Raw genomic sequence first — 57,112 nt, forward strand, 5'->3', positions numbered from 1 at the left:
GAGGCCCACCCGTGCTGAGTGTCGCCCTGCGCACTCTGCGCACCCGCTGGGCCACCTTCGCCGGCAGCTTCGTCGCGCTGTCGCTGGGCGTCGCGCTGCTCGCCGTGACGGGGCTGGCCCTCGCCTCGTCGCTGGACGCGCCCGGCCGGAAGCCGGAGCGGTTCGCCGCGGCGCCGGTCGTGGTGCGCGGCCAGGACACCCTGCGGGTGCCCACGCCGGTCGGCGACCGCACGCACGAGCTGGCCCGGCCGCGTGCCGTGCCGGCCGGGACCGTCGCGGAACTGGAGCGGCTCGGCCGGGTCGTCGCGGACCGGTCCTTCCCGGTACGCGCCGAGGGCGGACCCGGTGACCTGGTGGGCCACCCGTGGTCCACCGCCGCGTTCGCCCCGTACGCGATCGACGCGGGCCGCGCGCCGCGCACCGACGGCGAGGTCGTCGTCACCGGCGGCTGGGCGGCGCCGGGCGAGCGACTGCGCACCGACCGCGGAACCGTCCGGGTCGTGGGCACCGTGCCGGACCGCGGCTTCGAACACGCCGTCTTCTACACGGACTCCGAGGCCGCACGGCTCTCACCGGTCAGCCTTCAGCTCACGGTCGACGCGGACGCCCCGGCGGTGCGGGACGCGGTGCGCGGCAGCCCGGGGGTGCGCGTCCTCACCGGGGACGACCGCAGGCTCGCCGACGCCGATCCGCACCGGGACCGCGAGGCGCTGACCGCGATGAACGCCATGTTCGGCACGGCCGGGGGCGTCACCGCCTTCGTGTCGGTGTTCGTCGTGGCGTCCACCTTCGCCTTCACCGTGGCGCAGCGGCGCCGGGAGTTCGGGCTGCTGCGTACCGCCGGGGCGACACCGGGGCAGCTCCGCGCGCTGGTACTGGCCGAGGCCCTGGCGGTGGGCGTGCTCGCGTCCGCGGCCGGCTGCGGGCTCGGCGCGTGGGGTGCGCCGCACCTGGCCGCACGGGTGGTCGACGGCGGCCTGGCACCGGCCTGGTTCACCATCGGCGACCACACCTGGCCGTACCACACGGCCTTCTGGACGGGGCTCCTCGTCGCCCTGTGCGGCGTGCTCGCCGCGTCCTGGCGGGCGGGCCGCACGGGCCCGGCGCAGGCGCTGCGCGAGGCGTCCGTGGACACCGGCGCGATGACGTGGGGCCGGTGGCTGTTCGGCGGGGGCCTGCTGCTGACCGCCCTGGTGACGCTCGGCATCGCGCTGGCCGGCGACCCCGGCGGCCTGCTGCACCGCAAGACGTACGTGAGCCGTCCGATGCTGCTGATCACCGCGGCCGCGATGCTCGCCCCCGTCGTGGTGGGACCGCTGTCGAGGCTGCTGGCCCGGCTCCCGGCCCGGCTGCGGGGCGCGACGGGCCTGCTGGTGCGGGAGAACGCCGCCGCCGGGGTGCGCCGTACGGCCGCCGTCGCGGCGCCCGTGCTGGTGACGGTCGCCCTCGCGGGCTCGCTGCTCGGTGCCACCGCGACGCTCGACGGGGCCGAGGCCGCCGAGACGCGTGAGCGGACCGCCGCCGCCTTCGTGGTCACGGCGGCGGGCGGCGCGGGCCTGGACGCCCGGACCGTGGACCGGCTGCGCTCGGTGCCCGGCACGGTGGTCTCGCCGACCGCGTCGAGCGCGGTGTACGTCCTGGAGGAGGGCACCGCGCTCATCAGGTCCGACGCGCGTGCCGTCGCCGACCCCGAGGCCCTCGCCGCCACCGCCCGGCTCCCGCTCACACAGGGCAGGACGACCGGCCTCGACGACGCCTCGATCATCGTCAACGAGGAGTGGGAGCGGCACTCCGTGGGCCGGAGCGTGCGGGTGTGGCTCGGGGACGGCACCCGCAGGACGCTGCGCATCGCCGCCGTGATGGCGACCGGCACCGGCGGCAACGGCGTCTACGTCACGCGGGCCAACGCCCCCGGCGCCCCGGTCGACCGGGTGGACGTCGCCCTCGCGGCCGGCGCCGACGCCGGGGCGGTGGCCGCCGGGCTGCGCGAGGCGGTGGGCGCGACCGGCGGGCGGGTGTCGAGCAAGGACGAGTGGGTCGCGGCCGCCTCCCCGGGGACCAACGGCACGACCCGGGCCGGTCTCCTCCTGGTGCTGGGCATCGCCCTGCTCTACACCGGGATCTCCCTGGTCAACACCATGGTGATGGCCACCGCCGGCCGGGGGCGCGAGCTGGCGGTGCTGCGGCTGGCCGGAGCCACCCGCCGGCAGGTGCTGCGGGTGGTCGGTGCCGAGTCGCTGCTGGTGGTGGCGGTCGGCGCGCTGCTCGGACTGGCGGTGGCCGGGCTCAACCTGGCGGGGATGTGGGGGGCGCTGCGCCTGCTCTCGGTGGACACCACCATCGAGCTGCCGTGGGCGGCCCTCGGCGGGGTCGCGGCCTGCTGCGCCGTCCTGGCGGTGGTCGCCTCGGTGGTCCCGGCGGGGCTCGCCATACGGCGCCCGGCGGTGGAACTCGCGGGGGCGCGCGAGTAGTCCCGCCGCTCCCCCGGACATGCGAAGGGCCCGTACGACCGGAGTCGTACGGGCCCTTCAGGCATCAGCCCATGTCAGGTCATCGGACCGACAAGCAAGCGGAGCTTACTTGTTGATCTTGGTGACCTGGCCGGCGCCCACGGTCCGGCCACCCTCGCGGATGGCGAACTTCAGGCCCTCTTCCATGGCGACGGGCTGGATGAGCTCCACCTTCATCTCGGTGTTGTCACCCGGCATGACCATCTCGGTGCCCTCGGGGAGGGTCACGACGCCGGTCACGTCCGTCGTACGGAAGTAGAACTGCGGACGGTAGTTGTTGAAGAACGGCGTGTGGCGGCCACCCTCGTCCTTGGACAGGATGTAGGCCTGCGCCTCGAACTCGGTGTGCGGGGTGACCGAGCCCGGCTTGATGATGACCTGGCCGCGCTCGACGTCCTCGCGCTTGATGCCGCGGAGCAGGAGGCCGACGTTCTCACCGGCCTGGCCCTCGTCGAGCAGCTTGCGGAACATCTCGATGCCGGTGACCGTGGTGGTGGTCTTCTCGGTCTTGATGCCGATGATGTCGACGGTCTCGTTGACCTTGAGGATGCCGCGCTCGATACGACCGGTGACGACGGTGCCACGACCGGTGATCGTGAAGACGTCCTCGATCGGCATCAGGAACGGCTTGTCGACGTCGCGCTCGGGCTCCGGGATGGCCTCGTCCACGGCCTTCATGAGCTCGAGGACCGAGTTGCCCCACTCCTTGTCGCCCTCGAGGGCCTTCAGAGCGGAGACCTTGACGACCGGAACGTCGTCGCCCGGGAACTCGTACTCGGAGAGCAGCTCACGCACCTCGAGCTCGACGAGCTCCAGGATCTCCTCGTCGTCCACCATGTCGGCCTTGTTCAGGGCGACGACGATGTACGGAACGCCGACCTGGCGGGCCAGGAGCACGTGCTCCTTGGTCTGCGGCATCGGGCCGTCGGTCGCGGCGACCACGAGGATGGCGCCGTCCATCTGCGCCGCACCCGTGATCATGTTCTTGATGTAGTCCGCGTGACCGGGGCAGTCGACGTGCGCGTAGTGGCGCGTCTCGGTCTGGTACTCGACGTGCGCGATGGAGATGGTGATACCGCGCTGGCGCTCCTCGGGAGCCTTGTCGATCTGGTCGAAGGCCGAGGCCTCGTTCAGCTCGGGGTACGCGTCGTGCAGCACCTTGGTAATGGCGGCCGTGAGGGTCGTCTTACCGTGGTCGATGTGACCGATGGTGCCGATGTTGACGTGCGGCTTAGTCCGCTCGAACTTCGCCTTCGCCACTGGGGTCCTCCTGTGGAGTGGTTCTGTACGCCTTACTCATCGGCGCCAGGTGATCTTTGCTGGAAAGCCCGGGTGCCGGGGGCATTCCGCCGGTTTGCGGCGGAATGCCCCATGCAGGCTCCGGGGTCAAGCCTAAAGCGTGTTCACGGGGTCCGTTGAACGGAGTCCGTTACTCGCCCTTGGCCTTCGCGATGATCTCCTCGGCGACGTTCCGGGGAACCTCGGCGTAGGAGTCGAACTGCATCGAGTAGCTTGCGCGACCCGACGTCTTGCTGCGGAGGTCTCCGACGTAGCCGAACATCTCCGACAGCGGCACGAGGCCCTTCACGACGCGGGCACCCATCCGCTCCTCCATGGCCTGGATCTGGCCACGGCGGGAGTTGATGTCACCGATGACGTCACCCATGTAGTCCTCGGGCGTGGTGACCTCGACGGCCATCATCGGCTCCAGGAGCACGGGCGAAGCCTTGCGCGCGGCCTCCTTGAAGGCCTGCGAACCGGCGATCTTGAAGGCGAGCTCGGAGGAGTCGACCTCGTGGTAGCCACCGTCGATGAGCGTGACGCGGACGCCGGTCATCTCGTAGCCGGCCAGGATGCCGAACTGCATGGCCTCCTGCGCACCGGCGTCCACCGAAGGGATGTACTCCTTCGGGATGCGGCCACCGGTGACCTTGTTCACGAACTCGTACGAGGCGTCGCCGCCCTCGATGGGCTCGATCGCGATCTGCACCTTGGCGAACTGACCGGTACCACCGGTCTGCTTCTTGTGGGTGTAGTCCACGCGCTCGACGGTCTTGCGGATCGTCTCGCGGTACGCGACCTGCGGCTTGCCGACGTTGGCCTCGACCTTGAACTCACGGCGCATGCGGTCGACCAGCACCTCGAGGTGCAGCTCGCCCATACCGCCGATGATGGTCTGGCCGGTCTCCTCGTCCGAGTGGACCTGGAAGGAGGGGTCCTCCTCGGCCAGGCGCTGGATCGCGACGCCGAGCTTCTCCTGGTCGCCCTTCGACTTGGGCTCGATGGCGACCTGGATGACCGGCGCCGGGAAGTCCATGGACTCCAGGATGACCGGGCTCTTGTCGTCGGACAGCGTCTCACCGGTGGTGGTCTGCTTCAGGCCCATGACGGCGACGATGTCGCCGGCGCCCACCGACTCGATCTCCTCACGCTTGTTGGCGTGCATGCGGTAGATCTTGCCGATGCGCTCCTTCTTGCCCTTGACCGAGTTCAGCACCGCGGTGCCGGACTGCAGGCGGCCCGAGTAGACCCGGACGAAGGTGAGCTTGCCGAGGTGCGGGTCGCTCATGATCTTGAACGCGAGCGCGGCCAGCGGCTCTTCCTCGGACGGCTTGCGCTTGACGACGACCTCGGGGTCCTTGACGTCGTGGCCCTCGATGGCCTCGACGTCGAGCGGGGTCGGCAGGTAGCGCACGACCGCGTCGAGCAGGGGCTGGACGCCCTTGTTCTTGAACGCGGTGCCGCAGAACACCGGGGTGACCGTGGTGTCGCTGGACTTGCCGGAGGCGATGGTGATGCGACGGATCGCGGCGTACAGCTGCTCCTCGGTGGGCTCCTGGCCCTCCAGGAACAGCTCCATGATCTCTTCGTCGTTCTCCGCGACGCCCTCGACCAGCTTGCCGCGCCACTCCTCGGCGGCCTCGGCGTGCGTGGCCGGGATGTCGACGGTGTCGTACATCTCGCCCTTGGCGGCCTCGGCGGACCACACGAGCGCCTTCATGCGGACCAGGTCCACGACGCCCTTGAAGTCGGCCTCGGCACCGATCGGGAGCTGCATGACGAGCGGCTGGGCGCCCAGGCGGTCCGAGATCATCTCCACGCAGCGGTGGAACTCGGCGCCGGTGCGGTCCAGCTTGTTCACGAAGCAGATGCGGGGCACGCCGTAGCGGTCGGCCTGACGCCACACCGTCTCGGACTGCGGCTCGACACCGGCGACACCGTCGAACACGGTCACGGCACCGTCGAGCACACGCAGGGAACGCTCCACCTCGACGGTGAAGTCGACGTGCCCCGGGGTGTCGATGATGTTGATCGTGTAGTCGTTGTCCTCGAGCGGCCAGTGACAGGTGGTCGCAGCAGACGTGATCGTGATGCCACGCTCCTGCTCCTGCTCCATCCAGTCCATCGTGGCGGCGCCGTCGTGGACCTCACCGATCTTGTAGCTGACGCCGGTGTAGAACAGGATCCGCTCGGTGGTGGTCGTCTTGCCCGCGTCGATGTGGGCCATGATCCCGATGTTGCGGACCTTGGCCAGGTCAAGTGAAGTGGTAGCCATAAGGCTTCAGTCTTCTCTCGGTCTCGATGGGGGTAGCGACTACCAGCGGTAGTGCGCGAAGGCCTTGTTGGACTCGGCCATCTTGTGCGTGTCCTCGCGCTTCTTCACAGCGGCACCGAGGCCGTTGGAGGCGTCGAGGAGCTCGTTGAGCAGACGCTCGGTCATGGTCTTCTCGCGACGGGCGCGGGAGTAACCGACGAGCCAGCGCAGCGCGAGGGTGTTGGCGCGACCGGGCTTGACCTCGATCGGCACCTGGTACGTCGCACCACCGACACGGCGGGACTTGACCTCGAGGGTCGGCTTGATGTTCTCGAGAGCGCGCTTCAGCGTGATGACCGGGTCGTTGCCGGTCTTCTCGCGCAGGCCCTCCATGGCGCCGTAGACGATGCGCTCGGCGGTGGAGCGCTTGCCGTTCAGCAGCACCTTGTTGATCAGGGAGGTCACCAGAGGAGAACCGTAGACCGGGTCGATGATGACCGGGCGCTTCGGGGCGGGGCCCTTACGAGGCATTCTTACTTCTCCTTCTTGGCGCCGTAGCGGCTGCGGGCCTGCTTGCGGTTCTTGACACCCTGGGTGTCGAGGGAACCGCGGATGATCTTGTAGCGAACACCCGGCAGGTCCTTCACACGGCCGCCGCGCACGAGCACGATGGAGTGCTCCTGCAGGTTGTGCCCCTCACCCGGAATGTAAGCGGTGACCTCGATCCCGCTGGTCAGACGCACACGCGCGACCTTACGCAGGGCCGAGTTCGGCTTCTTCGGGGTGGTCGTGAACACACGCGTGCAGACGCCACGGCGCTGAGGGGAACCCTCGAGTGCGGGCGTCTTGTTCTTCTCGACCTTGTCCTGCCGGCCCTTCCGGACCAGCTGCTGGATCGTAGGCACTACTTCTCCGGTTTCTGTGTGCCGAATGGTGAAGCTAACCCGGAACATTCGCCGACCCACGCGGTCGGGTGTGTCGAAGCCGCGAACCCCTGCCGCCAGGCGGGAGAAAGCGCGGATTGCGGTGGCCGGTCACGACCCTCACCGCGGTTGAAGACACGCACGAGGGCCAGGGCACACCCCAGGCACAAGGTCTGAGCGTACCTACCGCATTCGCTGCGGTCAAAACAAATGGGCGGCGCGGGCATCCGTACCCGATTCGTCCCGCTGCGCCCCGATCGTTCCGTCACCGGGAGCAGGCGCGGGAGCGGGCGTGGGAGCAGACCCGGGCGCGGGCGCGGGCACAGACGCGGCCGTGTCGTCCCGGACGAAGTACGTCGGCCGGTTCTGCACCGCCGTGTATATGCGCCCGACATACTCACCGAGCAGACCGACGCAGATCAGCTGCACCCCGCCGATGAACACGATGCCGGTGAAGAGCGAGGTCCAGCCGGGGACCGTGCGGCCCAGCGCGAAGGCGGTCAGCGTGTAGACCAGCAGCCCCAGGCAGACCACGAAGGCACCGGCGCCCAGCCAGGTGGCGATGCGCAGCGGGGCCGCCGAGAAGCCGGTCACGCTGTCGACGGCGAGGCGGATCATCCGGCCCAGCGGGTACTTCGTCCGGCCGGCGGTGCGCGGCGCGCGCTCGTACGTCACCCGGCCGCTCGGGAAGCCCAGCCACGGCACGAGGAGCCGGTAGACCCGCTGCTGGTCCGGCAGGGCCTTCAGCGCGTCCACGGCGGCCCGGCTGAGCAGCCGGAAGTCGCCGGCCTGCGCGAGCACGGACGGGCCCGCCAGGCGCCGCATCAGGCGGTAGTAGACGCCCGCCGACCACCGCTTGAACCCGGAGTCGCTGCTGCGGTCGGCCCGCACGCCGTAGACGATGTCCAGGCCCTGCGTACGGGCCAGCTCCAGCATCTCGGGGATCTTCTCCGGCGGGTCCTGGAGGTCGGCGTCGAGACTGACGACGTAGGCGCCCACGGCGCGGTCCAGGCCCGCGGTGAGGGCCGCCTGGTGTCCGGAGTTGCGCCGCAGCCCGACCACGCGCAGCTCCGGCCAGCCCAGCCGGAAGGCGGCCAGCAGCTCCGCCGTGCGGTCGCCGCTGCCGTCGTCCACCACGACGACCTCGTGTCGCACGCCCAGCTCCGTCAGGACCGGGCGCAACCTGCTGACCAGCGCGGGCAGGACCTCTTCCTCGTTGTACATGGGTATGACGACCGACAGCACGACGGGTTCGTGCCGCTCCGCGTCCGGTTCCTCGGGCACCGCGCCTCCCCTCTCCCTGCCTCTGAGCACAGATGTGCGACTCTTGTGCGATCTTATGGCAGCAATTGACGGTTGAGGGTGGGCCGAGGGGGATGACAGCCATGGACACGGCTGCCGACGACACGGTGACCGACGGGTCGGACGGCGCACGCACGGCACGGCCCGACGGACCCCGGGACCGCCCCTGGGCGACCTGGCCGCCCCGCCTGCCGGACCGCGCCCGCCCCTACCTGGCCCCGCTCCTCCTGTACGGCGTCACCAAGCTGGTCGGCCTCGGCGTCTTCGCCGCCCTGCTGACGTACGCCGGGGACTTCCGGGAGAAGAACCCGCGCTTCGGCGGCGGCGCCCACTGGTGGGACGTCCTGGCCACCTGGGACGGCTGGTGGTACCTCCAGGTCGCCGAACACGGCTACCACCCCTCCCTGGTCCGGCTCGACTCCGACGGCCTGTTCACGGTCCAGCAGAACTCGGTGGCGTTCTTCCCTCTCTACCCGGCCCTGATCCGCATGGTCTCGGAGTCGACCGGCCTCGGCCTGTACGGCTCCGGGATCCTGGTCTCGGTCGTCTCGTCGTTCATCGCGGCGGCGGGCGTCTACGCGGTGATCTCGCTGCTCGCGGGGGCCCGCGCGGGCACCATCGCGGCGGGTCTGTGGGCCGTGGCCCCCGGCGCGGGCGTCGAGTGGGCCGTCTACTCCGAGTCCCTGTTCGTCGCCATCGCCGCCTGGGCCTGCTACGCCGTGATGACCCGGCGCTGGGTGGTGGCCGGCCTGCTCGCCTTCACCGCCGGCCTGAACCGCCCCACCTCCGCCGTGCTCATCGGCGCCGTCGGCCTCGCCGCCCTGGTGACGCTGGCCCGCCCGGCGTCCCGGCGCGAACACGGGATACGCGGCCCGGTGTACGCCATGCTCGTCGCCCCCGTCGGCCTGCTCGGCTACATCGCCTGGGTCGGCTGGAGCACGGGCGAGGCCACCGCGTACTTCACCCTCCAGCGCGAGGGCTGGGCCCACTTCTTCGACTACGGCGCCTACACCCTGGACGTGCTGCGCAACCTCACGGTGGGCAAGGGCGACTACCACTTCGCCTTCTCCACCCCGGACCTGCTCTCCCTCCAGCTGGTCCTGGCCCTGCCCTTCCTGATCGCCCTGATGTTGCGCAAGCGGCCCCCGCTGGTCCTGGTCGCGTACACCCTGGCGTCCGTCATCACGGTCCTGGGCACCCAGCAGATGTTCGGCAACACCATGCGCTACCTGCTCCCCGCCTTCCCCCTGCTCCTGGCCCCCGCCGCGGCCCTGAGCCGTCTGAAGCTCCCGAGCCTGGTGGTCTTCTTCACCACGGCGGCCCTCGCCTCCGGCTGGTACGCGCACTACGTGATCTTCGAGCTGGGCGTGCCGTAGACGTCCCGCGCGAGAACGCCGAAGGGCGGCCACCCCGTGGGGTGGCCGCCCTTCGTTCGTTCAACCGGCTCGCTTACTGGTTGTACGGACCGTAGTCGTAGTCCTCCAGCGGAACGGCCTGGCCGGAGCCCGTGCCGAACGGCGAGTAGTCGATGTCGTCGTAGCCGACGGCCGAGTACATCGCGGCCTTGGCCTCCTCGGTCGGCTCGACCCGGATGTTGCGGTAGCGGGACAGGCCCGTACCGGCCGGGATGAGCTTACCGATGATGACGTTCTCCTTGAGGCCGATGAGGCTGTCGGACTTGGCGTTGATCGCCGCGTCCGTCAGCACTCGGGTCGTCTCCTGGAAGGAGGCGGCCGACAGCCAGGACTCCGTCGCCAGCGAGGCCTTGGTGATACCCATCAGCTGCGGACGACCGGAGGCCGGGTGACCGCCCTCCTGGACCACACGACGGTTCTCGGTCTCGAACTTCGTACGCTCGACCAGCTCGCCGGGCAGCAGCTCCGCGTCGCCCGACTCGATGATCGTCACGCGGCGCAGCATCTGCCGGATGATGATCTCGATGTGCTTGTCGTGGATCGACACACCCTGCGAGTTGTAGACCTTCTGGACCTCGCCGACCAGGTGGACCTGGACGGCACGCTGGCCCAGGATGCGCAGCACGTCGTGCGGGTTGGTGGCACCCACGGTGAGCTTCTGGCCCACCTCGACGTGGTCGCCCTCGCCCACGAGCAGACGGGCACGCTTCGAGATCGGGAACGCCGTCTCGTCGCTGCCGTCGTCCGGGGTGACGACGATCTTCTTCGTCTTCTCGGTCTCCTCGATCCGGACGCGGCCGGAGGCCTCGGAGATCGGGGCGACACCCTTCGGGGTACGGGCCTCGAAGAGCTCGACGACACGCGGCAGACCCTGGGTGATGTCGTCACCGGCCACACCACCGGTGTGGAAGGTACGCATCGTCAGCTGGGTGCCGGGCTCACCGATGGACTGGGCGGCGATGATGCCGACCGCCTCACCGATGTCGACCAGCTTGCCGGTGGCCAGGGAGCGGCCGTAGCACATGGCGCAGGTGCCGACCTGGGACTCGCAGGTCAGGATCGAGCGGGTCTTGACCTCCTCGACGCCGTGGGCGACCAGGGCGTCGATGAGGACGTCACCGAGGTCGACGTTGGCCGGCGCGATCACCTTGCCGTCGATGACGACGTCCTCGGCGAGCATGCGGGCATAGACGCTGGTCTCGACGTCCTCGGCCTTGCGCAGCGTCCCGTCCGCGTCACGCGAGGCGATCGGCAGCTTGAGACCGCGCTCGGTGCCGCAGTCCTCCTCGCGAATGATGACGTCCTGGGAGACGTCGACCAGACGACGCGTGAGGTAACCCGAGTCGGCGGTACGCAGAGCGGTGTCCGCCAGACCCTTACGGGCACCGTGCGTGGAGATGAAGTACTCCAGCACGGACAGGCCCTCACGGAACGAGGCCTTGATCGGACGCGGGATCGTCTCGTTCTTGGCGTTCGACACCAGACCACGCATACCGGCGATCTGACGCATCTGCATCATGTTGCCTCGTGCGCCCGAGTTCACCATCATGAAGATCGGGTTGGTCTTCGGGAAGTTCTCGTTCATCGCCTCGGCGACCTCGTTGGTCGCCTTGGTCCAGATCGCGATGAGTTCCTGCGTGCGCTCGTCCTTGGTGATCAGACCGCGCTCGTACTGCTTCTGGACCTTCTCGTCCTGCGCCTCGTAGCCCTTGACGATCTCCTTCTTCGCCTCGGGAACGACGACGTCGGAGATGGCCACGGTGACGCCGGAACGGGTCGCCCAGAAGAAGCCGGCCGCCTTCAGGTTGTCGAGCGTCGCCGCCACGATGACCTTCGGGTAGCGCTCGGCGAGGTCGTTGACGATCTCGGAGAGCTGCTTCTTGCCGACCTCGTAGTCGACGAACGGGTAGTCCTCGGGCAGCAGCTCGTTGAAGAGCGCGCGGCCCAGCGTGGTCTTCAGGGTGAAGGTGTCACCCTGCTGCCACTCCGGCTCACCCTCCTCGCGGGCCGGGGGCTCCCAGCCGCGGGGCGGGATGGTGCCCACCGGGAAGCGGATGTCGACCTTCGACTGGAGCGACAGGTCGCCCGCGTCGAACGCCATGATCGCCTCGGCGGCGGAACCGAACGCACGGCCCTCGCCCTTGAGGTCCCGGCCCTCGCCGTCGGTGGTGAGGAAGAACAGACCGAGGACCATGTCCTGGGTCGGCATCGTCACCGGACGGCCGTCGGCCGGCTTGAGGATGTTGTTCGAGGACAGCATCAGGATGCGGGCCTCGGCCTGCGCCTCCGCGGAGAGCGGCAGGTGGACGGCCATCTGGTCACCGTCGAAGTCCGCGTTGAACGCGGTGCAGACGAGCGGGTGGATCTGGATGGCCTTGCCCTCGACCAGCTGCGGCTCGAAGGCCTGGATGCCGAGGCGGTGCAGGGTGGGCGCACGGTTCAGCAGAACCGGGTGCTCCGCGATGACCTCTTCCAGCACGTCGTACACGACCGTGCGGCCGCGCTCGACCATGCGCTTGGCGCTCTTGATGTTCTGCGCGTGGTTCAGGTCGACCAGGCGCTTCATCACGAACGGCTTGAAGAGCTCCAGCGCCATGGCCTTCGGGAGACCGCACTGGTGCAGCTTCAGCTGCGGGCCGACGACGATGACGGAACGCGCCGAGTAGTCGACTCGCTTGCCGAGCAGGTTCTGACGGAAGCGGCCCTGCTTGCCCTTGAGCATGTCGGACAGCGACTTCAGCGGACGGTTGCCGGGGCCCGTCACCGGGCGGCCGCGGCGGCCGTTGTCGAAGAGCGCGTCGACGGCCTCCTGGAGCATGCGCTTCTCGTTGTTCACGATGATCTCGGGCGCGCCGAGGTCGAGAAGCCGCTTCAGGCGGTTGTTGCGGTTGATGACACGGCGGTACAGGTCGTTCAGGTCGGAGGTCGCGAAGCGGCCACCGTCCAGCTGCACCATCGGACGCAGGTCCGGCGGGATGACCGGCACGCAGTCGAGCACCATGCCCTTGGGGCTGTTGCTGGTCTGCAGGAACGCGGAGACGACCTTGAGGCGCTTGAGCGCACGGGTCTTCTTCTGGCCCTTGCCGGTGCGGATGATCTCGCGGAGGCGCTCGGCCTCCTCGTCGAGGTCGAAGGACTCCAGGCGCTTCTGCAGCGCGGCGGCGCCCATCGAGCCGTCGAAGTAGGTGCCGAAGCGGTCGCGCAGCTCGCGGTAGAGCAGCTCGTCGCCCTCCAGGTCCTGGACCTTGAGGTTCTTGAACCGGTTCCACACCTCGTCGAGGCGGTCGATCTCGCGCTGCGCACGGTCGCGCAGCTGCTTCATCTCACGCTCGGCACCCTCGCGCACCTTGCGGCGCACGTCGGCCTTGGCGCCCTCGGCCTCCAGCTCGGCCAGGTCGGTCTCGAGCTTCTTGGCGCGGGCCTCCAGGTCGGAGTCGCGGCGCTGCTCGATCTGCTGGCGCTCGACGGAGACGTGGGCCTCCAGCGACGGCAGGTCGCGCGTACGGCGCTCCTCGTCCACGAACGTGATCATGTACGCGGCGAAGTAGATGACCTTCTCGAGGTCCTTCGGCGCCAGGTCCAGCAGGTAGCCCAGGCGCGACGGGACGCCCTTGAAGTACCAGATGTGGGTGACGGGAGCGGCCAGCTCGATGTGGCCCATCCGCTCACGGCGCACCTTGGCGCGGGTAACCTCGACGCCACAGCGCTCGCAGATGATGCCCTTGAAGCGGACGCGCTTGTACTTGCCGCAGTAGCACTCCCAGTCCCGGGTCGGACCGAAGATCTTCTCGCAGAAGAGTCCGTCCTTCTCGGGCTTGAGGGTGCGGTAGTTGATGGTCTCGGGCTTCTTGACCTCGCCGTGGCTCCACTGACGGATGTCGTCAGCGGTGGCCAGACCGATCCGGAGCTCGTCGAAGAAGTTGACGTCGAGCACTATGCGTCAATCCCTCTCAGGGTTGTAAGTCTGTGGTCTGAAACGGGGGTCGCGGGATCGGCGGGGCCTGTGCGGAACAGGCCCCGCCTGACTCCCGTCAGACCTCTTCGACGCTGCTCGGCTCGCGCCGGGACAGGTCGATGCCAAGCTCCTCCGCGGCGCGGAAGACGTCCTCGTCGGTGTCGCGCATCTCGATGGACATGCCGTCCGAGGACAGCACCTCCACGTTGAGGCACAGGGACTGCATCTCCTTGATGAGCACCTTGAAGGACTCGGGGATGCCGGGCTCAGGGATGTTCTCGCCCTTGACGATGGCCTCGTAGACCTTCACGCGGCCGGTGACGTCGTCGGACTTGATCGTCAGCAGCTCCTGGAGGGCGTACGCGGCGCCGTAAGCCTCCAGCGCCCACACCTCCATCTCACCGAAGCGCTGGCCACCGAACTGGGCCTTACCACCCAGCGGCTGCTGGGTGATCATCGAGTACGGGCCGGTCGACCGGGCGTGCAGCTTGTCGTCGACCAGGTGGTGCAGCTTGAGGATGTACATGTACCCGACCGAGATCGGGTCCGGGAACGGCTCACCGCTGCGGCCGTCGAACAGCCGCGCCTTGCCGGTCGGGAGCACCATGCGCTCGCCGTCGCGGTTCGGGATGGTGTGCTGGAGCAGGCCGGCCAGCTCGTCCTCGCGCGCACCGTCGAAGACCGGGGTGGCGACGTTGGTGCCGGCCTCGACCTTGTCGGCGCCGATGGCCTGGAGGCGCTGCGCCCACTCCTCCGCGAGGCCGGAGACGTCCCAGCCGCGGCTGGCGAGCCAGCCGAGGTGGATCTCCAGGACCTGTCCCGGGTTCATTCGGGACGGGACACCCAGCGGGTTCAGGATGATGTCGACGGGCGTGCCGTCCTCCAGGAACGGCATGTCCTCGATCGGGTTGATCTTGGAGATGACGCCCTTGTTGCCGTGGCGGCCGGCGAGCTTGTCACCGTCGGTGATCTTGCGCTTCTGCGCCACGTACACGCGCACCAGCTGGTTCACACCGGGGGGAAGCTCGTCGCCCTCCTCGCGGTCGAAGACGCGGACGCCGATGACCTTGCCGATCTCGCCGTGCGGCACCTTCAGGGAGGTGTCGCGCACCTCGCGCGCCTTCTCACCGAAGATCGCGCGGAGCAGGCGCTCCTCCGGGGTCAGCTCGGTCTCACCCTTGGGCGTGACCTTGCCGACGAGGATGTCGCCGGCGACGACCTCGGCACCGATGCGGATGATGCCGCGCTCGTCGAGGTCGGCGAGGACCTCCTCGGAGACGTTCGGGATGTCCCGGGTGATCTCCTCGGGGCCGAGCTTGGTGTCACGGGCGTCGACCTCGTGCTCCTCGATGTGGATCGAGGAGAGGACGTCGTCCTGCACGAGGCGCTGCGACAGGATGATCGCGTCCTCGTAGTTGTGACCCTCCCACGGCATGAACGCGACCAGCAGGTTCTTGCCGAGCGCCATCTCGCCGTTCTCGGTGGCCGGACCGTCGGCCAGGACCTGGCCCTCGATGATCCGGTCGCCCTCGGCGACGATGACCTTCTGGTTGACCGAGGTGCCCTGGTTGGACCGGGAGAACTTGGCCAGGCGGTACGTGATGTACGTGCCGTCGTCGTTGGTGGTGGTGATGTAGTCGGCGGAGACCTCCTGGACCACACCCGCCTTCTCGGCCTTGACCACGTCGCCGGCGTCGGCGGCGGAGCGGTACTCCATGCCGGTGCCGACGAGCGGGGACTCGCTCTTGATGAGCGGCACGGCCTGGCGCATCATGTTCGCGCCCATGAGGGCACGGTTGGCGTCGTCGTGCTCCAGGAACGGGATCATCGCGGTCGCGACCGACACCATCTGGCGCGGCGAGACGTCCATGTAGTCGACGTCGTCACCGGGGACGTAGTCGACCTCGCCGCCACGACGGCGGACCAGGACGCGGGCCTCGGAGAAGCGCATGTCGTCGTTGAGCGTGGCGTTGGCCTGCGCGATGACGAAGCGGTCCTCCTCGTCGGCGGTCAGGTAGTCCACCTCGTCGGTGACCTGGCCGTCGACGACCTTGCGGTACGGCGTCTCGATGAAACCGAACGGGTTGATCCGGCCGTACGAGGCGAGCGAACCGATCAGACCGATGTTCGGGCCTTCGGGCGTCTCGATCGGGCACATGCGGCCGTAGTGCGACGGGTGAACGTCACGGACCTCGAAGCCGGCCCGCTCACGGGAGAGACCACCCGGGCCGAGGGCGTTCAGACGACGCTTGTGCGTCAGCCCCGACAGCGGGTTGTTCTGGTCCATGAACTGGGACAGCTGGCTGGTGCCGAAGAACTCCTTGATGGAGGCGACGACCGGCCGGATGTTGATCAGGGTCTGCGGCGTGATCGCCTCGACGTCCTGGGTGGTCATGCGCTCGCGCACGACGCGCTCCATACGGGCGAGACCCGTACGGACCTGGTTCTGGATCAGCTCGCCGACGTTGCGGATGCGGCGGTTGCCGAAGTGGTCGATGTCGTCGGTCTCGACGACGATCTCCCGGCCCGACTCGCCGGTCGTCTCGGTCTCGCCGGCGTGCAGCTTCACCAGGTACTTGATGGTGGCGATGACGTCGTCGGTGGTGAGCACGCCGGCGTCCAGCGGCTCGTCCGCGCCGAGCTTCTTGTTGACCTTGTAGCGGCCGACCTTGGCGAGGTCGTAGCGCTTCGGGTTGAAGTACAGGTTCTCCAGAAGCGTCTGCGCGGCCTCACGGGTGGGGGGCTCGCCCGGACGCAGCTTGCGGTAGATGTCGAGCAGCGCGTCGTCCTGGCCCTGGGTGTGGTCCTTCTCCAGGGTGGCGCGCATGGACTCGTACTCGCCGAACTCCTCGAGGATCTGCTCGGTGGTCCAACCGAGCGCCTTGAGCAGGACGGTCACGGACTGCTTGCGCTTGCGGTCGATGCGCACACCGACCATGTCGCGCTTGTCGATCTCCATCTCCAGCCAGGCACCCCGGGACGGGATGATCTTGGCGGAGAAGATGTCCTTGTCGGACGTCTTGTCGATGGAGGAGTCGAAGTAGACGCCGGGCGAACGGACCAGCTGCGAGACCACGACACGCTCGGTGCCGTTGATGACGAAGGTGCCCTTGTTGGTCATGAGCGGGAAGTCGCCCATGAAGACCGTCTGGGACTTGATCTCGCCGGTCTCGTTGTTGGTGAACTCGGCGGTGACGAAGAGCGGGGCCGCGTACGTGAAGTCACGGTCCTTGCACTCGTCGATGCTGTTCTTCGGAGGCTCGAAACGGTGGTCGCGGAACGTCAGCGACATCGACCCGGAGAAGTCCTCGATCGGCGAGATCTCCTCGAAGATCTCCTCCAGACCGGACTTGGTGGGGACGTCCTGACCGGACTCCAGAGCCGACTCGACGCGAGCCTTCCAGGCGTCGTTGCCGAGGAGCCAGTCGAAGCTCTCGGTTTGCAGCGCGAGAAGGTTCGGAACCTCGAGGGGCTCCTTGATCTTTGCAAAGGAGATGCGCAGCGGGGCGGTGCTGGCAGCGTTGTTCGTATTCGCGGTCGAGGCATTGCGCGAGGCGGCCAAGAGGGGGTCCTTCCGAGGGCTCGGACTCACTACGCGCGTACCGGTCCCTCTTCCGTGCACTAAGACAGGGGGTGCCAGATGTGGCTAAAGAGCCAGGTCAGGCATGCTCTGGTCGTCAGTGCTCGGGCGAGGGCAGACCCCTGGTGACGGGCAGGGGGCAGCTAACAGGCAGCGCAAAGGGTCAGTGTAGCCACTTGGCACACTGATGTCCAGTGCGGTTCTCGGGGACCGTGTTCGCTCCTCGTTGTTCTCACCACCTGTGCGGCAAGGCCTCGCCCTCAACGCACCGAGATACTGCCCTCTTCGCCGTCGATCCATGCCTCGGATTCGGATCCTTGTGACGACGCCCTGAGAATTGCGCGCTGCGTGCGGTTCGTCAAGGCCCCCCTTGCCCAAACCGGTTGCCGCCAGGGGCTCTCAGGGCCCCGGCGACGGCACAACGAAGATCACCATACTCTCCGCCGTCACGCGTGCAAGGCAGCCGCCGCCGGACCCTCGGAACGCCGAAGAGCGACCACCCGGATGGATGATCGCTCTTCGGTGCTACGGCGTTACAGATCCTGACGGATCCGTGGTGCCTTCGTGGTCTTACTTGACCTCGACGGAGGCGCCGGCGCCCTCGAGGGACTCCTTGGCCTTGTCCGCGGCGTCCTTGGCGACCTTCTCGAGGACGGGCTTCGGGGCGCCGTCCACGAGGTCCTTGGCCTCCTTCAGACCCAGGGAGGTCAGCTCGCGCACGACCTTGATGACCTGGATCTTCTTGTCGCCGGCACCCGTGAGGATGACGTCGAACTCGTCCTGCTCGGCCTCGGCCTCGACAGCGGCGCCACCAGCGGCACCACCGGCGACGACGACCGGCGCGGCAGCGGCGGCGGTGACGTCGAACTTCTCCTCGAAGGCCTTCACGAACTCGGAGAGCTCGATGAGGGTCATCTCCTCGAACTGGGCGAGCAGGTCGTCCTGGCTGAGCTTCGCCATGATGGCGGTCCTTCCACTAATTCGGCAGGTGCCGGATGTACGGGGTGAGGCGGGCGTACGTCGGCCCGCTGCGATCCGTGCCGCGCTCAGGCGGCCCGGATCAGAAAGCGAGCCGAGTTACTCGGCACCGCCCTGCTCGTCCTGCTTGGCACGGAGCGCGTCCACGGTGCGGACGAGCTTCGAGGGCAGTGCCTGGAAGACGGAGGCAGCCTGGGACTGCTTCGCCTTGAAGGCACCGGCCAGCTTGGAGAGCAGAACCTCGCGGGACTCGAGGTCCGCAAGCTTCTTGATCTCGTCGGCGGACAGCGCCTTGCCGTCAAGGACACCGCCCTTGATGACGAGGTTGGGGTTGTCCTTGGCGAAGTCGCGCAGACCCTTCGCCGACTCCACCGGGTCACCGGTGACGAAGGCGACGGCCGTCGGACCAGCGAAGAGCTGGTCGTCGAGCGTGATCCCGGCCTCGTTGGCCGCAATCTTGGTCAGCGTGTTCTTCACCACGGCGTACTGGGCGTTCTCACCGAGCGACCGGCGCAGCGTCTTGAGCTGCGCCACGGTGAGACCGCGGTACTCGGTCAGCACGGCGGCGTTGGAGCTGCGGAACTTGTCCGTCAGCTCGGCAACCGCGGCAGCCTTCTCGGGCGTCGCCATAGAGCCTCGGCCTCCTTCCGGGTGATTCGGACCGCGCGGACCCGAAGGAGGACTGGGGAAAACGAAACGCCCCGGCGCAGGCGCACGGGGCGTGGCTCGACCGTCGCTCACACGCACGAGGCGCGGACTCCGGGAGCTCATCCACAGTCACCTGCGCGGGTCGTCCGCAGTTCAGCGGATCCTTCGGCCACCGTGCCCTCCAACGAGCACACGGCAACGACCAGCGGTCTTTGGCTTCTGAAGAAAGGTACCCGACCGCACCAGCGGCGGGCAAATCCGCTCCCGGAGCGGGGGATCAGGTCGCGGAACCGAGGTCCAGCGCTTCCAGTTCGGCCAGCTCCTCGGCGTTGAGCCCCCCGGCCTCCGTGCCGTCACCGGCCAGGTCCTCCAGCTGCTTGAGCATCTCCATCATGTCGAAGGTGTCGGCCGCGGGCGGCACCTCGACCTGGGCCTTGGCGCCGTAGTCCGACAGCTTCATGCTCATGTCGACGTTGCCCTGCGGAGTGCTCATCGCGACGTCCATGCGCACGGGCAGGTCGGCGTCGTTCACCCAGACGTCGGTGTCGTAGCCCTTGATGCCGGACTTCTCGATGTTCGCCAGCAGCTTCTTGCGCTCCGCGGGCTTCAGCATGTCCAGGCTCTCGTTGCTCTCCATCATCTCCTTGACGGTGAGCGTGCCCTTGTAGTGCTGAGCCGTGACTCCGTCGACCTTCTCCTCGCCGACGTGCTTGATGTTGGGCGACTCCAGGAGGAGGGCGAGCTGCTCGGTCGGGTCCTGGTTCATGTTCTCGACGCCGGACAGCGCCTGACCGGCGTCCGCGCCCGCGGACTCGGCGGCGGCCTTGAGGTCCAGCTTCATCCAGCGCTTGCCGTCCATGTCCTTGGCGGCGGCCTCGCCCATGTCCATGTACATCACGTTGTCCTGCCAGACCATCCGGACCTGCTCCGGAGAGCCGGGCTCGGCGGTCAGCATGGAGCCCTTCATGGTCACGTCCATGACCGTCGGGTCCCAGCCCATGACGCCGTTCATCTGCGCGTCGCCCCCGCCGTCCAGCGCGGCCGGCATCGACATGGTCATCTCGACCTTGGCGGACTTCGCCTCGGAGGTCTTCTCGTACGCCGCGGTCAGCACCTGCTGGACGGACCGCCCACCACCGGAGGCGTCCCCGTCACCCCCACCGCATCCGACGGCACCGCCGGCCAGCACCAGAGCCGCCACACCGGCGAGCTTCGCCCCACCCCGGGCGTGCAGGAAATGCGCCATCGTTCCCCCCAAGGAACGTGACCAACGAAGAGTTGGCCACAAGAAGTTCAAATATGAAGACTCTGTGAGCCTAACCCACGGGAACACCACGCTTCCCCGATTAATCCGCTGCCGACTCCCCCAGCAGCTCCTTGAAGTCGGCCGTGTCCGCGGCCGGTGGACGGGCGGCGGAGACGGTGACGCCGTAGTCGCTGTAGTACGCGGTCTGGATCAGCTCCCCGGTCTTCGTCCGTCCCCGCTCGACCTTCTTGACCAGCAGGTTCCGGTCGTCGACCCAGATGTCGACGGTCTGGGCGGTGGACCCGCCGACCGTGCCGGACCAGTGGGTGGCGCGTCGGCCGCGCGTCTTCTCCTCACCCACCCTGCGTACGTCCTTGGCGGTCAGCAGCAGCTTCACCGCCTGGTGGGGCGTGGTGTTGCGCATCTGGTCCGCGAAGCCGGCGCCCGCGCCGCCGCCGAGGTCCTCCAGGTCGGCGTAGACGTACTTGATCCAGTGCCGGCCGCCGACCCTGGCGGCGAACTCGTCGCCCATGCGGGCGTAGTAGGCGTCGGCCAGGTACCGGGCCTCCATCGCGGTGGTGCCCAGCCGGCGCATCGTCTCGGCGGTGGTGCCACCGGTGTACGTGATCATGAGGGTGCCGGTGAGGCCGTCGTGCCAGCCGAGGACACCGGTGGCCTCCAGGGACAGCTCACTGCCCATCACGGTCGTGGACTCCACCCGCGCCGAACCCGCCCGACCGGTCGCCCGCTCGACGGCGCGCAGGGCGTCGGCCGAAGGGCCGGTGAGGGCCGGGGGCCCGGTGGACGCCGGGGCGGAGGACCGCGGAGCGGAGGACGGCGGGGCCGCGGGGTCCCCGGAGGACGTGCAGGCGGTGACGCCCGCCAGCATGACCGACACCGCGACCGAGACGACCGTCCGGCGTACCGTCGTGCCTGTCATCCGCCCACCCCCTGTGCCCCGCGCGCCCCCTGCGCCTCGTGCGGGGGTCCCCTGCCCGCACGCTAGCCCAGGTCGCGGGAGAAGGGACGGGCCCCGCACCTCGGAAGGTGCGGGGCCCGTGAACCGGTTGGGCGAGCCGTGGGCTCAGACCGCCGCCGGGTCCTCCTCGGTGAGGAGGTTGCGGGTGCGGTTGGAGTCGACCGGGATGCCGGGGCCGATCGTGGTGCTGATCGCGGCCTTCTTGATGTACCGGCCCTTCGCGGCGGACGGCTTGAGACGGAGGATCTCCTCCAGCGCCGCGCCGTAGTTCTCCACCAGCTTGGTGTCGTCGAACGACGTCTTGCCGATGATGAAGTGCAGGTTCGAGTGCTTGTCGACGCGGAACTCGATCTTGCCGCCCTTGATGTCGTTGACAGCCTTGGCGACGTCCGGGGTCACGGTGCCGGTCTTGGGGTTCGGCATGAGACCACGGGGACCGAGCACGCGGCCGAGGCGGCCGACCTTGCCCATGAGGTCCGGGGTGGCGACGACGGCGTCGAAGTCCAGACGGCCCTTCGACACCTCGTCGATCAGTTCGTCGGCGCCGACGATGTCGGCGCCCGCGGCACGCGCGGCCTCGGCACGGTCGCCGGTCGCGAAGACCAGGACCCGGGCGGTCTTGCCGGTGCCGTGCGGGAGGTTCACGGTGCCACGGACCATCTGGTCGGCCTTGCGCGGGTCGACACCCAGGCGGAAGGCGACCTCGACGGTGCCGTCGAACTTGCTCGTGGAGGTCTCCTTGGCGAGACGGACGGCCTCGAGCGGGGCGTAGAGCTTGTCCCGGTCGATCTTGGCGTCCGCAGCGCGGAGAGACTTGCTGCGCTTGCTCACTACTGCTCCTGTTGGCTTCTGAGGAGTCGTGGTGCGGGCCGAGCCGGCCCTGCCACTACTGCTGTTTTACGGGGGTGGAGGTCAGCCCTCGACCGTGACGCCCATGGAACGGGCGGTACCGGCGATGATCTTCTCCGCCTGGTCCAGGTCGTTGGCGTTGAGGTCGGGCATCTTGGTGGTGGCGATCTCACGGACCTGGTCACGCGTGATCTTCGCGACCTTGGTCTTGTGCGGCTCGCCGGAGCCCTTCTCCACACCCGCGGCCTTGAGGATCATCTTCGCGGCCGGCGGGGTCTTGGTGATGAAGGTGAAGGAACGGTCCTCGTAGACCGTGATCTCCACCGGGATGACCCAGCCACGCTGCGACTCGGTCGCGGCGTTGTAGGCCTTGCAGAACTCCATGATGTTCACGCCGTGCTGACCCAGCGCGGGGCCGACCGGCGGAGCCGGGTTGGCGGCACCGGCCTGGATCTGGAGCTTGATGAGCCCCGTGACCTTCTTCTTCTTGGGAGGCATAGCTCTCCGGGTCCTTTCGATTCGGGTCCTGCCCGCGTTCGGGAGCTACCCGGACACAGGCATACCGCACAACGATAGCGGGTATAGATGCGCGGCCAAAAACCGAGCAGGTCAGGCGCCCGCTCGCACGAGGGCCTGACCTGCTCGGACGCTGTGGCTCCAGCCGAACCTGTGACGAACTAGTTCTTCTGGATCTGGTCGAAGCTCAGCTCGACCGGGGTCTCGCGGCCGAAGATCTCGACGAGGCCCTTGACCTTCTTCGAGTCGGCGTTGATCTCGTTGATCGTGGCCTGGAGCGTGGCGAAGGGGCCGTCGGTGACGGTGACCGAGTCGCCGACCTCGAAGTCCAGGACCTGGACCTCGACCTTGCGCTGCGGCGCCGGCTTGCCCTCGGCCTCGGCGGCCTCGCGGGCGGCCTTCTCCTCGGCCTCCGGGGCGAGCATCTTGACGATCTCGTCCAGGGTCAGCGGGTACGGGTCGTAGGCGTTGCCCACGAAGCCGGTGACGCCGGGGGTGTTGCGGACGACGCCCCAGGACTCGTTGGTCAGGTCCATGCGGACCAGGACGTAGCCGGGGAGCTTGTTCTGGCGGATCGTCTTGCGGTCGCCGTTCTTGATCTGGACGACCTCTTCCTGCGGCACCTCGGCCTGGAAGATGTAGTCCTCGACGTTCAGCGAGACGGCGCGCTGTTCGAGGTTGGTCTTCACGCGGTTCTCGTAGCCGGCGTAGGTGTGGATCACGTACCACTCGCCGGGCAGGACGCGCAGCTCGCGGCGGAGCGCCTCGATCGGGTCCAGCTCGGGCTCGGGCTCCGCGGCCTCTTCCGCCTGCTCGGCGGTGTCGTCGTCCGCGGCTTCCGCGGTCTCGTCCTCGGCCTCTGCGGTCGTCTCGTCCGCGTCGACGACGGCGTCGTCGGCAGCCTCGGCCTCGGCGGAGGCCTGGGTGTCCTCGTTGCCGGCGCCCTCGACGGTGCCGGGCTCGTCCTCGACGGACTCGACCGGCTCGAAGGCGTCGTTCACGTTCGGGTCAGACACGGTGGCTGCTTCTTCCTGGATACATAGGGGTGGAACACGCGAAAGGGGCGCCGGGTACCTCGGCGCCCTTCGCTCTCGACTCAGCCGAAGACGTACTTGGCGGCGTGAGAGAAGCCATAGTCAATCAGAGTCACCAGGCCGATCATGATGACCACGAAGATGATCACCACGGTGGTGTACGTCGTCAGCTGATTCCGGGTCGGCCAGACAACCTTGCGGAGTTCCGCGACGATCTGGCGGTAGAAGAGGGCGAGCCGCTTGAGGGGGCCCTTCTTGCCGCGCTTGCCGCCCTTGCGGGACTTCTTGTCCGGCGCCTCGTCCTGGGCATCAGGCATGTCGATGGAGCCCACGGCGTCCGTCACTCGTCCTCACCTGATTCCGGGTCGTGGCCGTGCCGCGCCCGGTTGGAGCCGCACGGCGGTGCATTGCTGTACGTACATGCGCACACATCCTGGCGATGGTGTGTGTAGCAGGGCCGGAGGGACTTGAACCCCCAACCGCTGGTTTTGGAGACCAGTGCTCTACCAATTGAGCTACGACCCTTTGTGTGTCCCCCAACGTACCGCATCCATCCGGATGCTTGGAGTGCACCGAATGATCGCGGGCTGCTGAAGGCCAACGAGGTGAGAGTGTACGTGCTCACGGGCCGGGCGTCGAACAGAATGGGGCGGCGAGGCGCCCCGCCAGGGGGCATTGGCCGAAGATCGCCCAGGCGGGCGCGCGGTTCCGGACTGATGTTCTGGGTCCTGCCCCGTTCCAGTTCGGTCCTGTTCAGTCAGTGAAACCCGTGTGCCGGTGCGGTTTGCGGTCTGGAACGATGGGGCCATGAGCGCTGCAACCCCTCCCACCGAGCGCCGGGTCTCCGCCCGAGTCGGCGCGATCTCCGAGTCCGCGACCCTCGCCGTGGACGCCAAGGCCAAGGCCCTGAAGGCCGCCGGGCGTCCGGTGATCGGCTTCGGCGCCGGTGAGCCCGACTTCCCGACGCCGGACTACATCGTCGAGGCCGCCGTCGAGGCGTGCAAGAACCCGAAGTACCACCGCTACACGCCGGCCGGCGGGCTGCCCGAGCTGAAGGCCGCCATCGCCGCGAAGACGCTGCGCGACTCCGGCTACGAGGTCGACCCGTCGCAGATCCTCGTGACCAACGGCGGCAAGCAGGCCATCTACGAGGCGTTCGCCGCGATCCTCGACCCGGGCGACGAGGTCATCGTCCCGGCGCCGTACTGGACGACGTACCCGGAGTCGATCCGGCTGGCCGGGGGCGTGCCCGTCGAGGTCGTCGCCGACGAGACGACCGGCTACCGGGTGAGCGTGGAGCAGCTGGAGGCCGCGCGCACGGACAAGACCAAGGTCGTCCTCTTCGTCTCGCCGTCGAACCCGACGGGGGCCGTGTACAGCGAGGCCGAGACCGAGGCGATCGGCCAGTGGGCCGTCGAGCACGGCCTGTGGGTGCTGACCGACGAGATCTACGAGCACCTCGTCTACGGCGACGCCTTCTCCGTGTCCCTGCCGGCCCTGCTGCCCGAGCTGCGCGACAAGTGCATCGTGGTCAACGGTGTCGCGAAGACGTACGCGATGACCGGCTGGCGGGTCGGGTGGGTCATCGGCCCGAAGGACGTCGTCAAGGCCGCGACGAACCTCCAGTCGCACGCCACGTCCAACGTGTCCAACGTGGCCCAGGCGGCGGCGATCGCCGCGGTCTCCGGCGACCTGGACGCCGTGGCGAAGATGCGGGAGGCCTTCGACCGGCGCCGCCAGACCATCGTGCGGATGCTCAACGACATCGACGGCGTGGTGTGCCCGGAGCCCAAGGGCGCGTTCTACGCCTACCCGTCGGTGAAGGCGCTGGTCGGCAAGGAGATCCGCGGCAAGCGTCCGCAGGACACGGTCGAGCTGGCCGCGCTGATCCTGGAGGAGGCCGAGGTCGCGGTGGTGCCGGGTGAGGCGTTCGGTACGCCCGGGTACCTGCGGCTGTCGTACGCGCTCGGCGACGAGGACCTCGTCGAGGGCGTGAGCCGGATCCAGAAGCTGCTGGCGGAGGCCCGGGACTGACCCGACCCCACTGCCGCGACAGAGCACTCCGGAACCTTCCGGGGTGCTCTGTTTGTTTGTGCGAGCAAGACCACGTACGGGGAAAGTGCTGTCGGGTCGGGCGTGTCGTGCGGCAGGATCGCGGAATGGAGCGTGTACGTGATGTCTCTGAACTGCCGAAGGCCCATCTCCACCTGCACTTCACCGGGTCGATGCGGCCCACGACCCTGCTGGAACTGGCCGACAAGCACGGTGTACGACTGCCCGAGACGCTGACCGAGGCGCTGGGCCGCGGTGAGTCGCCCAAGCTGCGCGCGACGGACGAGCGGGGCTGGTTCCGCTTCCAGCGGCTGTACGACGCGGCGCGGTCGTGTCTCCAGGAGCCGGAGGACATCCAGCGGCTGGTGCGGGAGGCCGCGGAGGAGGATGTGCGGGACGGGTCGGGGTGGCTGGAGATCCAGGTGGACCCGACGTCGTACGCCCCGCGGCTGGGCGGGCTGATCCCGGCGCTGGAGATCATCCTGGACGCGGTGGAGACCACCGTGCGGGACACGGGGATCGGGATGCGGGTGCTGGTGGCCGCGAACCGGATGAAGCACCCGCTGGACGCGCGGACACTGGCCCGGCTGGCGGTGCGCTACGCGGACAGGGGCGTGGTCGGGTTCGGCCTGTCCAACGACGAACGGCGGGGCATGGCCCGCGACTTCGACCGGGCGTTCGCGATCGCGCGCGAAGGCGGGCTGCTGTCGGCGCCGCACGGAGGTGAGCTGACCGGGCCCGCGTCGGTGCGGGACTGCCTGGACGACCTGGAGGCGGACCGGATCGGGCACGGGGTACGGGCGGCGGAGGATCCGCGGCTGCTGAAGCGGCTCGCCGACCGGCAGGTGACGTGCGAGGTGTGTCCGGCGTCGAACGTCGCCCTGGGCGTGTACGAGAAGCCGGAGGACGTGCCGCTGCGGAAGCTGTTCGAGGCGGGGGTGCCGATGGCGCTGGGCGCGGACGATCCGCTGCTGTTCGGGGCGCGGCTGGCGGCTCAGTACGAGTTCGCCCGGGAGCACCACGGGTTCACGGACCCGGAACTGGCGGAGCTGGCACGCCAGTCGGTTCGGGGGTCGGCGGCGCCGGCGGACGTGAAGGAGAAACTGCTGGCCGGGGTGGACGGCTGGCTGGCAGCGGAGTAGTGACGTAGCGGGCAACTGTGCCGCCTGGGGCGGCACGGGTGGGCGCGGCGGCACCCGGCAAGCGCCGGGCCGCGTCACCCGCCCCCGGACCCGCGTCCGCGCCGGGGGCCGTTACAGCCGGACGCCCACCGTCACCGGCTCGTTGACCAGCGTGACGCCGAACGCGTCGTGGACCCCGGCGACGACCTCGCGGGCCAGCGCCAGCAGGTCCTCCGTGGTGGCCTCGCCGCGGTTGGTCAGCGCCAGCGTGTGCTTGGTGGAGATGCGGGCGGGGCCGGTGCCGTAGCCCTTGGTGAAGCCGGCCTTGTCGATCAGCCAGGCCGCCGAGGTCTTGACGAGGCCGTCCCCGGCCGGGAAGGCGGGCGGCTCCGCCGCGTCCCCGAGCCGCTCGGACACGCGCGAACGGAACGCGGTGAACTCCTCGTCCGTGAGGATCGGGTTGGTGAAGAACGACCCGGCCGACCAGGTGTCGTGGTCGTCGGGGTTCAGCACCATGCCCTTCCCCGCGCGCAGCTTCAGCACGGTGTCGCGGGCGGCGGTCAGCCGGACCCGGTCACCCGCCTCGACGCCGAGCGCGCGGGCCGTCTCGGCGTAGCGGATGGGCGCGGAGAACCCGCGCGCGTCCTCCAGCCGGAAACGGACGCGCAGCACGACGAACCGCTCGGGTTCGGCCTTGAAGCGGCTGTTGCGGTACGAGAAGTCGCAGGCCGCGTTGGAGAGGGTGACCGTCTCCCTGTTCCTGCGGTCGTACGCCGTCACCTCGGTGATCGTGGAGCTGACCTCCTGGCCGTACGCGCCGACGTTCTGGATGGGCGTCGCGCCCGCCGAGCCGGGGATGCCGGCCAGGCACTCGACGCCGGCCAGTCCGGCCTCGACGGTGCGGGCGACGGCGTCGGACCAGATCTCGCCGGCCGCCAGCTCCAGCGTCGTGCCGTCGAGGGTGAGGCCGCGGGTGGCGATGTGCAGGGCGGTGCCGTCGAAGCCCTTGTCGCCGATGACCAGGTTGGATCCGCCGCCGATGAGCAGCAGGGGCGTGCCGGTGTCGTCGGCGTCGCGGACGGTGGCGATCACCTCGGCGTCGGTCGTGGCCGTGATCAGCCGGGTCGCCGGTCCTCCGAGTCGGAAGGTGGTCAGCGGGGCGAGGGGGGCGTCCTGGATTTCCTGCACGCGCTCAAGACTACGAGACGGCACCGACAGCCCCGGGCAGCGGGAAGCGCCCCGACCGTCCGGCCGGGGCGCTTCCCTCCTTCGCCGCGGGTGTCCGCCACCGCGGGCGCTCTCATCCTTCGGTCACCGCAGGCGCTGTCGTACCTCGGCCCAGCTGACCGGCAGCTCGTCGCTCGACGCCGGCCAGGAGACGAACTTCGCGTCCCGCATCTGCTCGGAGAGCCGGCGGGAGGCCGGGGCATGGGTGCCGGAGCGGGCGAAGTCCTTGAGCGCCTCGGGCGACTCCCAGGCGGACAGCGTCCAGAACGTCCGCTTGAAGGGCTCCGCCTTCAGGGAGGCGCCGTACGCACCTCGCGCGCCCCTCACCTGCCGCCACACGCCCGGCGTGCGCGCCAGGAACTTCACGGCTCCCCACAGCGTGCGGGTCTCGAAACGGGAGGCGAAGACGTGTACCTCCGTGGCCTGCGGCGGTCGGTTCGGCACGGTCCAGGGAAGGGTGGGCATGTCGGGCTCTCCTCTCGTCCTGCGTGGGTGCGGTCAGCCGATGGCCGCCGGGGCGGATACGGTCTCCTCCGGCTCCGGGGCCGGGTTCGGGTTCGGGTTCGTTCCGGGTGTGTCCGTGGAGGTCCGGCCGGCCGGGCGGCCGCGCGGGATCAGCAGGGCCGCGATGCCTCCGAGGGCGACCACCGCCGCGCCGACCGCGACCGCCGGCCGCAGTCCGTCGACGAAGATCTGGGGGGACTCGTAGCCGCCCTGCGCCGCGAAGATCGAGGACATGACCGCGATGCCGAGCGCGCCGCCCACCTCGCGCAGGGCGTTGTTGGCGCCGGAGGCGATGCCCTGCTCCTTGTTCACGACGCTGGACATCACCAGGGCGGAGGCGGGAGCGAAGAACAGGGCCATGCCGATTCCGCTGATGATCAGACCGGGCAGCTGCACCCCGTAGGAGGCGTCGGCCGTGATCACCCAGGCGAGATAGCCGAGGCCGGCCGCCTGGAGGAAGAGTCCCGCGGCGACGACCGGGCGCCCTCCGAGGCGGTCCGAGAGGATGCCGGCGATGGGCGCGACCAGCATCGGCATGCCGGTCCAGGGCAGCATGCGCAACCCCGCCTCGGTGGGCGAGTAGCCGAGCACGCCCTGCATGTACTGGCTGAGCAGGAAGATCGAGCCGAACATCCCGAGGAACATCAGCAGGCTCGCCGCGTTGATCCCGGCGAAGGCGCGGGAGCGGAAGAGGCGCATGGGGAGCATGGGGTTCCTGGCGCGGGTGCTGTAGAGAACGAAGCCGGCGAGCAGCGCCGCCCCCGCCAACAGGGCCATGAGCACCACGGAGCCGGTCCAGCCGTCGACGGGGCCGCGGACCAGGCCGTAGACGATGCCGAAGAGTCCGCCACTGGCGAGCAGGGTGCCGGGGAGGTCGAGCGGGGCGCCGGTGCCGTAGGACTCGGCGAGGCGGACGCGGGCGAGCGGCAGCAGGGCCAGACCCAGCGGAACGTTCAGCCAGAAGATCCACTGCCAGGAGATGTGTTCGGTGAGGCTGCCGCCGACCAGCGGACCCGAGGCCACGGCCAGCCCGTTGACGGCGCCCCAGATGCCGTACGCCATCCCGCGGCGTTCGGCGGGGACGGCGGCCGTCAGCAGGGTCAGGGTGAGCGGCATCATGATCGCCGCGCCGACGCCCTGGACCGCGCGGGCGGCGATGAGCGAGTCGATGCCGGGTGCCATGGCCGCGGCGGCGGAGGCGACGGTGAAGACGGTCAGACCGACGATGAAGAGCTTGCGGCGGCCGAAGCGGTCGCCCAGTGCCGCGCCGAACATCAGGAGGACGGCGAAGGTGAGCGTGTACGCGCTCACGGTCCATTCCAGGTCGTGCAGCGCCCCGCCCAGGTCCTCACGGATGGAGGGGAGGGCGGTGGTGACGACGAGGTTGTCGAGGGCGGCCATGAATCCGGCGACGCTGGTGATGACGAGGGCCCAGACGGCTCCCCCGGCGCTTGTGCTCCGACCTGTGCTGTGCTGTGACATCTCTCCCCCAGAGGGTGTGCACCGCTTGCGGTTTGTGTGGTTAGTAATTGCTGACTAACTTCTACGGCCATACGACGGCACGCGACGGTCATACGAGTGGTGTGCGAGAGCACCCGTCGCCGACCCGCGAGCCCCTACGCGCCGCTCTGGCTCTGTTTGGCCCGCGCCGAGATGTAGAGGCCTTCCCAGATCCGGTGCCCCGGCGGAAAGCCCATGCCGGCCAGGGTGTTGATGAGCATGCCGTACGCCATGAAGGTCGTCGTTTCGTTCACGTCGCCCCCCAGGGGCACGCGGACGGTGTCCCAGAGTTCCAGCCAGCCCCTGCGGACCATCTCGCCGAACTCGTGGTCCCCGGTCGCCTCGGCCGCGGCGACCGTGACGTAGACCTGCAACTGCATCTGCAGCTTCTCGGGGTGATCGGCGATCAGCTGCGTATAGGCCTCGGCCATGGAGTGCAGGGCCTCTTCGCCGTGCAGCCCCTCGGACGCCTTCTCGAACACCTCGCGCGTGTCCTGGAGGCAGCGTTCCGCGACGGCGAGGAAGATCGCTTTCTTGCCCGGAAAGAGCCGGAAGAGGTACGGCTGGGAGACCCCCACCCGCTTGGCGATGGCCTCGGTGGAGGTGCCGTAGTAGCCACCCCTGGCGAACTCGGTCGTCGCCGCGCGGATGACGCTCTCGCGTCGCTCCTCTGCACTCATCCTGACCATGGATAGAAAGTTAGTACTCAATCACTAACTAAGTCAAGGGGGTAAGGCGCGCCAAGAGGTGAGAGGCACCAAGAGGTAAGGGGCGTCCTCAATGGAGAACGCCCCTTACCGCACTTCTCAGCCCAGGCGGACGACCGCACGGGACATGCCGAGGACCTTCTGGCCGCCGCTGGTGGCCGTGAGGTCGACGCGGACGGTGTTGTCGTCGAGCTTGGCCGCGACCTTGCCGCTGACCTCGATCACGGCACCCTGGCCGTCGTCCGGGACGACGACGGGCCGGGTGAAGCGGACGCCGTACTCCACGACCGCGCCCGGGTCGCCGACCCAGTCGGTGACCACGCGGATCGCCTCGGCCATGGTGAACATGCCGTGCGCGATGACGTCCGGCAGGCCGACGTCCTTGGCGAACTTCTCGTTCCAGTGGATCGGGTTGAAGTCGCCGGAGGCACCCGCGTACTGGACGAGCTTGGCACGGTCCACCGGGAAGGACTGCGCGGGCAGCTCGGTGCCGACCTCGACGTCGCCGTACGCGATCCTGGCGCCGGGAGAGGCCGGAGGCGTCATGGTGGGGTCCGTCACGGTACTCACGCCTCCTCGGCCGCGCGGGCCACGAGCTTGGTCCAGGCGGTGACGACGTGCTCGCCGAGCTCGTCGTGGACCTCGCCGCGGACGTCCAGGACGTCGTTGCCGGCCAGCGACTTGATCGCCTCGATGGTCGAGGTGACGGTGAGCCGGTCGCCGGCCCGCACCGGGCGGACGTAGGCGAACTTCTGGTCGCCGTGCACCACCCGGCTGTAGTCCAGGCCCAGCTGCGGGTCCTCGACGACCTGCCTGGCCGCCTTGAACGTGATCGAGAACACGAAGGTCGGCGGGGCGATCACGTCCGGGTGGCCGAGTGACTTCGCGGTCTCCGTGTCCGTGTACGCCGGGTTGGCATCCCCCACGGCCTCCGCGAACTCGCGGATCTTCTCCCGGCCCACCTCGTAGGGCGCGGTCGGCGGATAGGTCCGCCCCACGAACGACTGGTCGAGCGCCATGGGCTCGCTCCTCCTGCTGTTTTGCTCTGCTCTGCTGTGCGGTGGGTACCGCGCCGGGCACCACTGACCCAAACGACGCGAGGCCGCCCCCAGTATCGGGGACGGCCTCGCGTACGAGCCTTGTTATCGCGTTTCGCGGTGCGCGGTGTGCGCGTTGCAACGCGGGCAGTGCTTCTTCATCTCCAGTCGGTCCGGGTTGTTGCGCCGGTTCTTCTTGGTGATGTAGTTCCGCTCCTTGCACTCCACGCAGGCCAGCGTGATCTTCGGGCGGACGTCGGTGGCAGCCACGTGAGTGCTCCTTGACGGACGGATTGATGATATTAACGCAGGAAAGAGTAGCCGATTGAAGGACCGACCCCGCAATCGGCTACTGAGAGTAGCGGTGACCGGACTTGAACCGGTGACACAGCGATTATGAGCCGCTTGCTCTACCGACTGAGCTACACCGCTGTGATGCGATCGGGCCCCGCCTCGCGACGGGAACCTCTCACACCAGAGCCCCAAAACGGAATCGAACCGTTGACCTTCTCCTTACCATGGAGACGCTCTGCCGACTGAGCTATTGGGGCGAGCGATGAAGACATTACACGGTCGCCCGCCGTTCGCCCAAATCCGTTTCGTCGCCCCTGACCCGTCCCGTACCCACCACTCCGGAGGGCCGGACCGCGCCGGTACGACTATTGCGCTCCTCCGCGCCACGGGCTGATCACCGTCCTAGGCTCGACTCACTCTGCGTGATCTTGCGTCCCCCACTGCGCAGCCCCGAGCCCAGAGGAGCGCGATGCCCGACAGCCAGCCGCAGCCGCCCCGTTCGCCCTCCCCCTCGGGCCCCGCCGACCACGGTTCGCTCCTGCTCTCCGGGGCTCGGCTCACCGACGGCCGGACCGTGGACGTGCGGCTCCACGGCGGGCGCATCGAGGCCGTCGGCACCGCCGGCAGCCTGACCCCGGCCCGCACGCCGGGCCCCGGCACCCGCGTCGACCTCGGCGGCTACCTGCTGCTCCCCGCCCCCGCCGAACCCCACGTCCACCCCGACACGGCCCTGACCGCCGACGTCCCTGGCCCCGTCTCCTACGAACCCGAGGACGTCCAGCGCCGGGCCACCGAGGCCGCCCTGCTCCAGCTCGGACACGGGGCGACCGCGCTGCGGGCGCATGTGCGGGTGGGCGACGTCGCGGGGCTGGGCGCGCTGACCGCCGTCCTGCGCGCGCGGCGTTCGCTGCGCGGTCTGGCCGAGCTGACGACGGTGGCGATGCCGAGGGTGCTGACCGGCGTCGCCGGGGCCGACGGTCTCGCGATGCTGCGGGACGCGGTCAAGATGGGCGCCGACGTGGTGGGCGGGTGCCCCGACCTGGACCCCGACCCGGCGGGGTACGTGGAGGCGGTCCTGGAGGTCGCGGCCGAGCACGGCTGCCCGGTCGACCTGCACACGGACGCGGCCGATCCGGCGCGGCTGGCCCGGCTGGCGGCCATGGCGGGCGGGCTGCGCCCCGGGGTGGCCCTCGGTCCCTGCGAGGGCCTCGGCCTGCTGCCGGCCGAGGTCGCCTCCCGGGCCGCGGAACAGCTCGCGGCGGCCGGGGTGACGGTGGTCTGCCTGCCGCAGGGCACGTGCGGCGCCGCCGACCACCCCGACGGCACCGCTCCGGTACGGCTGCTGCGGGCGGCCGGGGTACGGGTCGCCGCCGGGAGCGGTGCGCTCCGGGACGTCTCCAACCCCGTCGGGCGCGGTGACCCCCTGGAGGCGGCGTACCTGCTCGCCTCACGCCACGGGCTGCGCCCTCAGGACGCGTACGAGGCGGTGAGCACGGGGGCGCGGGCGGCGCTCGGCCTGCCCGAGGTGCGGGTGGAGGCCGGTTTCCCGGCCGAGCTCCTCGCGGTACGTGGCGACCGGCTGGCGGGGGCGCTGTCCCTGGCGTACAGCCGCGTCGTGGTGCACCGGGGGCGCGTGGTGTCACGGACCAGCGCGGTACGGGAGTACGGCGACCAGGACGGCGGCGCCGCGGACCTGGGGCTGCCTCGGCAGGGGCGGGGGGAGCGTGGGGGGCCGTCGAGCTGAGCGACCGGGAAGAGGGGTGGGCACCGGGTGGGCACCGGGTGGGCAAGGCCCCCTTTCCCGTTTTCCCGTGGACACACCGGCATCCGGTGGCCGTCCCGGGGAGCGTGGCCGAAGTCGTGCGGCGGGGGCGGCTGTCGGGGCGTACGGTCGAAGACATGCGCATTGTCATCGCTGGTGGTCATGGTCAGATCGCGCTGCGGCTGGAGCGGTTGCTCGCCGCGCGCGGCGACGAGGTGGCGGGCATCATCCGCAAGGCCGAACAGGCCGACGATCTCCGTGCGGCCGGTGCCGAACCGATCGTGCTCGATCTGGAGTCGGCCTCGCCGGAGGAGGTCGCGGAGTGCCTGCGGGGCGCCGATGCGGCGGTCTTCGCCGCGGGGGCGGGCCCCGGAAGCGGGGTGGCCCGCAAGGACACGGTGGACAAGTCGGCGGCGGTCCTCTTCGCGGACGCGGCGGTCCGGGCGGGCGTACGGCGCTTCGTGGTCGTGTCCTCCATGGGCGCCGACCCCGCGCACCAGGGCGACGAGATCTTCGACGTCTACCTGCGCGCCAAGGGCGAGGCCGACGCGCACGTCCGCTCACTGGACGAGCTGGACTGGACGATCCTGCGCCCCGGCATGCTGACGGACGACGCGGGCACCGGGCTCGTACGGCTGGAGGCGCACACCGGCCGCGGCCCCGTCCCGCGCGACGACGTGGCCGCGGCCCTGGCCGAACTGGTCGACACCCCGGCGACGCACGGCCTGACCCTGGAGCTGATCAGCGGTTCGACACCGGTGTCGGTGGCGGTGAAGTCGGTGGCCGGGAACTGAGGCGGGCTCCCGGGCAGGGCGGGGCGGGGCGAACGGGGACGCGAGGCAGGCGGGAGGTGCCCGGGGAGTACGCGGGACTCGGTACGCGGGACTCGGGACTCGGGACGGGTCAGAACAGGGGGAGCTGTCCGGGGAAGCCGGGGACGACGTACCCGTCCAAGGACGGTTGCGCCGCCCCGAGTTGCGCCGTCCGCCGCGATCCGGGACAGGACACCAGCTCACCGCCGCCCCGCGCTCCGGGCGGGTCATGACGCGCGTACCGTCCCGCGACGACGGCGATCTCGCGACGGCACTCGGGGCACATTCTGCGACGGGAGGACGAGGCCATGCCCCCAGTCTGCCCGCAACGCACGCCCGCCGGGCGGCCACGGGCGCGAGCGTCTTGGGCGAGCACACGATGCAGGGCCCCCTGATGTCCAGCGCATGCTGATGTGTACGGCGCGGCCGGAAAGCACTCGCGGAGACGGCGCAACAGTTTGATTCAATGACCCGCATGGTGGCGGACGGCACATACCTGGGACCGTTGGAACTGGTCAGCGGGCACTGGGGAGTCGGAGACGCCACGCGATCCGACACCCACTGGGTGGAGCTCCGCCCGGACGGGCTCCACCAGCACGAGCCAGGCTTCGAGGGACGGCTGATCCCCTGGTCCCGGATCATGACCGGCATTTCGCTCACCTGGGGCAAACACTCCTGGAGCTCCAACAGCAGGGGCATGTACACGCCGAGGGGAACGGTCGCCGGGAGCAGCAGCGGCTGGATACACATGACGCTGCGCCACCCGTACGAGAACCACCCACTGCGCTTCGACCGGCACACGCGCCCATACCGAGCGGTGGATGCCCTCCGGCTGGAGAGCCTGCTACGGCAGCTGGCCGACGAGGGAAGCCTCCCCCTGCTCGGCTCCCCGGAGTGGGTGGGCCGCGCCGTGGCACACCTGACCGGCGGAAAGAACAGCTGGATCACCAACCGAGCGCTGCAGCGGGCGGCCACGGAGGCCATAGCGACGGCCGGTACCGGCCGTCCCTGACGACCACCCTGACCTGCACTCGTCGTCGGTCCGCGAACGCCGAAAGGGTCTGTGATCAGCATTGCTGCTGGTCACAGACCCTTTCGGTCGTGTGGCGGCGCCAGGATTCGAACCTGGGAAGGCTGAGCCGGCAGATTTACAGTCTGCGCGACCACTCCGTGCTGAGCTGCCCATTCCCACCGTGCGGCGTCCTCCACCCCACACGTGTCCCACCATGCTCGATGTGACCGACCGTTGAGCCGGCAAACCTATGGGCCAGTCAGGTTTCCCGAAGGCATGGGTTGACGTTCCATACTGCTAAATGGTACGTATCTTGAGCGTCGATCTGCATGATCGTTGTCGTTCGACACTTGGATCACCAAATCCGAGTGGCCTCATGAGGCACTGCGATCCGAGGAAGCGTCTGGGTAAGGAGCCCCGGCGGGACCATGGTGAAGGTTCAACATCAACGAGATGCGGCAGGCGCCACGGAGCACATCGTCGGCCGTCGGGCAACGATTCCCTTCGTGGGCGGACGAATCTCCACCCTTTGGGTGTCGCACGTCGAAGCCGTCACAGCGCTGGGCTGTGCGCGGTGGTGTCACGATGGGCCATGAGCCAGTGACCGAGAACAACCCCCTGTTCCAGGACCCGAAGAACCCGCAGCCGCCCGTGAGCCTGCCAACGCCAGCCTTCGAGGACCTGGAAGAGCTGAGCATCACCCGCCGGCCGCGGCCACTGCCGGACGTCCCGGAGACGTCCGCTCTGCGTAAGGTCGCCACGCGGCTGAGCAAGAACCCCCTCACCAACCTCAGCGAGGACGCCCGCAAGGCGGCCGCCGCCCTTCAGGTGGAGCCCGAACGGGCTGCACTTCTAGTCACGGCACAGCAGAACGGCGTCTCGCTGCTGAGCGAGGTCGCTGTACCCGGCGGTTCGCTCTACGTCATCGAGTGCCGGGCCTGGACCCGCATGCTCTTCCCCCTCTACCAGCCGCGCATCGCCGCCCTGTCTCTGGCCGTGCCGCCGCCGAAGCTGCTTGACGACAACGACACCAACGGTGCGATGGCACAGGCCCGCTGCGAGTTCGACAGCCCCAAGCGGCTCGCGGACCTGGTCCGCGAGACCGTGTCCGCCACCCTGAACGTGCCGAAGGCCGACTATTCCGACTCGATCATGCAGCGCGGGGTCTCCGAGCCGCTGCTCGTCATCCTGGTGCGGACCACGTTCACGGACGGGTCGCCCAGCCGAGTTCTGCCGGTCGTCGTCGACGGCATCTCGCGTCTCTCCTCGGCAGCCAAAACCCGGACCGGTAAGACCATCGCCGGTGCCGCCGACGCGGTGGTTGAGGACCTGCTGCGCGACCCGAACTCCTTGCGTCGCGCGATCCGTGACGAGGTGGCCCACTACAACTCCGCCTATCAGCGCGGCCTGACGGACCAGGTTGTCCGTGTCGGACAGGCCGCCACCGTCCCCGTGCGCCTGGTCGTCGGCGCTCGCAACGGCGACACCATGGAGGACAGCCGGTGACCACGCAGACCGCAATGCCCCTGCCCACGCCCGGGACATCATTCGTGACGATGGTGGAGAACCTCGTCGCCGGTGAGCACCTGGAGAAGAACCCGTGGACGCCGGACGCGATGTGGCACAACATCGCCAACCAGGCTGTCGACGCTCTGGTGGCCCGCGGTGAGCTGCGCCGCGATGAAGCCGACATCATCACCGGCCTGACCCCGCTAGAGGAACTACCCACCGCGCTCGACTGCCCAGATCCCTCGCCCATCTGGCGGTGCGTCTACACCGCCTACCGTCTCACCGCCGGCTCGTCCTTCGGTGAGACGAAGGCCGACATCCGCAACATCATGGCCCGCCGTGCCGTCACCAACAAGCAGTTCAGCTTCATGCTCGGCGTCGTCGTCGACCGGGACATCCGCCGTGCTAAGGCCCGAAAGGAACCCGGGTCACGCCGGCCTTCCTCCCTCCAGAGGGCTCGCAACGCCTTTGGAGACGGCGGTTTCCTCACCGAGGATGTGCCGGGCCGACATTGGATTCCCGCGTTCATGCCCCTGCCTCAGCTGCTGGAAAGGGCCCTCGCCGGCGACCGGGATGCCCGGATCACACTGATGATCGGCGGCGGTTTCGCCCTGATGATGGACGGCTACCTCACCCGAGATCGCGAGTCGAAGCTGTTCGAGGGCAACGCCCCCTTCCGGGGCTCTCCCCCCGCCATCCTCACGGACTTGGCCGGCCATGAACACGGCCTGCGAATGCTTGCCACGGCCTGGGAGTATTGGGACCCGACGAAGCCTGCACACGACTACGACATCCCCGTCATCAACGCGGACGGCAGCCTCGTCGTCACCGGGGACACCCGCGAGACCCGAAGCCCGGAACGTCTGACCGAGTACAAGCTCTACGAGATCGCCAGTCCTTCCAAGGCCATGGCAGGCTTCCTCAAGCAACAGGAAGCCCGCAAGGCACGCAACCAGGCCGCCAGTCCCGTGGACCGTGACAGGGACAACCGCGAACGCCTCGCCATTGCCCTCGACATCGCCAAGGACGCGGCTACCGCCCTGGAGAACTCAGCCGTCTCTCCGCCACCCCACCCCTTCGGCACGCAGGAAGAGTGGGAGCGCGCGAGGAGCACAGCGCAGGAGGTCTACGACACCCTCGTAAGGAATCGCCCCGACCCCGGTGAGGGTTACATCGAAAGCGCGGATCCCGAAGAGGACGAGGACGCCCAGTACGACGACGAATGACCAAGTGATGGCCGGCCCTACAAGGCCGGCCATCACTGTGTTCGCGCACGGACACCTTTTAAGGAACGGGACATGAACTCGCCGAAGGGCGGGTTGAGCTCCAAGACGGCCGATAAGGCAATTTCACACTCTGCGCCGACTAGCGCCTGGGCTGGCTAGCCGTTCTGCATCCAGTCTCTCACCCCACGGGGCCCCGTACCGCCCGTGGGCCACCCTCTTCTCACGCCTGGTCGGCATCCCCTGCTTCTTCGACCTGCTTGAGCCTCCCCACTATCCGATCGAATAGACCTTGCCAGATCTTATCCAAACGCTCCGACCTCTTCGGCTTGATACCCCTCTCCACAAGAATATAGTCGCGCAGCGAAGCCCTATACAGCCCAGATCCCTCTTTTCCCTTGAGCAGCTCCGGAAAAGACGGCCCCCCATACTGCTGAACCGCTTCGACCAATTCGAGTTCCGCTATATCAACAATCTGCAGGTCGCCTACATCAGGTTCCTGAAGCAAGTCCGAGCGCCTCAACATGTCTTCAATTATGGATGTAGTCATTGGGTTGACAGGGAATCCCTCACTTGCCACCACGACCGGGTGAAAGCGGCGTGGCGCATCAAGACTTGCGCCCGTCAATCGCTCGCTACCGGTTCTCAACGCCTCGATGGTGGCCGCTATCTGCTTAGCCTTCGCGCCGACGAGAGTCTCCAAGTCTTTTTTGAGCGCCTCTGCTGAAGTTCCCGCCACCGACCCTCTCATCAGTCTTCGAGTGGACACATCCAGGACGATCCACGCATCGCCAAAATCAATCACGGCATCCACAACCTTCCTTTCCGAGCCAAAGGCTCGTCGAAGGTCTTCCTCGCCGTAAAGGCTTTTAGCCACTCCTTTCGGGGCGAGAGATGCGACGACCTCAAGCCCGTAGAACTCACTCACCCTGCCCGCATACTCTCGTAGCTGCCCAACCTTCTTCTTGTCGGGCCGCAAAGCTTCCTCAACGTCAAAGTAGGGAAGCCATCCAAATACTCGATGAATGAGCAGTTTGGGATCCAATACGATCACCCCGCCCGGAACTCCAAGTAGAGGAAAGCGTTCGAACGGAGCAATTGACCACCTGAGATCACCGTCGGCACTCTGGTGATCCAGGACGATCTCGAACTTCAGCTTTTCCGGTGTAGCAGCAACATGCTTAATGGCCTGAACAACCTCGTCATCCGACAAGCCCAACTTGCGGAAGTACGATCCAGGAACGACGGGTTGCTCGTGAAGCATGGTGTGGACGTAAGCGGCTAGGGTCACCATTTCTAGATGGTCAAGTTCGACGCCAACGTTTTCTCTAAAAAGGATTTCGAAGGACCCCAGTTTGGGATGCGGCTGCTCGCTTGGTATCTCTCTCCAGCGTCGCGAAAAACTCGCGATCACGGAGGGCAGATCTAGTGGGCGGTTAAAATGCTGATTACTAACCAGCTCGCGAGCTATTTTTCCCGGCAGTCCGTCTTCATGCACACCGCCCCCATCCCCCACATTCGGTTCAATATGGTCCCCAAGGACCAACGGAAGCAGCGCAATCTCTTCGAGATCTTTCTGCTCGCCGTCCACCGAACTATAGATCAGGGCCAATTTGGCAAGCAAGTGCAGAAGTTGCGGAACCACGAATACCCGACCGTCCGACACCAAACCACGAGCTTGGCTAAGCCTGACGCCAGAAAAATAACTTTCAACGTAGCGCCTGCTAACTTCCTCACGCTTTCGCCCCGGATCCACATCCCGAGCCAACCAATACGACGTGAAGGACAGAATCTGCATTAGATTGGCAGATTTCAAGTAGTCCAACACGACTGAGACAGTGGACGTTCGGCCAGTCAGTTCCTCGTGAGTCACGTAAGTGAGCATCAGGTCAATAGGAGCGACACCTTGCGCGTAACGCTCGGGGACAATGAGACCGGAAGGAATTTGCACATATCTACTACCGAGCGGGGCGACGGAAGTCCCTGCAAAGAAAGGGCGGCCGTTGGACACTTCAGTCAAATACCCAACGGAAGTGCGTGCCACAGGGTCAGATGTCAGCAATGCGTGCAGCCGACGAATTCTCTCGGCAGTACTTCGATCGTTGCTCATTTCTTCCCTCACCCGAGTGCGTCTCCCCATGACAGCTTAGAGAGCCCAGCGCAAGATCACTCCCGAATAACACCAGGTAGCTATCGGGTGCTCGATGACCGCTAAGCTGGTACGCACCACCTCAGAACGGAGAGTGCTCCGCGGATGGGACCGAAGACGACCAAGGTCTACGAGACGCTTCGCGCGCGACTCGTGGCAGGTGAGTACGCAGCCGGCGACAAGCTCCCCTCAGAACGCACACTCGTGGAAGAACTCGGCATCGGCCGGACGGCTCTACGGCAGGTGCTCGCCCGTCTCGTCTCCGAAGGACAGTTGGAGGTGCGGGGGCGTAGCTCGTACCGGGTGCCGGGCGCGGTGAGCGTTCAGCGACCGGAGGGCCTGGAGCCCTGGCGCATCCACGGCGAGCGGGACGTGTACGACAACCGTTGGGTCAGGCTCCAACTTTGGGACGTGGAGCCGCCAGGCGTGAAACGGTTCGAGCATCACGTCGTAAGGCTTCACCACGTAGCGATCACTGCCGTCGTTGATGAAGAGGACCGCGTCCTGATGATGTGGCGGTATCGCTTCGTGCCGAAGCAATTCGGCTGGGAGCTCCCCGGTGGCATCGTCGACGAGGGGGAAGACCCTGCGGACACGGCGCTGCGGGAGACCATTGAAGAGACAGGGTGGCGTCCCAAGTCGCTGGACCACGTCGTGAGCTATCAGCCCATGGTCGGCATGGTCGATTCCCCGCACGAAATCTTCGTGGGACACGGCGCTGAGAAGGTCGGTGAGCCGACCGACCTGGAGGAGGCCGGCCATATCGAGTGGGTGCCGCTGGCGGACATCCCCGGGCTCATGGCCCGCGGTGAGTTGCTAGGCTCCGGCACCCTCGTCGCGCTGCTACACATCCTCGCGGCACGGCGTACGCAGGGATTCACAACCGCGCACTGAGCAGGTCGACGCGACGACGTTGCCGGACCGAGCCGGTACGGCCCGCCAGCAAACGGGCCTGCCGCAAGTGCGTGCCAGCGTCGTCGTATTCAGCTCGCGTGAGGTGAGCCTGCGCCAGGTCGGCGAGAAGGCCGGCGCGGGCGCGCACGAACGTCGGGTCCATGACCTCAAGCGCGCCGTAGAGGCTGGTGACTGCCGACTCCTCCCCGAGGAGAGCAAGCACGTTGCCTTGCCACCGGGCGAGATGAGCGCCATTGAGGAAGATGCTCAGCATGTCCGGGTCCCTGTCCTCTTGGCCCGGCGGAATGATGGCCATGGCCGCTTCCAGCGCACGCCGGCTGTCGTCCGGCATCTCGGCATGGGCGCACATCTCGGCTTCCGCGGCGTAGAGCCACGCCCGCAGCCGAGCGGACCCGGATGAGCCGACGGTCCGCTGTGCGTCGCGCACCAGGTCGACGGCGAGCGCCTGCCGCCTCGCAGAGCACGTACGCCTGCTCGCCCATGGCGTGAGCCAGGTACATCGGCTCTTCAGCGTCGCGGGCCGCCCGCTTGGCGAGTTCGTAGTGCCGCCAAGCTCGCTCAACCGCTCCCGAGTCGATTGCCTGCCACGCCGCGAGAGTAGACGCACCGGCGAGCGCGAGCGCCACGGGACGGCGCGTGCTGGGCAGTACCGCGAAGTTGAGCGCGTCTTCGAGGGCAGACAGGTGGCCGGTCATCTGGTCGACCAGGACCGCGGCGCCCCTTTGACGGTCCATGGTGCGCAGTAGTTCGGTCTGGTCGTTGAATGCCTTCACCATGGATTCACCGACGCTACTCGCCGAGTCGATCCGGCTCAACAGATCGTCGTAACCGTCTGCTGTTGGCGCTGCCGGTACCGGGTCGGAGTCCCGCAGCTCTGCGTCCGTGAGGCCGAGGAGCTGCCGCAGGACGCGGGCGTACCGGTCTGAGATGGTGCGCTTGCCGTTCTCCCACTCGGAGACGTACACCCGCAGACTCGCGGTCGATGCGACGTCAGTGAGGTTCCGTCGGGCGTACTGCTCGATCTCGCGGATCAGTCGTTCCTGTGACCATCCGCGCGCCGTCCGTGCGTTGCGAAGTCCTGTACTCACGGGCGACCTCCCGACGTTGGTTCCGCTCGCATCACCTTGCCAGCATGGCGCATGTCTCCGCAGGTCAACAGCCCTTAACAGGAAGGATGTTAAGCCCTGTTGGCTACCGCCGACCCTGCCACAAGAGGTCTTCTGGAGATGCACCGCGGCGGGGTGACCACCACCCGGAACAGCGAACCACCTTGACACTGGTGCGCACCAGATGCACTCTACTGGTGCGCACCAGATTGCCAGGGTGGTCCTGGACTCGTGCTGCGCGAGACGAACGCCTGGAGAGCTCCGTGAATCGAGCTCGAAAGAAGCGCCGGCTCTTTGAGAACTCCATAGGTGGGCCCCGTCTCCCCGAGTCGAAAAGACGGACCGCGCGGCAACGCCGCGTTCGACCTCTCCGCAGCTCGTCTGCTGCGGGCCGGTTGCCTCCGCTGCACGTCTCGTACGTGCGGCGCTGAGGGGAGCCGGGTCTACCGACTTCGACGGCGCGCGGCCCCGGGTGGCTAGACCCGGGGCCGCTGTTCGGGCCGTTCCTCTGCGAAAGGGAACCACGACCCATGAACCACATCGTCACTGTTCAGGACGCTGTTACCGCGTTCGCCGACTTCATGGAGCCGACGGACGCCGAGCTGAACGCGATCGAGCGGGAGATGCCCGTCATCCTCGCGGACGTCGACCTGTTGGACGCGTACATCGTCACCCTCGACCGCACGCCGACCGAGCTGGACGACCGCCGCACCCGCCGGGCCCGTCGCCGGGCACTGGCCGCCCGCGTCACCCAGATCAACCAGAGGGCCGCCGCGAGCCTCCCGGGCGGTGCGGCATGACGTCACGGCCCGTTGAGCCTGCGGCGGTCCCGCCGCTGACGCGGCCGGAGATGGGCCTTGCCGGTTTCGGCGCGCTCGCTGCGGCCGGTGTCGGTGCGCTCGGTCTGATCTCGTCGTTCGATGCCGTGTCGGCCGCTGCCGCCCGGTGGGGGTTCGGTGAGCCGTGGATGCTGCCGGTCGGTATCGACGTGGCCATTCCGGTGTTCACGCTGGCCAACCTGCTGCTGATCCGGATGGACATGGCGCTCGCCTGGGTGCGGTTCGTGCCCTGGGTGCTCACCCTGATCACGTGCGGGTTGAACGTCGCCGCCGGGCACTCGCTGTGGGCGAAGGTGGCGCACGGCACGATGCCGCTGCTGTGGGTGGTGTTCTCCGAGATCGGCGCGCACATCTACGCCGTGCGGATCGGCGCCGCGACCGGCCGCCGCATGGAGAAGGTGCGGTTCTCGCGCTGGCTGCTCGCCCCGCTTTCCACGTTCGCGCTGTGGCGCCGGATGACGTTGTGGGAGGTCACCTCCTACACCACCGCCCTCGCCCGGGAGCGTGAGCGGCTGCTGGCCCGCGCGGAGTTGCGAGAGCGCTACGGCCGGTCCTGGCGGCGCAGCACCCCGCGCCGCGAACGCGTCCTGCTGCGCCTGGGTGAGCTGAACCCGACGGGCGCCGTGCCCTACGCCGCCCCCGCCCCCCAGCCCACGCAGGAACTGCCGGCAGAACAGCCCGCGCCTCCGGCTGCGAAGGCACCGCGCAAGCGGGCGACGAAGGGGCGGGGCAAAACCGCGCCGCGCTCGGTGGCGGACCTGCTGACCGAGGCGCGCAAGCTCACCTCGGAGTGGCCGGACGCCGGTGTCAACGCGGAAGCGCTCCGCAAGGCGCTGCACTGCGGCGCTGCCCCCGCCCGTCAGGTGCGTGACGCGCTGCTCGCGGAGCGGGCCGACGGCCGCGCCCTGCGCCCCGTCGACACTGACGACGCCCCCGCCGACGTCGACACGTCCGGTGACAGCGGTGAGGGGGTAGCGGCATGAGCACGCTGGCCACGTTCCTGCTGTCCGCGCTGCCGCTCGCTGCCGGGTGGGCGGTGCACGTGTGGAGGCTGCGGGCCGTGCTGAGCACGGCCCGCCGTGACCCGCTCACCGGGTTACGCACCCGCGACGGCTTCACCCGCCGCGCCACTGCCCTGCTCAAGGACCCCCGCGCGGTCGTCGTCCTCGCCGACGTCGACAGGTTCAAGCACATCAACGACACCTACGGCCACGCCGCCGGTGACGTCCTGCTGAAGGCGACGGCCGACCGGCTCGCCCACCATGTCGGCCGCACCGGGGTCGCCGGGAGGCTCGGGGGCGATGAGTTCGCCGCCGTGCTCCTCGACGACCACAGCACCGCCGCTGACATGCTCGCGGTCCTGCATGGCGTGCTCGCGCGCCCGGTCGACGGCCAGAACCCGGACGTGCACACCACGGTGTCGCTCGGCTGGGTGCGCGCCGCGGACTTCCCCGCCGACGACCTCTCCGCCCTGCTGCGGCGGGCGGATGAGGCGATGTACGCGGCCAAGCAGGCCCGCGCCGGACTGCGCCGCGCCGGGCTCGGCAGGCTGTTCGCCACCCTCGCCGGACGCCGCGCCGGCCGCACCGGCGCCCGCCCCGACGCCCCGGCCGTCGGGGTGGCGGCCTGATGTCGGCCGCCTACGGCAAGTGCTTCGACCCGACCGGCGCCCGCTACGGCGTGCCGACCTACCCGTGGCGGCTGGCCCCGGACGGCTTGGCCACCCGCCGACAGCTCCGGACGATGGGGCTGCGCCCGGGTGGCCAGCCGATCGCGGCGCAGGTGATGCGGGTCAACCGGCGAGCCGGGGACGCGCGAGTCGGCTACCTCTACCGCGTCGACTGCGCCAAGCCGGTACGCCCGATGACGTCGCGCAAGTGGGGCGCGCTCGCCCTGGCGATGCTCGCTCGCCGTACCTGCGCGCGCTGCCTGCTGGACGTCGGCTACTGCATCCCCCGCTCGCACGGCATCTGCGGCATGTGCATCGCCGCCGAGGAACAGCGCACCGCCTGACCTGCACCACAAGCCTCGCGCGGGGTCCGTCCGCCCACCTCCTACAGCGACGGCCGGACCCCGCCTTTCCTCCTCTTGGAAGGAACCTTCAGTGAAGCACCCCGACGACGACAACGAACTCTTCAACCGACTGGAAGCCGAGATGACCACCGACTCCGGCGGCGACGTGGTCGACCTCGACAAGGCACGCTCGGCCCGTGCCGAGTCGGCCGACCGGTCGGCCGACTCGACCCCGAACGGGTCGGGTGCCGAGTCGGCCGACGGGTCGACCCGGATGATGGTCGACCAGTCGGCGCCCACCGCGACCGGCCCCGGCTACCTCGGTCGCCTCGCCGGTGCGCGGCGCCGGTCGGTCGTCCCCGAGTGGCTGCGGTCGACCGGCGAACTCAAGACGGCCGCCGGGTGGGTGGCCCGCCACTACGCCCACGCCGCCGGCTATCACGCGCTGCGCGCCCCGGTCTACGCCGCCCGCCTCGCGCTTCAGGCGCCGACGGGTGCGGCGAAGTTCGTGGGCGGCACGATGCGCTGGGTCGCCGACCGCGAGGGCGAACCGGTCCGACTCGCCGCCGTGCGCCGCGAGGACGCCGCCGAATACCTGAAGCTGTCCCGCCAGCGCGACGGCCGCGTCCGACTGCGCACCCTGGTCGCCGTCCTGGGCATGTTCATCGGCCTGGCCACCGCCCTCGCTCTCTACGTGCTCGCCCCGACCTGGCTTCAGGTCGTGTCGGTGAGCGCACTGGTGATGGCGCTGGGCACACACGGCCGCCACGCAGACGCCCCGGTCATCCACCGGGCGGTCGAGCTGCCGAAGGCGGTCAAGCTCACCAGTGACATCGTGCTGCGCGCGCTCGGCTCGCTCGGTATCCCGGCGATCAACCAGGCGCAGGGCAAGGGGCGGGACGGGTTCGAGTTCACCGCCCCGATCACCCGCGACGGCCCCGGGTGGCGGGCGGAGGGCAACCTCCCCTTCGGCGTCACCGTGACCGACATCATCGAGCGCCGCGAACGCCTCGCCTCCGGCCTGCGCCGCCCGCTCGGGTGCGTGTGGCCGGAGGCGGTTGCCGACGAACACACCGGGCGTCTGGTGCTGTGGGTCGGGGACCAGGACATGTCGAAGGCGAAGAAGCCCGCGTGGCCGCTGCTCAAGGCGGGCACGGTCGACCTGTTCAAGCCCGTCCCCTACGGCACCGACCAGCGCGGACGCTGGGTCGCACTCACCTTCATGTACATCGCCGGTCTGATCGGCGCGATCCCGCGCATGGGCAAGACCTTCCTGCTCAGGCTGTGGCTGCTCATCGCCGCCCTCGACCCGCGCACGGAACTGCACACCTACGACATGAAGGGCACCGGCGACCTGGACCCGGTCGGCAACGCCGTTTCCCACCGCCACGCGGCGGGCGACGACGACGAAGCGATCCAGTACGCGCTCAACGACTTCCGGGCGCTGCGCGAGGAGCTGCGCCGCCGCACGAAGGTGATCCGGAGTCTGCCCCGGGACATCTGCCCGGAGTCCAAGGTGACCAGTGAACTCGCCTCCAAGCGCTCCCTCGGCCTGCATCCGATCGTGATCGGGGTGGATGAGTGCCAGGTCCTGTTCGAGCACCCCGAGCACGGCAAGGAGTTCGAGGAGCACGCAACCGACCTGGTCAAGCGCGGTCCGGCCACCGGCATGGTGCTCTTCCTCGCCACCCAGCGACCGGACGCGAAGTCGCTGCCCACCGGTATCAGCGCGAACGCCTCGCTGCGCGCGTGCCTGAAGGTCATGGGCCAGACCGAGAACGACATGGTCCTCGGTACGTCCTCCTACAAGCGCGGGGTGCGGGCGACCATGTTCGCCTGGGGTGACAAGGGCATTCACTACCTCATCGGTGAGGGCTCGGACGCCCGGATCGTGGGCGGCGTGTTCGTGGACGCGCCCGGTGCGGAGCGCATCGCCGCCCGCGCCCGCACCGCCCGCGAGGCGGCCGGACTGCTCTCCGGCTACGCCCTCGGGGAAGCCCCCGAGCAGGGCACCGGCCCCGCCTATGACCTGCTCGGCGACATCGCGGCCGTGGTGCCAGAGCAGGACAAGCGGATCTGGAATGAGCGGATCGCCGCCCGCCTCGCCGAACTGCGCCCCGACGTCTACGGCGGCTGGAAGGGCGAGAACGTCACCAGCGCGCTCAAGCCCCACGGCATCAAGACCCGGGACGTCGCAGGCACCACGGACGACGGCACGCGCACCACCCGTAGGGGCATCGCCCGCACCGACCTCCTCAAGGCGATTGCGGAGCGTAACGAGAAGCCGGGCGCCGCATAGCGTCGCAACGGTGCTACCGGTAGCACCCACACCTGCTACCGGTAGCACCCCCGCTAGCACCCCATCCGCACTCCCATCTGCGATCTAGCGGATAGCACCCCACCTGCGGAAACCCCGGAAAACCGCCTGGAAGGGCCCCCATGACCCCCATACTCCTTGCTATCGCCTGCCTGATGCTCGTCACGGTCGGTTACGGCGGGCTGTGTGCGGCTTCGCCGTTCGGCGACTGCCGCACGTGCCGTGGCTGGGGCTTCGCGATGAAGACCGACCGCAAGGGACGCCAAAAGCGCGGCAAGGACTGCCGCCGCTGCAAGGCCACCGGCAAGCGCATCCGCACCGGCCGCTGGCTCTACAACCGCTGGGCCCGCATCTACCGCGCCGGCACCGACACCCCCCGCCCGAAAGGCATCCGATGATCCTCAACGTCTCTGCCGTGCTCCTGTTCGGCGCCGCGTCCCTGATCGCGGTCAAGACCAAGTCCGCCGGGGGCGGCGCGGCCGTCGTGCTGTTCATGTTTGGGTTCTTCGCCGCCGGCACTGGCGCCTACGAGCCCATCCACAACCTCGTGCAGGCGTCCGCCGACGCCATCTCCGCACTCGGCAACTAAAGGAGCCTGGCGCCATGAACCAGCCCACCTACCACCCTGCCGCGTACGACGCGGCGGGCGTGGAAGTCCACCGTCCCGTGCCCCTCGCCCCCGCGGCGCCGCCGGTGCGGGTGCCGGTGCCGGGGCAGCCGGGCGGTATCCCGTCGGTGGCGAGCGTCGTCCTGCCGGACGGCCGTGTCGTCACCGGCTACGCCGTGGCCTCCGTCCAGCCCGAGCCTTTCGCGCCCAAGCCGCCCGTCTCCCGGGTGGCCGTGAACATCGCGCTGGGGGGCGTCGGGTTCGCCGCCGTGTGCGGCGGGCTGTTCCTGCTCACCGCGTTCGTCGCCGCGCTGACCGCGTTCATCACCCAGCTCATCACCCTCGCGGCCGTCATCTTCGGCGGCTGGGTCGCTGTGCTGATCTTCGACGCGCGCGGCCATCGGGTGGGCGGGATGACGTTCAACATCCGCAAGGCCGTGTTCAAGCGCAACCACTTCCGCGGGTAGCGGCGTGAGTGCCCCGCCCGGCGCTCAGCGGTTACACATCCTCCCGATGCGGTGGAAGGCCGCTTGCGCCTACGTCGACCAGACCCACCGCCACCACGATGCCCCGCAAGGGCATCAGTTCTCCCTCGGTGTCTACGCCGACGACGGGCGTCTCACAGGCGTCGCCATCGTGGGGCGCCCCGTCAGCCGCCACTTCGACAACGGCCTGACCATCGAGGTCACCCGGGTGGCCACGGACGGCACCGCGAACGCGTGCTCCGCGCTGTACGCAGCTGCGTGGCGGACCGCTCGCAGTGCGGGCTATCGACGCGCCGTCACCTACACCCAGGAAGGAGAAAGCGGCGCGAGCCTGCGTGCCGCGGGATGGCGCAAGGTCGCTGACCTGCCGGCCCGCCCAGGCTGGAACGCGCCCAGCCGCCCCCGGCGCATACTCGGTACCGAGAACGTAGCCCGCGCTCTGTGGGAGATCACCACTCACAACGCGCCACCGCTGCCCGAGCTCAGTGACGAAACGCGTGACGTAACTGCCCAACCGCGGGGCCGGCGCAAGCGGTGCCCGGAATGCAGAGCACCGGTCACAACGCCGCCTACGGGCCGGCCGCCGCGGTACTGCTCGCCGGCATGCCGTCAACGCGCCTACCGCCGGCGCACGGCCGGCCGCTAATCAAGCGGTGAGCGGCCAGCCAACGAACCCGTCCTCCGTCTGATAGACCAGCGCCACATCCTCTTCGGCAAGCAGATCCTGAATGTCCGCGGTGGGCTTGCTGGGCAACAGCACCGCGACCCGCAGGCCCTCCTTGTGGGGGATGTGCCGGCGGTAGTCGGCCAACTGACCGATCGCCATGCGCACGTTGGTACGGGTCGTCAGGCCCTTCGCCTCGTACAGGGCGTGATCCGTCGCGTCGTACAGGTCCGGGGTGAGGGCGCCGGGCTCGCCCTTGATGGTGATCTGGAAGCTGTGGGTGTCGTGGCCGGCCGCGGACAGGTGGGCCACGAACGCGGTGACCAGTTCGCCCTCGCGGCGCAGGATCTTGCGCTGCCCGGCGGGAATGTCCGCGACCGTTTCGGCGGTGCCGTGCTGCTCGGTCTTCTTCGTCTTGGCGCCGCTCTGCTCGGGCAGGGTGACGGGCTCCGGGAGTCCCGTGGCCTGCCCCGGTTCGGTGATCTCCACGTCCGTCTGCGGTGCGTCCGGCAGGAGATCGTCCTCCGTCCACGCCGGCGTCGTTCCCGGGGCAGGCCGGAAACGGAACACCAGAACGTCGCGCATCTTGTGGTCCTGGCCCGGCGCACGCCGCACCTCGTAGGGCTTCACCAGGTCGACCACCATCTGACCGATGTAGCGCTGCTGCATGGCCCCGCTACCGGGCACCCTGCCGTCCGCGACGAACAGATGGACGTCGCGTTCCTTCGCGGCCGCGGTCAGCAGGGACCCGTTACGGCCAGAGGGCTTCTGATCCCCGTTCGCACCGGCGCCGGTGTACAGGTACAGCGGCCCGTACTCGTCGTCTTCCGCGCGGCCATCGAAGGTGTAGCCGTACTCCTCGCCCGCGGACGGGTCGGAGTACACGAACACCCTGCCCGCATCGTCGGCAGGCTCGATGCCCTGGTACTTCCCACACCCGTAGGCCGCAGCAATGGCCTCACGCGTCGTCACCATGCCCGGCACAAGATCAACGGTCGTCGTCATGCCGCGACCTTAACCACGCCCACTGACAACCTGCTGCCCCATTTCCGGGACACAGCAAAGGGCGGCCCCCTCGTCTCGCCAAAGCCGCGGGACCGCCCTTCCCAACCAGCACCATCAAGGAACTGGAGATACCCCAGCATGACGCAACCCACCCCCCAGCCGCAGCACACGGCGCTAGGTCTCGCCGCGTCCGGTGTGCCCGTGCTGCCCCTGCGCCGGGGCAAGGTCCCCTTCGGCAACTGCACGACGTGCGCGAACAACGCGTGCGGCGGCCGACCGAACATGAAAACCCCGGGCCCCTGCCGGTGCCCGGCCCCCTGCCACGGATGGGCCTCCGCCACCACCGACCTGGCCGTCATCGTCTCGCCCACGTGGGCGGCGGCGTGGCGGCGGGCGGTGTGCGTCGCCTACCACCCCGGCGGCGCCGGCCTGACCGTGGTCGACCTGGACGACGCCGACGCCATCACGTGGGCCCGCACCGCGCTGCCGGCCACCCGGACGGTGCCGACGACGCGCGGTGAGCACTGGATCTACCGGGGCGCCATGACCTCCCGCAACGCGGTCCGTCCCGGTGTCGACATCAAGTCGACCATGGCCTACGCCCGTTGGCTCGGGCACGGCGCCGGCACGATGGCCGCTCTCCCGGACGCGGTGCGCGCCCTGGCAGTGAAGGAGCCGTCCCCTGCCCCCAGGGCGTCACAGGCGCTCTCAGGGCTCCTCGCGGGCGGTCAGGGCGAGTGCCCGCACCGCACGCCCGTCTTCCTGGAACGGGGCGTCGCCATGGCGGAGCAGCGCATCACGGAGGCGTCCAGTGCGGTCCACGCGACCGTGTACCGGACGTTCCTCGCGGTGCTGTCCCGGCACGGCCGGTGCGGCTGCCTCACCGACACCCACGTCGCGCGGCTGTTCACCGCCGCGCAGGCGAAGGGCGAGACGGCCCGGCACTGCACGGACGCGTGGACCAACGCCCGCACTGCATTGGGGATGTGACCGTGTCCGAGGACGAGAAGACGCCGGGCCGCGAGGTCATCACCGACTACGCGCAGGCCCATTTCCGCTACTTCCGCACCGTCGACGGCACCGTCTACGCCCAGCGCAACGGCCACCCCGTAGCCCGCCCCATCCGCTCCCAGGGCACCACCGGAAGCCACCGCCAGGAACTCATGGTCGGCCTCTTCCGCGACGGGATCGGCGTCTTCAACGGCACCGCCTTGAAGGAGGCACTGGACTTGATCGAAGCACTCGCCCTCTCCCAGGACGTGCAAGCCACCCACATCCGCGTCGCCCCCGGCGCGGACGGGGCCACCTGGCTGGACCTCGGCCGCGACGACGGCCAGTCCGTGCGCCTCCACCCCACCGGCTGGACCATCGCCATCCCCGACCCCGCAGAGGTCTGCTGGCGGCGCACCCAGCTCACCGGCGAACTGCCCCTTCCCGCCAAGGACACCGCCGGGCAGGGCATCGACGCCCTGCTGAGGCTGACCAACTTCGCCACCCCCGACACCGAATGCCTGGCCCTGGCCTGGCTCGTCGGCTGCCTGGAACCGGGAGTCCCCGTCCCCGCGCCGTTCCTCACCGGCCCCCAGGGCGCAGGCAAGTCCACCGCCGGCCGCATGCTCGTGCGCATCATCGAGGGCATGAGCGGCGACCTGCGCCGCGCCCCCAAGGATGAAGAGAGCCTGATCACCGCCGTGGCGGCAGGCTGGATCACCGCCCTGGACAACCTCTCCCACCTGGCCCCGGACCTGTCCGACCTCATGTGCTGCATCGTCACCGGAGCCGAGTCCATCAAGCGCGCCCTGTTCAGCGATGGCGACGTGTACCGCTCCCGCTACCGCCGCCCCCTGCTCCTGACCGGCATCGACGTGGGCGTGATCCGGCCCGACCTGGCGGAACGGCTCCTGCCCCTGCGTCTGGAGCGGCCGAAGGTGCGGCGCACCGAAGCGGAACTGTGGGCCGACTTCACCGCCGCGCTGCCCGTCATCCTCGGCTCGCTCCTCGACCTCACCGTCAAGGTCCGGGCCGCCACCGCCCCCACCCCCACCGACCTGCGCATGGCCGACTTCGCCCACCTGTGCGCGCAGTTCGACACGGCCACTGGCCTCGCCTCGCTGCCCGCCTACCGGGCCAGCCTCGATGAACTCAACGACGACGTGATCGAGGGCGACCTGTTGGCACAGACCGTGCTGCAGCACGCCGCCGGGCTCGAACCGGGCGCAGAGCAGCGCATGACCTCGTCCGAGTGGCTGGACTGCCTCAGCCGCCTCCACAGCGGGGAGGACTGCCGTCCCCTGCCCAAGGGCTGGCCCACCACCGGCAAAGTCCTCTCCGACCGTCTCAAGCGCCTTCAGCCCACCTTCGCCTCCCGTGGCGTCGTCATCGACTGGGGACGCACCCGCGCCGCCCGCTACATCTCCATGACACGCCCCGTGCCCGAGCCCCTGCACGAACAGGGTTCCCTGCACTGACCGCGCGCGCTCGGCTGCACGACAAGCAAGAGGAGCACCCGGCGCCCTGGTGCTCCTCTTGCTGTTCGGCGACAGCCGCCCCAAGAACGCGCCGCGAAGCGGCTCTCTCTTCAACACCGCAGCCGCACCACAAGCAGAAACCACCCCCCTTCCTTTGTCCTAAGAAGGGACCTCTGCGTCACCACGTCATCCGTCACCCCATTGACGGCCCCTGACCTGCTCGAACGGGCGTGACACAGACACTCGAAATCTGCGTCACACCGCGTCACCCGCGTCACAGCCACGTGACACACGCACCCGGCGGTGACAGACCCCAGACACCGCCGAGTCACGCAAACCCGCAGGTCAAAGATCCGCATGACGCGTTTGACGCAGTGACGCAGAAATCCGCACCTCGGACACACCACCACCCCGAGATCACCAGACCGAGGAGTAGCAACGATGGCCCGCCCCAAGATGCTCAAGCTCCCCGAAGTCCTCGAAGAGATCGAGATGAGCCGCGCCGCCTTCTACCGCATGCGCGCCCGCGGCAAGGCCCCCAAGCTCATCAAACTCCCCAACGGGCATATCCGGTGCCGCCGCAGCGACCTCGACGCGTGGTGGGCCACGCACGAAATCGCAGCCTGATCCCCTGACCGCAACGACGGGGCCCCGCCATGGTGGGGCCCCATTCGCAGGAAGGCCCCCGATGGGCAAGACGTACGACGTTCGCATCTGGTCCATCCGACAACGGAAGGACCGTGCACAGACCTCTGCCGAATTGCGCTGGAAGACGGGCGCCACTCCGCACTCTCAGACTTTCCGCACCAAGACACTGGCAGAGGGCCGCCGCGCCGAGCTGCTGCGGGCGGCGCACGCTGGCGAGCCGTTCGATGAGTCCACCGGAGCGCCACTCTCCGAGCTGCGGCAGCGCAACGACGTGAGTTGGTACCAGCACGCCCGGGAGTACATCGAGATGAAGTGGCAGCACTCCCCCGGCTCGACTCGCCGGACGCTCGCGGAAGCCATGGCCACCGTGACGCCAGCTCTCGTCAAGGACACCAAGGGCATGGCCGACGCCACGACGGTTCGGACAGCTCTCTATAGCTGGGCATTCAACGTGAGCCGCCGTGACCAGGAACCGCCGGCCGACGTGGCCGCGGTGCTGGCATGGTTCGAGCGGAAGTCCCTGCCTACGTCCGCGTTGACCGACCGAATGAAAGTACGCGCGGCCCTGAACGCGTTGACCAAGAAGCTGGACGGCACCACGGCGGCAGCGTCGACCATCCGCCGGAAGCGGGCCATCCTTCACAACGCTCTCGGCTACGCCGTTGAAGCTGGACGCTTGACGGATAACCCCTTGCCACAGGTGCAGTGGAAGTCCCCGGAGCAGGTAGCCGAGGAACTGGACCCCGCTTCAGTGCCGGACCCACGGCAGGCTCTCGCGCTGCTCGACGCCGTGCGCACGCAGAGCCCTCGCGGGCGGCGTCTGGTCGCATTCTTCGGCTGCATGTACTACGCGGCTGCACGGCCGGCGGAAGTCATCGGCCTCCGTCTCCAGGACTGCGAATTGCCCCGCCGCGGGTGGGGCACCTTGCGGCTCCGGGAAACCCGCCCGCGCTCGGGGTCGGCCTGGACGGACAGCGGGGAGGCGCACGACCGGCGAGGGCTCAAACACCGGCCCCGGAAAGCGGTCCGCAGCGTGCCGATCCCGCCCGACCTCGTGAGCCTGCTGCGGTGGCACGTCACCGCGTACGGTGTCGCTCCCGACGGACGGCTGTTCCGGACACAACGCGGCGGGCTCATCCAGGACACCGGGTACGGCGAAGTATGGGCGGAGGCCCGTGGCCGCGCGCTCACGCCGGCTCAGTGCGCGTCACTGCTGGCGAAGCGTCCATATGATCTTCGCCACGCCGCCGTGTCCACGTGGCTCAGTTCTGGTGTGGAGCCGCAGGAGGTAGCAGCTCGCGCCGGCCACAGCGTGGCCGTTCTGTTCCGGGTCTACGCGAAGTGCCTGGACGGCGGCGCCGCCACAGCGAACGCCCGGATCGAGCGGGCACTGAAGAAAGGCAGCTAGGCGGGCCGGAAGCTGCCCCACGCCTGCCCCACACGGACTGGTCAGCACCCGAATCAGGGTGAGACACAGTGGGAAAAAGCGCTCATAACGATCAGGCCATGCCCGGGAACGACGAAAGGGTCTGTGATCAGCATTGCTGCTGGTCACAGACCCTTTCGGTCGTGTGGCGGCGCCAGGATTCGAACCTGGGAAGGCTGAGCCGGCAGATTTACAGTCTGCTCCCTTTGGCCGCTCGGGCACACCGCCGGGGTTTGCTGCCTGTCGAGCCGCTTTTCGGCGGCGCTCCGTGGCAACGACGTAAACAATACCTGATGTGGCGGGGTGCTTCGCCACCCGATTGATCGCCGCTCGGGGGGCGGCGGGTGGCTAGGCTGGTCCGGATGCGGCCGAGGGACCCTGGCGGGCTCGGCGGCCGCCGACACATGCCGGTACGAGCCCGATATGGGCCGACACGCACCCAGATACAAGGAGCCACAGGACATGGCCGACTCCAGTTTCGACATCGTCTCGAAGGTCGAGCGGCAGGAGGTCGACAACGCCCTCAACCAGGCCGCCAAGGAGATCTCGCAGCGCTACGACTTCAAGGGCGTGGGTGCCTCGATCTCGTGGTCCGGCGAGAGGATCCTCATGGAGGCCAACTCCGAGGACCGGGTGAGCGCCGTCCTCGACGTCTTCCAGTCCAAGCTGATCAAGCGCGGCATCTCGCTGAAGGCTCTGGACGCGGGCGAGCCGCAGCTCTCCGGCAAGGAGTACAAGATCTTCGCGTCGATCGAGGAGGGCATCTCCCAGGAGAACGCGAAGAAGGTGGCCAAGCTCATCCGCGATGAGGGCCCCAAGGGCGTGAAGGCCCAGGTGCAGGGTGAGGAGCTGCGGGTCTCTTCGAAGAGCCGTGACGACCTGCAGACCGTCATCACCCTGCTGAAGGGCCAGGACTTCGACTTCGCGCTGCAGTTCGTCAACTACCGGTGAGTTGCTGCGGACGGGAGGGCGGGCGCCCGGCGGCGCCCGCCCTCCCGTCCGCAGTGCACGCGCGTGCGGTCGCGTTCAGTCGCGTGAGTTGCCGAAGAGAAGCCGGTAGGCGATCAGGAGCACCAGTGCACCGCCGATGGCCGCCGCCCAGGTGGCGCCGTCGTAGAAGTCCTTGCTGATCGGGTGGTCCAGCCAGCGGGCCGATATCCAGCCGCCGATGAACGCCCCCGCGATGCCGATCACGGTCGTGCCGATCAGCCCTCCGGGGTCCCGTCCCGGCAACAGGAACTTGGCGATGGCCCCGGCCAACAGTCCCAGGATGATCCAGCTGATGACGGTCATGCCGTGACCCTGCCCTTTCTCGCTGTGCCCGCACCTTCCCGGTGCTGTGGGCTCTTTCCTTCGCGGTCGCGATGTTCATGTCCTCTTGGCGGGGAGGACGTTGCGAGCGCGTCCGGTGGTTGCGCTGATCAGTATGGTGCGACCCATGACACCTGCGGGTTCTGAGCTGCGTCGCACGCTGGGTGTGGGCGACGCCGTCGTCGTCGGGCTCGGTTCGATGATCGGCGCCGGGATCTTCGCCACTCTGGCGCCGGCGGCGCGCGCGGGCGGGTCGGGGTTGCTGATCGGTCTCGCGGTGGCGGCCGTGGTGGCCTACTGCAACGCCATGTCCTCGGCGCGGCTGGCCGCCCGTTGTCCGGCCTCGGGCGGCACGTACGTCTATGGGCGTGAGCGGCTCGGGGAGTTCTGGGGGTACCTCGCGGGCTGGTCGTTCATCGTCGGGAAGACAGCCTCCTGTGCTGCCATGGCGCTCACCGTTGGCGTGTACGTCTGGCCGGAATGGGCGCATGTGGTGGCGGTCGCGGCCGTGGTGGCGCTGACCGCGGTGAACTACGGCGGCATCCAGAAGTCCGCCTGGCTGACGCGGGTGATCGTGGCGGTCGTCCTGGCTGTCCTCGCTTCCGTGGTGGTGGTCTGCCTGGGGTCGGGGCGGTCCGATGCCGGACGGCTGGACATCGGGTTGTCGGAGGGCGCCGGCGGGGTGCTGGAGGCGGCCGGGCTGCTGTTCTTCGCGTTCGCGGGGTACGCCCGGATCGCGACCCTGGGTGAGGAGGTGCGGGATCCTCGGCGCACCATTCCCCGCGCGATCCCGCTGGCCCTGGGGATCACGCTGGCGGTGTACGTGTGTGTCGCGGTGGCCGTCCTCTCGGTGCTGGGCCCGGTCGGGCTGGGGCAGGCGCCGGCTCCGCTGGCGGACGCGGTGCGGGCGGCCGGTGTGCCGGGGCTCG

Annotated in this window: 51 protein-coding genes, 5 tRNA genes and 1 pseudogene (1 of these 57 cut by a window edge); 25 read left to right on the top strand and 32 right to left on the bottom strand. The window is 68.8% G+C overall.

Annotated features, from left to right (window positions below; translation table 11 throughout):
• Positions 1-11 precede the first annotated feature (11 nt).
• A complete protein-coding gene (locus tag ACFW01_RS00870; RefSeq protein ID WP_384502131.1) occupies positions 12-2,471 on the top strand; it encodes an FtsX-like permease family protein in 2,460 nt (819 codons plus the stop codon).
• Positions 2,472-2,576: 105 nt separating this feature from the next.
• Here ACFW01_RS00870 and tuf read toward each other — a convergent pair whose 3' ends face one another.
• The 5 genes from tuf to ACFW01_RS00895 form a co-directional block, all read right to left on the bottom strand.
• Complete coding sequence (gene tuf, locus ACFW01_RS00875) at positions 2,577-3,770, bottom strand: elongation factor Tu (protein WP_125492298.1); 1,194 nt, start codon at positions 3,768-3,770, stop codon at positions 2,577-2,579.
• A gap of 169 nt (positions 3,771-3,939) precedes the next feature.
• Entirely contained in the window at positions 3,940-6,066 is a 2,127-nt protein-coding gene (gene fusA / locus ACFW01_RS00880) for an elongation factor G (RefSeq protein WP_234957948.1), read from the bottom strand.
• A gap of 39 nt (positions 6,067-6,105) precedes the next feature.
• Positions 6,106-6,576, bottom strand: coding sequence for a 30S ribosomal protein S7 (gene rpsG / locus ACFW01_RS00885; RefSeq protein WP_003974303.1), 471 nt, complete (start codon positions 6,574-6,576; stop codon positions 6,106-6,108).
• A gap of 2 nt (positions 6,577-6,578) precedes the next feature.
• Complete coding sequence (gene rpsL, locus ACFW01_RS00890; RefSeq protein WP_003948652.1) at positions 6,579-6,950, bottom strand: 30S ribosomal protein S12; 372 nt, start codon at positions 6,948-6,950, stop codon at positions 6,579-6,581.
• A 219-nt stretch (positions 6,951-7,169) separates the two neighbouring features.
• A complete protein-coding gene (locus tag ACFW01_RS00895) occupies positions 7,170-8,252 on the bottom strand; it encodes a glycosyltransferase family 2 protein (RefSeq protein ID WP_384501943.1) in 1,083 nt (360 codons plus the stop codon).
• A 101-nt stretch (positions 8,253-8,353) separates the two neighbouring features.
• On the opposite strand from ACFW01_RS00895, the gene ACFW01_RS00900 reads away from it, so the two are divergent.
• Positions 8,354-9,646, top strand: coding sequence for a glycosyltransferase family 39 protein (locus ACFW01_RS00900; RefSeq protein ID WP_234957950.1), 1,293 nt, complete (start codon positions 8,354-8,356; stop codon positions 9,644-9,646).
• A 73-nt stretch (positions 9,647-9,719) separates the two neighbouring features.
• Here ACFW01_RS00900 and ACFW01_RS00905 read toward each other — a convergent pair whose 3' ends face one another.
• The 11 genes from ACFW01_RS00905 to ACFW01_RS00955 all read right to left on the bottom strand — a co-directional run bounded on the left by ACFW01_RS00905 (position 9,720) and on the right by ACFW01_RS00955 (position 23,995).
• Entirely contained in the window at positions 9,720-13,619 is a 3,900-nt protein-coding gene (locus ACFW01_RS00905) for a DNA-directed RNA polymerase subunit beta' (protein ID WP_234957951.1), read from the bottom strand.
• Between the two features lie 97 nt (positions 13,620-13,716).
• Positions 13,717-17,202: a DNA-directed RNA polymerase subunit beta gene (gene rpoB / locus ACFW01_RS00910; RefSeq protein ID WP_384501946.1), complete on the bottom strand. Its 3,486-nt coding sequence runs from the start codon at positions 17,200-17,202 to the stop codon at positions 13,717-13,719.
• A 588-nt stretch (positions 17,203-17,790) separates the two neighbouring features.
• Positions 17,791-18,180, bottom strand: coding sequence for a 50S ribosomal protein L7/L12 (gene rplL, locus ACFW01_RS00915; RefSeq protein WP_234957953.1), 390 nt, complete (start codon positions 18,178-18,180; stop codon positions 17,791-17,793).
• 117 nt (positions 18,181-18,297) lie between these two features.
• Positions 18,298-18,828 carry a 50S ribosomal protein L10 gene (gene rplJ / locus ACFW01_RS00920; protein ID WP_114533307.1) on the bottom strand — a complete coding sequence of 177 codons (531 nt, stop codon included), beginning with the start codon at positions 18,826-18,828 and terminating at the stop codon, positions 18,298-18,300.
• Between the two features lie 295 nt (positions 18,829-19,123).
• Positions 19,124-20,092, bottom strand: coding sequence for a hypothetical protein (locus ACFW01_RS00925; protein ID WP_384501948.1), 969 nt, complete (start codon positions 20,090-20,092; stop codon positions 19,124-19,126).
• 100 nt (positions 20,093-20,192) lie between these two features.
• Positions 20,193-21,032, bottom strand: coding sequence for a hypothetical protein (locus ACFW01_RS00930; RefSeq protein WP_384501950.1), 840 nt, complete (start codon positions 21,030-21,032; stop codon positions 20,193-20,195).
• Between the two features lie 144 nt (positions 21,033-21,176).
• Positions 21,177-21,902: a 50S ribosomal protein L1 gene (gene rplA, locus ACFW01_RS00935; RefSeq protein ID WP_064729326.1), complete on the bottom strand. Its 726-nt coding sequence runs from the start codon at positions 21,900-21,902 to the stop codon at positions 21,177-21,179.
• An 81-nt stretch (positions 21,903-21,983) separates the two neighbouring features.
• Positions 21,984-22,418, bottom strand: coding sequence for a 50S ribosomal protein L11 (rplK, locus tag ACFW01_RS00940; protein ID WP_003974315.1), 435 nt, complete (start codon positions 22,416-22,418; stop codon positions 21,984-21,986).
• Between the two features lie 179 nt (positions 22,419-22,597).
• Complete coding sequence (gene nusG / locus ACFW01_RS00945) at positions 22,598-23,452, bottom strand: transcription termination/antitermination protein NusG (RefSeq protein ID WP_234957956.1); 855 nt, start codon at positions 23,450-23,452, stop codon at positions 22,598-22,600.
• A gap of 80 nt (positions 23,453-23,532) precedes the next feature.
• Positions 23,533-23,814: a preprotein translocase subunit SecE gene (secE, locus tag ACFW01_RS00950; RefSeq protein WP_064729324.1), complete on the bottom strand. Its 282-nt coding sequence runs from the start codon at positions 23,812-23,814 to the stop codon at positions 23,533-23,535.
• Between the two features lie 108 nt (positions 23,815-23,922).
• Positions 23,923-23,995 (bottom strand) — tRNA-Trp (locus ACFW01_RS00955).
• Between the two features lie 282 nt (positions 23,996-24,277).
• Here ACFW01_RS00955 and ACFW01_RS00960 point away from each other — a divergent pair.
• Both ACFW01_RS00960 and ACFW01_RS00965 read left to right on the top strand, forming a co-directional pair.
• Complete coding sequence (locus tag ACFW01_RS00960) at positions 24,278-25,504, top strand: pyridoxal phosphate-dependent aminotransferase (RefSeq protein WP_234957957.1); 1,227 nt, start codon at positions 24,278-24,280, stop codon at positions 25,502-25,504.
• A 125-nt stretch (positions 25,505-25,629) separates the two neighbouring features.
• Positions 25,630-26,664 (top strand): adenosine deaminase, encoded by a 1,035-nt coding sequence (locus ACFW01_RS00965; protein ID WP_234957958.1) that lies wholly within the window; start codon positions 25,630-25,632, stop codon positions 26,662-26,664.
• Positions 26,665-26,775: 111 nt separating this feature from the next.
• Here the strand turns inward: ACFW01_RS00965 and ACFW01_RS00970 are convergent, their stop codons facing one another.
• The 9 genes from ACFW01_RS00970 to ACFW01_RS01010 all read right to left on the bottom strand — a co-directional run bounded on the left by ACFW01_RS00970 (position 26,776) and on the right by ACFW01_RS01010 (position 32,169).
• Positions 26,776-27,831 carry a UDP-N-acetylmuramate dehydrogenase gene (locus tag ACFW01_RS00970; protein ID WP_384501954.1) on the bottom strand — a complete coding sequence of 352 codons (1,056 nt, stop codon included), beginning with the start codon at positions 27,829-27,831 and terminating at the stop codon, positions 26,776-26,778.
• Between the two features lie 123 nt (positions 27,832-27,954).
• Entirely contained in the window at positions 27,955-28,335 is a 381-nt protein-coding gene (locus tag ACFW01_RS00975; RefSeq protein WP_384501956.1) for a DUF3291 domain-containing protein, read from the bottom strand.
• A gap of 33 nt (positions 28,336-28,368) precedes the next feature.
• Positions 28,369-29,856 (bottom strand): MFS transporter, encoded by a 1,488-nt coding sequence (locus tag ACFW01_RS00980; protein WP_384501958.1) that lies wholly within the window; start codon positions 29,854-29,856, stop codon positions 28,369-28,371.
• Between the two features lie 134 nt (positions 29,857-29,990).
• Complete coding sequence (locus ACFW01_RS00985; protein WP_234957962.1) at positions 29,991-30,563, bottom strand: TetR/AcrR family transcriptional regulator; 573 nt, start codon at positions 30,561-30,563, stop codon at positions 29,991-29,993.
• A 117-nt stretch (positions 30,564-30,680) separates the two neighbouring features.
• Positions 30,681-31,127: a MaoC family dehydratase gene (locus ACFW01_RS00990; RefSeq protein ID WP_234958186.1), complete on the bottom strand. Its 447-nt coding sequence runs from the start codon at positions 31,125-31,127 to the stop codon at positions 30,681-30,683.
• Between the two features lie 20 nt (positions 31,128-31,147).
• Positions 31,148-31,600 carry a MaoC family dehydratase N-terminal domain-containing protein gene (locus ACFW01_RS00995; RefSeq protein WP_234957963.1) on the bottom strand — a complete coding sequence of 151 codons (453 nt, stop codon included), beginning with the start codon at positions 31,598-31,600 and terminating at the stop codon, positions 31,148-31,150.
• A gap of 123 nt (positions 31,601-31,723) precedes the next feature.
• A complete protein-coding gene (gene rpmG / locus ACFW01_RS01000) occupies positions 31,724-31,888 on the bottom strand; it encodes a 50S ribosomal protein L33 (protein ID WP_003948671.1) in 165 nt (54 codons plus the stop codon).
• An 89-nt stretch (positions 31,889-31,977) separates the two neighbouring features.
• Positions 31,978-32,050, bottom strand: a tRNA-Met gene (locus ACFW01_RS01005).
• Between the two features lie 46 nt (positions 32,051-32,096).
• A tRNA-Thr gene (locus tag ACFW01_RS01010) sits at positions 32,097-32,169 on the bottom strand.
• 212 nt (positions 32,170-32,381) lie between these two features.
• On the opposite strand from ACFW01_RS01010, the gene ACFW01_RS01015 reads away from it, so the two are divergent.
• Positions 32,382-33,656, top strand: coding sequence for a hydrolase (locus ACFW01_RS01015; RefSeq protein ID WP_384501960.1), 1,275 nt, complete (start codon positions 32,382-32,384; stop codon positions 33,654-33,656).
• Positions 33,657-33,811: 155 nt separating this feature from the next.
• Positions 33,812-34,468, top strand: coding sequence for an SDR family oxidoreductase (locus tag ACFW01_RS01020; protein ID WP_234957965.1), 657 nt, complete (start codon positions 33,812-33,814; stop codon positions 34,466-34,468).
• A gap of 109 nt (positions 34,469-34,577) precedes the next feature.
• Here the strand turns inward: ACFW01_RS01020 and ACFW01_RS01025 are convergent, their stop codons facing one another.
• Positions 34,578-34,796: a hypothetical protein gene (locus ACFW01_RS01025; RefSeq protein WP_234957966.1), complete on the bottom strand. Its 219-nt coding sequence runs from the start codon at positions 34,794-34,796 to the stop codon at positions 34,578-34,580.
• Positions 34,797-34,952: 156 nt separating this feature from the next.
• Between ACFW01_RS01025 and ACFW01_RS01030 the strand changes: the two genes are divergently transcribed.
• Complete coding sequence (locus tag ACFW01_RS01030) at positions 34,953-35,498, top strand: hypothetical protein (protein WP_234957967.1); 546 nt, start codon at positions 34,953-34,955, stop codon at positions 35,496-35,498.
• Positions 35,499-35,590: 92 nt separating this feature from the next.
• On the opposite strand, the gene ACFW01_RS01035 is transcribed toward ACFW01_RS01030, so the two are convergent.
• Positions 35,591-35,669 (bottom strand) — tRNA-Tyr (locus tag ACFW01_RS01035).
• A 429-nt stretch (positions 35,670-36,098) separates the two neighbouring features.
• Here ACFW01_RS01035 and ACFW01_RS01040 point away from each other — a divergent pair.
• The gene (locus ACFW01_RS01040) at positions 36,099-37,004 is read left to right on the top strand and encodes a hypothetical protein (protein WP_384501963.1); all 906 of its coding nucleotides are present in this window, start codon (positions 36,099-36,101) and stop codon (positions 37,002-37,004) included.
• Positions 37,001-38,233 carry a hypothetical protein gene (locus tag ACFW01_RS01045; protein ID WP_384501965.1) on the top strand — a complete coding sequence of 411 codons (1,233 nt, stop codon included), beginning with the start codon at positions 37,001-37,003 and terminating at the stop codon, positions 38,231-38,233. Before ACFW01_RS01040 ends, ACFW01_RS01045 begins: the two co-directional genes overlap by 4 nt.
• Positions 38,234-38,453: 220 nt before the next feature.
• On the opposite strand, the gene ACFW01_RS01050 is transcribed toward ACFW01_RS01045, so the two are convergent.
• Positions 38,454-40,340: a hypothetical protein gene (locus ACFW01_RS01050; protein ID WP_384501966.1), complete on the bottom strand. Its 1,887-nt coding sequence runs from the start codon at positions 40,338-40,340 to the stop codon at positions 38,454-38,456.
• 144 nt (positions 40,341-40,484) lie between these two features.
• Between ACFW01_RS01050 and ACFW01_RS01055 the strand changes: the two genes are divergently transcribed.
• Complete coding sequence (locus tag ACFW01_RS01055; protein ID WP_384501968.1) at positions 40,485-41,273, top strand: NUDIX domain-containing protein; 789 nt, start codon at positions 40,485-40,487, stop codon at positions 41,271-41,273.
• On the opposite strand, the pseudogene ACFW01_RS01060 reads toward ACFW01_RS01055, so the two are convergent.
• Positions 41,257-42,259: pseudogene (locus tag ACFW01_RS01060) on the bottom strand (XRE family transcriptional regulator). The gene ACFW01_RS01055 and the pseudogene ACFW01_RS01060 overlap by 17 nt on opposite strands.
• A gap of 671 nt (positions 42,260-42,930) precedes the next feature.
• Here ACFW01_RS01060 and ACFW01_RS01065 point away from each other — a divergent pair.
• The 9 genes from ACFW01_RS01065 (at position 42,931) to ACFW01_RS01105 (ending at position 49,307) form a co-directional block, all read left to right on the top strand.
• Entirely contained in the window at positions 42,931-43,200 is a 270-nt protein-coding gene (locus tag ACFW01_RS01065) for a DUF6284 family protein (RefSeq protein WP_384501970.1), read from the top strand.
• 50 nt (positions 43,201-43,250) lie between these two features.
• The gene (locus ACFW01_RS01070; protein ID WP_384501972.1) at positions 43,251-44,222 is read left to right on the top strand and encodes a DUF2637 domain-containing protein; all 972 of its coding nucleotides are present in this window, start codon (positions 43,251-43,253) and stop codon (positions 44,220-44,222) included.
• Complete coding sequence (locus tag ACFW01_RS01075; protein ID WP_384501974.1) at positions 44,219-44,869, top strand: GGDEF domain-containing protein; 651 nt, start codon at positions 44,219-44,221, stop codon at positions 44,867-44,869. The genes ACFW01_RS01070 and ACFW01_RS01075 overlap by 4 nt, the downstream gene beginning before the upstream one ends.
• A complete protein-coding gene (locus ACFW01_RS01080; protein ID WP_384501976.1) occupies positions 44,869-45,252 on the top strand; it encodes an RRQRL motif-containing zinc-binding protein in 384 nt (127 codons plus the stop codon). The genes ACFW01_RS01075 and ACFW01_RS01080 overlap by 1 nt, the downstream gene beginning before the upstream one ends.
• Before the next feature lie 91 nt (positions 45,253-45,343).
• Positions 45,344-47,551 carry a cell division protein FtsK gene (locus ACFW01_RS01085; RefSeq protein ID WP_384501978.1) on the top strand — a complete coding sequence of 736 codons (2,208 nt, stop codon included), beginning with the start codon at positions 45,344-45,346 and terminating at the stop codon, positions 47,549-47,551.
• Between the two features lie 140 nt (positions 47,552-47,691).
• Positions 47,692-47,967, top strand: a complete 276-nt coding sequence (locus ACFW01_RS01090; RefSeq protein WP_384501980.1) for a hypothetical protein — start codon at positions 47,692-47,694, stop codon at positions 47,965-47,967.
• Positions 47,964-48,158 carry a hypothetical protein gene (locus tag ACFW01_RS01095; RefSeq protein WP_384501981.1) on the top strand — a complete coding sequence of 65 codons (195 nt, stop codon included), beginning with the start codon at positions 47,964-47,966 and terminating at the stop codon, positions 48,156-48,158. The genes ACFW01_RS01090 and ACFW01_RS01095 overlap by 4 nt, the downstream gene beginning before the upstream one ends.
• Positions 48,159-48,172: 14 nt before the next feature.
• Complete coding sequence (locus ACFW01_RS01100) at positions 48,173-48,643, top strand: hypothetical protein (RefSeq protein WP_384501983.1); 471 nt, start codon at positions 48,173-48,175, stop codon at positions 48,641-48,643.
• Positions 48,644-48,689: 46 nt separating this feature from the next.
• Positions 48,690-49,307 carry an XF1762 family protein gene (locus ACFW01_RS01105; RefSeq protein ID WP_384501985.1) on the top strand — a complete coding sequence of 206 codons (618 nt, stop codon included), beginning with the start codon at positions 48,690-48,692 and terminating at the stop codon, positions 49,305-49,307.
• Here the strand turns inward: ACFW01_RS01105 and ACFW01_RS01110 are convergent, their stop codons facing one another.
• On the bottom strand, positions 49,308-50,330 hold the full coding sequence (locus ACFW01_RS01110) for a hypothetical protein (RefSeq protein ID WP_384501987.1): 1,023 nt from the start codon (positions 50,328-50,330) through the stop codon (positions 49,308-49,310). It abuts the gene before it with no gap.
• A gap of 138 nt (positions 50,331-50,468) precedes the next feature.
• On the opposite strand from ACFW01_RS01110, the gene ACFW01_RS01115 reads away from it, so the two are divergent.
• The 4 genes from ACFW01_RS01115 to ACFW01_RS01130 all read left to right on the top strand — a co-directional run bounded on the left by ACFW01_RS01115 (position 50,469) and on the right by ACFW01_RS01130 (position 54,854).
• Complete coding sequence (locus ACFW01_RS01115) at positions 50,469-51,320, top strand: bifunctional DNA primase/polymerase (protein WP_384501989.1); 852 nt, start codon at positions 50,469-50,471, stop codon at positions 51,318-51,320.
• A gap of 2 nt (positions 51,321-51,322) precedes the next feature.
• Positions 51,323-52,798 carry an ATP-binding protein gene (locus ACFW01_RS01120; protein ID WP_384501991.1) on the top strand — a complete coding sequence of 492 codons (1,476 nt, stop codon included), beginning with the start codon at positions 51,323-51,325 and terminating at the stop codon, positions 52,796-52,798.
• Positions 52,799-53,239: 441 nt separating this feature from the next.
• Positions 53,240-53,425 carry a helix-turn-helix domain-containing protein gene (locus tag ACFW01_RS01125; RefSeq protein ID WP_308884014.1) on the top strand — a complete coding sequence of 62 codons (186 nt, stop codon included), beginning with the start codon at positions 53,240-53,242 and terminating at the stop codon, positions 53,423-53,425.
• Between the two features lie 61 nt (positions 53,426-53,486).
• Positions 53,487-54,854: a tyrosine-type recombinase/integrase gene (locus ACFW01_RS01130; RefSeq protein WP_384501993.1), complete on the top strand. Its 1,368-nt coding sequence runs from the start codon at positions 53,487-53,489 to the stop codon at positions 54,852-54,854.
• 164 nt (positions 54,855-55,018) lie between these two features.
• On the opposite strand, the gene ACFW01_RS01135 is transcribed toward ACFW01_RS01130, so the two are convergent.
• A tRNA-Tyr gene (locus ACFW01_RS01135) sits at positions 55,019-55,100 on the bottom strand.
• A gap of 234 nt (positions 55,101-55,334) precedes the next feature.
• Here ACFW01_RS01135 and ACFW01_RS01140 point away from each other — a divergent pair.
• A complete protein-coding gene (locus ACFW01_RS01140; RefSeq protein WP_234957984.1) occupies positions 55,335-55,823 on the top strand; it encodes a YajQ family cyclic di-GMP-binding protein in 489 nt (162 codons plus the stop codon).
• A gap of 75 nt (positions 55,824-55,898) precedes the next feature.
• Here ACFW01_RS01140 and ACFW01_RS01145 read toward each other — a convergent pair whose 3' ends face one another.
• Positions 55,899-56,165 carry a GlsB/YeaQ/YmgE family stress response membrane protein gene (locus ACFW01_RS01145; RefSeq protein WP_125495721.1) on the bottom strand — a complete coding sequence of 89 codons (267 nt, stop codon included), beginning with the start codon at positions 56,163-56,165 and terminating at the stop codon, positions 55,899-55,901.
• A 145-nt stretch (positions 56,166-56,310) separates the two neighbouring features.
• On the opposite strand from ACFW01_RS01145, the gene ACFW01_RS01150 reads away from it, so the two are divergent.
• Positions 56,311-57,112 carry the 5' portion of an APC family permease gene (locus ACFW01_RS01150; protein ID WP_234957985.1) on the top strand. It continues 443 nt past the right edge of the window, so the window shows 802 of its 1,245 coding nt (coding positions 1-802); it begins with the start codon at positions 56,311-56,313; its stop codon lies beyond the right edge, outside the window.

Source organism: Streptomyces sp. NPDC058985, assembly GCF_042740985.1.
Taxonomy (GTDB): domain Bacteria; phylum Actinomycetota; class Actinomycetes; order Streptomycetales; family Streptomycetaceae; genus Streptomyces.

Coding starts and splice junctions, on each gene's coding strand:
- fusA (WP_234957948.1), bottom strand. CDS start 6,066: ATGGCTACCACTTCACTTGACCTGGCCAAGGTCCGCAACATCGGGATC.
- rpsG (WP_003974303.1), bottom strand. CDS start 6,576: ATGCCTCGTAAGGGCCCCGCCCCGAAGCGCCCGGTCATCATCGACCCG.
- ACFW01_RS00900 (WP_234957950.1), top strand. CDS start 8,354: ATGGACACGGCTGCCGACGACACGGTGACCGACGGGTCGGACGGCGCA.
- rplL (WP_234957953.1), bottom strand. CDS start 18,180: ATGGCGAAGCTCAGCCAGGACGACCTGCTCGCCCAGTTCGAGGAGATG.
- rplJ (WP_114533307.1), bottom strand. CDS start 18,828: ATGGCGACGCCCGAGAAGGCTGCCGCGGTTGCCGAGCTGACGGACAAG.
- ACFW01_RS00925 (WP_384501948.1), bottom strand. CDS start 20,092: ATGGCGCATTTCCTGCACGCCCGGGGTGGGGCGAAGCTCGCCGGTGTG.
- ACFW01_RS00930 (WP_384501950.1), bottom strand. CDS start 21,032: ATGACAGGCACGACGGTACGCCGGACGGTCGTCTCGGTCGCGGTGTCG.
- rplK (WP_003974315.1), bottom strand. CDS start 22,418: ATGCCTCCCAAGAAGAAGAAGGTCACGGGGCTCATCAAGCTCCAGATC.
- ACFW01_RS00960 (WP_234957957.1), top strand. CDS start 24,278: ATGAGCGCTGCAACCCCTCCCACCGAGCGCCGGGTCTCCGCCCGAGTC.
- ACFW01_RS00965 (WP_234957958.1), top strand. CDS start 25,630: ATGGAGCGTGTACGTGATGTCTCTGAACTGCCGAAGGCCCATCTCCAC.
- ACFW01_RS00975 (WP_384501956.1), bottom strand. CDS start 28,335: ATGCCCACCCTTCCCTGGACCGTGCCGAACCGACCGCCGCAGGCCACG.
- ACFW01_RS00980 (WP_384501958.1), bottom strand. CDS start 29,856: ATGTCACAGCACAGCACAGGTCGGAGCACAAGCGCCGGGGGAGCCGTC.
- ACFW01_RS00985 (WP_234957962.1), bottom strand. CDS start 30,563: ATGGTCAGGATGAGTGCAGAGGAGCGACGCGAGAGCGTCATCCGCGCG.
- ACFW01_RS00990 (WP_234958186.1), bottom strand. CDS start 31,127: ATGACGCCTCCGGCCTCTCCCGGCGCCAGGATCGCGTACGGCGACGTC.
- ACFW01_RS00995 (WP_234957963.1), bottom strand. CDS start 31,600: ATGGCGCTCGACCAGTCGTTCGTGGGGCGGACCTATCCGCCGACCGCG.
- ACFW01_RS01015 (WP_384501960.1), top strand. CDS start 32,382: ATGCCCGACAGCCAGCCGCAGCCGCCCCGTTCGCCCTCCCCCTCGGGC.
- ACFW01_RS01020 (WP_234957965.1), top strand. CDS start 33,812: ATGCGCATTGTCATCGCTGGTGGTCATGGTCAGATCGCGCTGCGGCTG.
- ACFW01_RS01025 (WP_234957966.1), bottom strand. CDS start 34,796: ATGGCCTCGTCCTCCCGTCGCAGAATGTGCCCCGAGTGCCGTCGCGAG.
- ACFW01_RS01030 (WP_234957967.1), top strand. CDS start 34,953: ATGACCCGCATGGTGGCGGACGGCACATACCTGGGACCGTTGGAACTG.
- ACFW01_RS01050 (WP_384501966.1), bottom strand. CDS start 40,340: ATGAGCAACGATCGAAGTACTGCCGAGAGAATTCGTCGGCTGCACGCA.
- ACFW01_RS01055 (WP_384501968.1), top strand. CDS start 40,485: ATGGGACCGAAGACGACCAAGGTCTACGAGACGCTTCGCGCGCGACTC.
- ACFW01_RS01065 (WP_384501970.1), top strand. CDS start 42,931: ATGAACCACATCGTCACTGTTCAGGACGCTGTTACCGCGTTCGCCGAC.
- ACFW01_RS01070 (WP_384501972.1), top strand. CDS start 43,251: ATGGGCCTTGCCGGTTTCGGCGCGCTCGCTGCGGCCGGTGTCGGTGCG.
- ACFW01_RS01075 (WP_384501974.1), top strand. CDS start 44,219: ATGAGCACGCTGGCCACGTTCCTGCTGTCCGCGCTGCCGCTCGCTGCC.
- ACFW01_RS01080 (WP_384501976.1), top strand. CDS start 44,869: ATGTCGGCCGCCTACGGCAAGTGCTTCGACCCGACCGGCGCCCGCTAC.
- ACFW01_RS01090 (WP_384501980.1), top strand. CDS start 47,692: ATGACCCCCATACTCCTTGCTATCGCCTGCCTGATGCTCGTCACGGTC.
- ACFW01_RS01095 (WP_384501981.1), top strand. CDS start 47,964: ATGATCCTCAACGTCTCTGCCGTGCTCCTGTTCGGCGCCGCGTCCCTG.
- ACFW01_RS01100 (WP_384501983.1), top strand. CDS start 48,173: ATGAACCAGCCCACCTACCACCCTGCCGCGTACGACGCGGCGGGCGTG.
- ACFW01_RS01105 (WP_384501985.1), top strand. CDS start 48,690: ATGCGGTGGAAGGCCGCTTGCGCCTACGTCGACCAGACCCACCGCCAC.
- ACFW01_RS01110 (WP_384501987.1), bottom strand. CDS start 50,330: ATGACGACGACCGTTGATCTTGTGCCGGGCATGGTGACGACGCGTGAG.
- ACFW01_RS01115 (WP_384501989.1), top strand. CDS start 50,469: ATGACGCAACCCACCCCCCAGCCGCAGCACACGGCGCTAGGTCTCGCC.
- ACFW01_RS01125 (WP_308884014.1), top strand. CDS start 53,240: ATGGCCCGCCCCAAGATGCTCAAGCTCCCCGAAGTCCTCGAAGAGATC.
- ACFW01_RS01130 (WP_384501993.1), top strand. CDS start 53,487: ATGGGCAAGACGTACGACGTTCGCATCTGGTCCATCCGACAACGGAAG.
- ACFW01_RS01140 (WP_234957984.1), top strand. CDS start 55,335: ATGGCCGACTCCAGTTTCGACATCGTCTCGAAGGTCGAGCGGCAGGAG.
- ACFW01_RS01145 (WP_125495721.1), bottom strand. CDS start 56,165: ATGACCGTCATCAGCTGGATCATCCTGGGACTGTTGGCCGGGGCCATC.